The sequence below is a fragment of the Wandonia sp. genome, from assembly GCF_984588085.1.
The window spans coordinates 14,435-72,105 of record NZ_CFIGVI010000009.1; the positions used below are offsets into that span (position 1 = coordinate 14,435).

The window sequence follows — 57,671 nt, forward strand, 5'->3', positions numbered from 1 at the left end:
TATGCGGATCAAAGCTCACTACGTTTGTAGGAAGAAGAACGTTACGTCTTCCGTCAGTTGTCATGTCAACGTCGATCTCAGACAATCCGTAGAATCCTTTTCCGAAATCCAGCTTTCCCTGAGCAGCAAAAATCAATCGCGGTAATGTCAGCTCCAAACCGTTCTCAGGCAACTCATTTCCTGTTGCCTGAAAAACTTCCTTTGTAACATCATCCAACGTAAATACCCAGGCATTAAATGTGGAAGTTATATCTCTTGCTACTATCCCAAATTTCCAGTTTTTTTTATGCTCATATTTCAACCCTGCATCCAGTCCGAATCCCCAGGAATGGGCAAAATCTCCTACTTTTCTGTAGATCACTTTAAAGGTTCCTCCCAAGCTCAAACCGGCAGGAGCCAGTTTTCTTGCGTACGACAACATAAATGCATAATCAGCAGCCGTAAATGTTGTAATCCGATCATAATCGATATTTCCTTGATTATCTATCAATTGGGTAGTATTTGGGATATCATCTACACCGAAACGGATAGCTGTAAACGCCAATGTACTTTTTTCATCAATCGGATAAGCGAGCCCCAGATAATCGTATTTGGCAATTCCGGCAAAATATTCCGAGTGCATCAAAGCTCCCTGAAGCCATGTTTTCACACCTGTCAGACCGGCAGGATTCCAGTAAGCTGAAGTAACATCATCAACCCCAGCAACGACAGAGTTAGACATACCTAAAGCTCTTGCCCCAACACCAATCTGAAGGAACTCATTTGAGTATTTAGGCGCTAAATCACTTTGAGAGAAGCCAAGCTGTGAAAATAAAAGTATGACACCAATGATGGTAAACCTTAGGTATTTCTGCATTATACAATTCTTTATTCACTCCAATTAACTTGATTTTTGGCAAATAATTGTGTTTCACCCTTAAAATCAAGCTAATCACCGAAAGTACAGACGTAAATTTAATGGATTGGTTCGTTATCTCTGTTATTTTTTCCTAATTTTCGCAAAAAAATTATGTTCTCACTCCCCAATATATTAACCGCATCCAATCTCCTTTGTGGAATCCTTGCGATCTTATTTTCCATGATGGGAAGAATTGACATGGCTCCCGTTTTTATAACCGCAGCTTTATTATTCGATTTTCTGGATGGGTTTTTAGCCCGAAAAATGGGAATCAGCGGAGAATTAGGGAAACAATTGGACTCATTGGCTGATATGGTCACTTTTGGTGTTGTCCCCGGAGTACTTTGCTTTATTCTACTGATTATTAATGGCGGAATTGAAATAACATCTTTACCTGAAAGTAGTATATCTTCCCCTTATCTGTATGATAGTTTCGGGATGTCTGTTCATACTATGATCTCATTCTATTTTGCTGATCTTACTGGAAATCCAATTGAGTCAGCTCCTTTTCACTTTTCAGGTACTACTCTTTATCTTCCATTCATAGCTTTGTTGATCCCTTTTTTCTCGCTGTTCAGGTTAGCCAAATTTAATCTGGATACGCGTCAAAGTGATCGATTTCTGGGACTCCCTACGCCGGCAAATACTTTATTCTTCATGGCAATCCCTTTATTCTTATGGGATGCGTGGGGAGAAACCGGGTGGAAAGTTGTTATTGCTGAATTGCTGATTAAACCAACCGTTCTGATTTCATTTATTGTTTTATTTTCTCTGCTTCTGGTTTCTGAAATCCCTCTGATAGCGCTTAAGTTCAAGCATTTTTCATGGAAGGGGAATGAGTTTCGTTACTTACTAATCCTCCTGTCAATTGTTTTATTTGTGCTTTTATCTTTCAGAGCTATTCCAATTATATTATTTTTGTACCTCATTTTGTCAATAACAGACAATTTTTTTGAAAAAAAGAGAAAACATGAAATTCAAGGCTGAGATAGACGTAATGCCACTGGAGGCGTTGTTGGATCCACAAGGGAAAGCTGTTTCTAACAGTATGAAAAATATTGGTTTACCTGAGATAACAGGTGTTCGTATCGGAAGACACGTCCGGTTGTTCGTTGAAGCTGATAATCAATCCGAAGCTGAAACAAAAGTAGAGGAAGCTTGTAAAAAACTTTTAGCAAACCAGATTATGGAGAGCTATGTATTTACTGTAGAAGCAGTTTAAATACACTACAAAATTTGTATCGATAAGTCGTTATGTCAGTGTACGTAACGACTTTTTTTATTTTCTTTTGGAAAGCCCATTCAACCGAGAACAAAACACAGCTCCTAAGAAAACTTCAATGCTTTAACAGGAGTGATTTTAGTGATGAAGTAAGAAGGGATTATCAGAGCAAATACGCATACCACGATTGTTCCTATATTCAGTAACAACAAGTGAAAAACATTGAGCTCTATCGGAACGGCATTCAAATAATATACTTCCGGATCAAGCGGAATGATCTGAAAATACTGCTGCACAAGAGCAAAAGCCACTCCAATTCCATTACCCCATAGTATTCCCCGAATGATCAGATATCCCGCCTGGTACAAAAACACTTTTCGAATCAACCAGTTTCCGGCACCTACTGCTTTTAACAAACCAATAGCAGCTGTTTTTTCCAGAATCAGCACCAATAAAGCTGCTCCCATTGTAATTACCGAAATAACTATCATCATGATTACGATAATTACAAAATTGATATCCAGAAAGGACAGCCAGGCAAAAATATCCCTGTAAATTTCTTTAATCGTCCGAATTTCAACAGCCGTTCCCTTTTCCATACTCATCAGAAAAAGATCACTCTTCACCTCTTCGTCCAGTTTCTCAAGATCCTCCCAATTATCTGCCAGGACTTCATATCCACTGATGTAAAATTTAGAGCTTCCTTGTCCATCTTCCTGCTCAAACAAATACTCTCCTGTTCCAACGCGAATAGAAAACCGGAACCCTTCCTCGTCCAGGAATGTTCTTTTGATTCTGTCATCTTCCATAGCAACAGGACCTGAAAGAATATCTCCTTCTATACGAATATGAATATAGGCCGTATCAGCAATAGTAGCCTCTTCTTCTTCCTCATATGGAGAATAGAAATAATCACTGACAATTACCCGTATCGTTGTATCATGTAACGGAGCAATTGCAATCTTCGAAGAAACACCAAAACCTCTCCCCCAATCGTATTTATATTGTCCATTCCCACCGATCGCTTCTGCTTCAAAAAGTAACCGATCCTGAAAAAGCGTATCTGCCAGACGAATGGATGCCTGTATTCCCCACCCACTGTTTACCTGTACACTTCTTAAATCCGCGATCACAATATCTTTATCAAAATCCTCTAATCCCGTTTCAAAGATTCCTACAATTCGAAAGTTTCGCTTTATCGGTTTATTCTGGACAAAAAATGCACCAACCTCTTCATCCAATTCGAAACGCAATTGTTCTGCGACCCGTTTCGAAATCAGTATTTCGTTTTGCTTATCACTTCCGAAGTTGGGCAACCGGCCCGCAATCAAATTTTCTTTAAAGAAATCCAGATCATAGGTTGCATCAACCCCTTTAAATAAAACTCCTTTTATTTCCTGTTGGATTTCAAACGTATCTCGTCCTTCCTTCATCGTATAAAATACCGAATCAGGATCGGATTGAAAAATTCCGGGTTTATACCCCACCGGAAAAACTTTGGCTACATATTTGATAGTTTTAATTTCATGAAGCATTGCCGTGTCAAGTACCAACGCATCCGAATCAATAATAGACGAACCTCCGGATTTCATGATCTGAACATGAGCTCCGTAGCCAATCACTTTATCTCTGACTTCGTTCTTAAATCCTGTCACAATTGATAACGTCAAAATCATGACAACCATACTCAAAATGATACTTAAAACAGAAATTTTCACCACAGGACGCGAAACTTTTGTATTTTCTCGTTCTCCTATACTAATTTTGCGAGCTATGAAATATGCTGTATTCAATTTCCGACAAAGATTTTTACGAAAATACATAAACGTTTGTGCCCCGACCCTATTTTTTCTGATTTTCGTTCAATCCTGTACGGCTCAGACTAATCCAGCGCGAAAATACCAGGGGTATGGGCCGGCAGCCCAACAAACAGCGCCTATACTTCCCGGTGCTTTTCAAATGGAAGAATATCTTCCTCTTTTGGAGGGTAAAAAAGTTGGTATTACCGGTAACCAAACCAGTACGCTGGGAAAAACACACCTTGTAGATAGCTTAATCAGTCGTGGTGTTTCTGTTCTGCGTGTTTTTTCTCCAGAGCATGGCTTTCGGGGTGACGCAGATGCCGGAGAATCTGTACAATCCGGAATTGATACAAAAACCGGATTACCCCTTGTTTCGCTTTATGGAAAGAATAAAAAACCGACAAATGATCAATTGCAGGGGTTAGATGTTATGGTATTTGACTTGCAGGATGTAGGCGTACGTTTCTACACCTATATTTCCACCCTACATTACGTAATGGAAGCCTGCGCTGAAAATAACATTCCGGTTATCCTCCTGGACCGCCCCAATCCCAATGCCGATTATATCGATGGCCCTATACGGGAAGAAGCGCAAAAATCGTTTATCGGAATGCATCCTGTTCCGGTAGTTTATGGAATGACAATCGGAGAATACGGTCAAATGATTAACGGGGAGAATTGGATCTCAACTCCCTGTGAGCTTACCGTAATCCGCGTGCGAAATTATGACCATTCTGCTCCTTATTCTCTTCCCGTATCTCCCAGTCCGAATCTTCGTACTGATAATGCGATTGCCTGGTATCCCAGTCTCTGTTTTTTTGAAGGAACAATTGTTAGTGTAGGAAGAGGTACGGAGAAACCTTTTGAAATTATCGGACACCCTGATTACGAAAAGGGAAAGTACACTTTCACTCCTTCTCCCGGCTATGGATCAAAATCTCCCGTTCTGAACGGTCAACTTTGTCGCGGAATTGACTTTAGTGATTCAATAGCCCCACGACACCTCTCCTTACAACCTGTCATTGATTTCTACCGTGAAACAGGAAAAGGGAGCGCGTTCTTTTTGAAGAACAATTTTTTCGACCTCTTAGCCGGTAACAAGACACTGCGTCAACGCATCGAACAAGGATGGAGTGAAGAACAGATTCGTTCCGAATGGCAGGAAGACCTTCGCAAATTCAAGGAAATCAGAAAAAAATACGTTTTGTATTAACAAGAAAGAGCGTATTAAAAAATACGCTCTTCAACAGAAACTATTGGTTATTTTTTATTTCAGGTCTTTCGCTGAATCCAATACCTTTTCTTTAAGTTCTTCCATGTAACCCGACAAAGTATTCAACACATCCGGATTCGACGCTCCTATAATCTTAGCTGCCAAAATACCTGCGTTTTTAGCTGCATTTAATGCTACAGTTGCTACCGGAATTCCATTTGGCATCTGAAGAATAGACAAAATAGAGTCCCATCCGTCAATAGAATTACTCGACTTAACCGGAACACCAATTACAGGCAGTGGTGTGAGTGATGCTGTCATTCCAGGAAGGTGCGCTGCTCCTCCTGCTCCTGCAATAATCACTTTAATTCCTCTGGAATGTGCATTCTTTGCATAATCAAACATTAACTCAGGTGTCCGGTGTGCAGACACAATATTAATCTCGTAACCGATTCCAAATTGCTCAAGAATCTCAGCTGCGTCCTTCATTACCGGAAGATCTGACTTACTCCCCATTATTATTCCGACTTCAATCGCCTTACTCATATATCAAGCTTTTACTTTTACTATTTCCTGTACTTTTCTTGCTTTATCTACTGCTTCCTGAAGAAGCGGTGCCGTTGCGGTTACATGTCCCATTTTTCGATAAGGTTTCGTTTGAGCCTTACCATAAATATGAGCCTTAACACCCGGAATTTTCATCGCGTCTTCCAACCCTTCGTATTTCACATTCCCTTCGTAACCGGGTTCTCCAAGCAGATTTACCATTACTCCGGGGCGCAACATTTTGGTACTTCCCAAAGGTAAATTCAAAATAGCTCGCAAATGCTGTTCATACTGAGATGTAACATTACACTCTATTGTGTGATGTCCGCTATTATGAGGTCGGGGAGCAATCTCATTGATAAGTACTCTTCCGTCCTTTGTCACGAACATCTCTACAGCTAATAAACCAACCATTCCAAGCGCTTCAATGGTTCTTCGGGCAATTGAAATCGCATCTTCCTCAATCGCTTCACTAATTTGCGCCGGAGAAAAAAGAAACTCTACCAGATTCACTTCCGGATTAAACTGACACTCAACAACAGGAAAATGAGAGATTTCACCATTTTCATTTCTCGCAACAATCACTGAGATCTCTTTCTCAAAGTCAACAAATTTTTCCAACACCGAAGGCGCATCAAACGCTTTATCCATATCAGAAAGTGTTTTAAGTGCCTGAACACCTCTCCCGTCATACCCTCCTACACGCATTTTCTGCATAAAAGGAAACTCCTGTTCATATTTACTGATCTCAGCTTTATTCTCTACCAAATAGTAAGGAGGTGTCGGAAGATTATTCTCTTTGAAAAAGTTTTTCTGCACTCCTTTATCACGTACCGTTTTCAACACAGAGGGCTGAGGGAATACTTTTTTTCCTTGTCTTTCAAGTTCTTCATATGCCTCTATGTTTACATTCTCAATCTCTACGGTAATAACATCCTTGTCTTTACCGAATTCTAGAACGGCTTCATAATCCAGAATATCATTATTCGTAAACTCATGTGAAAATCGCGAACAAGGGGCTGACGGATCTTTGTCCATCATACACAATTTTATGTCATAGTTAATAGCTTCCTGCATCAACATACGCCCCAGCTGTCCGCCACCGAGCACACCTACTTTAAAATCTTTGCTATACCAGCTTTTCATCTGTTTGTAATTCGTTACAAAAATATCGGCAAAGATACATTATACCGAGCTGAAATGAAAGCCAAACGAAGGAATAGAATACGTCAGAATGAACCAGATTAATTGATTAGCCAGTTGACAAAATCAGTTGAACGAAGTATCTCCTTCCCCAACAAGACTTCTGAAATGTGGTTAGACGTTAAAAATCGTTCTACCACCTTTACTGACATTCTGGATTTATCTTTGAAACGGATTTCAGCTTTGCCAGTTTCGGGATAATAGACCACATCAAAGTAACTGATGTAATATTGTGCATTTCTTCGCACTTCACCTGCATCAACCTCCTTATTGAAAAAGAATTCCAGATTTCCGGACTCAACCTGCTCCTTCACCATCTTTCTGTCCATATCTACTCTTACCTGGTGCTTTTCCTGCGCCATTGTCATAGAAATACTACCTACGATGAATATCAAACCTACCAATATCTTTTTCATGACAATTCGTTTAATCCGTGATTAAATATACTACAAAATCCCCAAAAATCGAGCCAAAACTTACAAATATTACTTACTTTTCCTGAAAAAAATGCTTGCATCTTATTTTGAAGAAGGGAAGATTGAAGCCGGTTGTGACGAAGCCGGAAGAGGTTGTCTGGCGGGTCCGGTAGTCGCTGCTGCCGTGATATTACCTCCCACTTTTCAAAATGAACTTCTCAATGATTCAAAACAGCTTACGGATAAGAAGCGTAATGAGTTGCGTCCCATTATAGAAAAAGAAGCTCTCGCCTGGGCAGTTTCTTTTGTCGATAATCGTGAAATCGAAGAAATTAATATTCTGAATGCCAGTTTTGAAGCCATGCATAGAGCTATTGTTTCACTGGCTATTAAACCCGAATTATTGCTTATTGACGGAAACCGGTTTACACCTCTTACAGGCTATCGGCATGAATGCATTATCAAAGGGGACGGAAAGTTCTTGTCCATTGCGGCAGCATCCATATTGGCGAAAACCTACCGGGATGATTACATGAGTTCTATTCACGAAGAATTTCCGCAATATGGCTGGGATAAAAATAAAGGCTACCCTACTAAAATACACCGGAAAGCCATTAAGCAATTCGGAGCTTCGCGATTTCACAGGGAAACCTTTAACCTGTTGGGAGACGAACAGTTACTTCTTGATTTATAACAACAAACGGCACATCGTTCTGTTTTCAAATACAGATTGTTTATAGCTCTTTCTGTTCAAGGAAGTAACTACCTCTGAAAGTTTTAACTTTGAATGTTAAAGTACATCTCTGTAGATTATGAAAACTCGATTGTTGTTTACTCTTTTTGTCACCGGAACACTTTTCTGGATCGCTTATTCTTTTTTTCTGATAGAAAAACAGCAACAAACAGTTTCTATATCCACCTTTTTTTCACCGGAACAACCTGTTGTATTTATCAACAGAACAGACGCATGTCTGCCCGAAACAGAAATTACAGTTAATTCAGTTTCTCTGCTGCAACAGATAAAAGCCCAGACTTCCTTGCTTTGGAAATCTGTTGCTGTACAGCATTTTCCGGATAATACTGTAAGAATCGTTCTGGAAGAACAAGCGAACAGTAGAGAAGACTCTATCCACTCTTTTTTAAATAATCTTGGATTAACCACAACCGATTTTTCTCTGAATAAATTGTTAGAGACCGAAAACTGGAAACTTTTCCGGACAAATGGTTTTGTCCTGCTTACGAATGCAAAGGAATTAAATGCCGTACCTACCCAGGATAGTCTTTTCTCTCATCTATTATTGAACAGAGACAGGCAGTCCAATTATTCCATCATCACCAAAGACAAAGCCTCAGATTATTATTGTCATAAAGGCTACAACAAGGAATTTATCATCGAAAACCGTAAAGATCAAAAACTGGCAGCCCCGGTATCCGATTTAGATTTGTATGGCGTTCTTCCTGAGAAAACCGGACAATTTTTGTTCATTGAAAAATCCTTTTTAGCAAAAAACAATGACAAATGGAATGATGAAAAGCTTCTGAGTTTTATTGACCGCGGTGTAGTATTTACAGAATTTTCCGGAAATACGATCATCTATCTGGACATCCCGGGGAACTATGTTCCGCAGGAAGTTATTCAGGAATATGTTCAGGATAAAGGTGCTCTGAACTCTTCTATTATCCGATTAGATAGTTCTATCGGGGAGCTTACAACTCCTTATGCTACTGCACTGGAAAATGTACTCATACTCAGTAAAAGTAAAGATGCACTCGAGCAAGTACGGCTACTTTATCAAATGGGTACTGTTTTTACTTCTACTTCACAATTTGAGCAAATCCGTCGTATGGGAGCTGAAAAAGTGCACTACCGCTGGTACCATGTTTCCGAAAAAATCATGCCGTTTGAGATTCCGGATATGAGTGGTGATTTTGGACATGGTGTTTATAAAACAGAGACCGCACAACTTCACATTGCTTCAACGCGACTGACTCAAAATGGTAGAAATACTTCTGACAAGTCATCCGGTGTCTCCTCAACAGGAAAAATAATCTGGAATTTCACTTTGGAGAATAAAAACAGTCGTTTCTTTCAGAACACTTCCTCTCTATGCGTGTATAATCCTGATAAAAAAACGGTTTCAATTGTAGATGGTAACGGAAAAGTTGCGACCTGGTCTCAGATGAAAGGAAATGTGAAAACAATTCACCCTATGGAAAATGGGTTCCTTGTAGAGCAATTCGACCAGTTGTTCTGGATGTCTGATTCGCCACCCTATGATAAAAAAGCAATTGCATTCAAAGGGGCTATAGCCAGTACGATCGCTCCTTACATCTGGAAAAATGTTCCTTCTATCGGGTTGATTTCTGAAAACAAATTGTACCGGATTTCGCTCAAAAATGGCAGCAAAGAAACCAATAGCATCCCGCAATCCCGTCAGATTACAGAAGGTCAGCTCCATGCATTTAATCACGAGGGAGATTTATGTTTTGGACTATTCACCGATTCCGTTTTTCATATGTATAACTCGAAAAAGAAGAACTGGCGTACAATTGAGCTGGAGGGGAAGGTAAACTGGTCTGCCAAAATAAACGGGAAAGTACAGTACCTGATCTCCAAATCAAACACTACAGAATATCGAATATTATTCGAAGATACTCCAATCGGATCCGCAAAAATTAACGGTAAATTCTTCCGAGCACAATATTCCGGTAATACGGATCCTCTCTTCTTATTTATTCAAGGTGACACTCTAACAGCATCTACCGCCACTTTTTCACGTTTCATCTCCATTCAAACAGATGTCTACAAACCTGATTTAGCAGTAGTAAGATATTTTGGTAATAACAACGACCAGATTATTGTGCTGGACGGTGTAAAAAATGAAATGATACTCTATTCACCATACCTCCCTTCTAATAGTACCCCTGTCAGGATCAAGGCTTCACAATTTCTTAAATTGACTGGCAAGGATAAAGTGATTACATTTGTTGATGGACAACTACTTATGTACGCTTTATAAAAATAAACTATGAGAAGAAAGTTACTACTATTCGCTTTGCTGGTGACGGCATTTGCGACCTCTACCCTTACTGCACAAAGTTATCTGGGAGTTCACAGCAGTAATTATGGCGGTATTATGAATGCTGACTTACAACCGGCATCTATTGTAGACAACCGCTTTGTTGTAGATATTAACCTGTTTAGTGTAAATACAAGTGTCTGGCAAAACGCAAAATACTTTGACACAGGTAATATGCCAAAATGGTGGGCAAAATCATTTAAAGCAGATGAAGCTACGGCTTCCAACTCCGGAGGAGTCGTTGAAGGAGGTTCAAATCCCTATAACGACTGGATGCTTCCCGACTCCACTTTTTATGAGCGCAATTTTTTCTCTCTTTCAAATCCGGGAGGAAAACCCCGTGGAATGATCTTTTCTAATCAAATTGACATTCTCAACTTTATGTTTCATATTAATCCGAAAATTGCAATCGGATTTAGTTTTAAAAACAGAGTAAATGTAAGCTTAACCAATGTTTCACCTGAGTTACTTCGATTGGCAGAATCAGGATTAGAGGATGAGGATTTGTGGCATATTGAACTGGAAGATAATTTCCTTACGCTAAACACGATGGCGTGGAATGAATATGGAATCAATTATGCACAGGTAGCTTATGACAAGGAAGAACATTTCATAAAAGTTGGTGGGCGAATCAAATTTCTTCAGGGAATTGCTGCCGGATATATGCACACGGATGCTTTCCGATACGAACTGTACAACGCTGATACGTCCTATACACTGCAGGGACGATTTGACTATGGCTACTCAAAAAACTTTGATCAGTACCTTGGAAACAACAACTCGAACAATACGGGAGGAAGCTCTTCTCTACTGGGTGATATGTTCAAATCAAATTCTAAACTTGGCATCGGACTTGACCTGGGAATTGTATATGAATGGCGTCCCGATTGGGAAGAGTATAAATATGATATGGATGGGGAAACAGACCTGTGGCGAAGAGATAAAGAGAAGTATAAAATCCGTGTAGGAGCTTCAGTACTCGACATCGGAGGGATGAAATTTGAAAAAGGAGGATATTCTCGGGATTTCACTGTAGACGAAACTAACAAATTATACGATCTGAATATTTTCAATGGAGTATCATCTCTTGAAGAATTTGATTCAGTAATTGTCAATAATTTTGATGTAGATGAAAGCGATCCTGGTACTTTCTTTATGAATTTACCTACTTCAGCCAGTATACAGGTTGATTATCATATATGGAATGATTTTTATGTGAATTTTACAGGAGTCTTTAGCCTGACCAGTAAAAAAAATCCGCACAAAGTGATTGTCCCGCATCAGTTTGTACTAAACCCTAGTTATGATTACAAATGGTTTGGTCTTTCGGTACCACTTTCGTACAACAAGTATTCAGGATTCAAAGCCGGATTAGGAGCACGCCTCGGACCTATAACCATTGGATTTACGGATTGGAATTCACTATTGGCTACCGGAAAGGTACGTGGAACAGAATTTTATATGGGACTTCGTGTTCCTATCCTTTACGGAAGACCTAAAGATGCGGATACCGATAAAGTGTCAGACAAAAAAGACGAATGTCCGGAAGTACCCGGAGTATGGGCTTTCAGAGGGTGTCCTGACACGGATAATGATGGAATTCAGGATACGGAAGACGAATGTCCAACAGAACCCGGACTTGAAATCTTCAACGGATGCCCGGATACAGATAATGACAGTATTCCAGACAAGGATGATAAATGTCCGGAAGTGGCTGGTTTAAAACAATTTGACGGATGCCCCGACACAGACGGTGATGGAATTCAGGATCAGGAGGATGAGTGTCCGGAAGAAGCCGGATTAGCTGAATTTAACGGATGTCCGGATACGGATGGTGACGGTATACCTGACTTCAAAGATGCTTGCCCGGAAGTGACCGGACCGGCTGAACTTGACGGATGCCCGGATACGGATGAGGACGGAATCCTTGATTATCTGGATGAATGCCCGACAGAAGCCGGACCTCGTGAGAATAACGGATGCCCATGGCCGGATACAGATGGTGACGGAATTCTCGACAAGGATGACAAGTGCCCTTACATTGCCGGACCGGCTAGAAATCAGGGATGTCCTTATGAAGATACAGATGGAGATGGAGTAATCGATCTGGAAGATGAATGTCCGAACACTGCCGGACCTGTCGAAAACAAAGGTTGTCCTGTTCTTGAAAAAGAAGAAGAAGAAATTCTGAAAACTGCATTTGATAATCTTGAATTCCTGACGGGGAAATCAGTTATTGTTGAAGAATCCAAACCATCCCTAATTGAATTGGCCGGACTTCTTAAGAAAAAAGCAGAATGGAAACTTCAGATTGCAGGACATACCGACAATGTAGGTAAAGCACAAAGTAATCTTGTTCTTTCTAAGAAGCGTGCAGAGGCTGTGCGGGATTTCCTTGTTGATCAGGGAATCGAGTCCGATCGTATGAATGTATTATACTTCGGTCAGACACAGCCTATTGATACTAACGATACGCCTGAAGGAAGACAAAGAAACAGACGTGTAGAAATGACGATTATTTTTAATTAAAAGATACTGATCTTCTTCGAAAACGGGTACTGGAATTCAGTATCCGTTTTTTTGTTACTTTTCTTGGGTTAAGGTATTATCTTCTCAAAACGAGTTTTTGGCTATCTTTGAAAGCGAGAAGAGTACTAATTTGTAAGCATCATACGATCATGAAAAAACTAATCCCTGTTTTTTTTATACTGTTTTTTCTATTTTCTTCCTGTGAAGACAAAAAACGAACTGTCCACAATACGGCCTCGCAAGACACTACAGAAAAAGAAAATCAGGAATCTGGTTCTAATTCTGGCGAAGAGTACGATCTCAATCTTTGGGTATCGGAGATTGATACTGAAATAGAAAATGAGGAAAAAGCAGCCTACTCTTTACAATTTTCAAACGAAAAGGAGGAAGTACAAGCTATTCTTTATTATGTAGGAGAAGAGCCGTCAAGATTGGATGAAAAGTTTTCTGATTATGTGAATAAAATATACGGAAAACGCTCCTACTACCTCATGAACGAACAACTTGTCGTATCCAAAGAAGTGAAGGAAGAACTATTACCCGACTCGACTTATCAGATGCGGGAGACAATAACATTTTATGAAAATGGAATGGCTAAAAAATCACAAACAAAAGTAGCTCCGTACGAAGAAGAATTAATTTACAGTGATTACACCGAGGTTCCTGTTATCTCTCATCCCTTTAAAAACACACTGGATGTTCTGAACGGAGAAGGCGATTATGAAACCTACTTTTTAGATCTTGTTGAAACCAGTACTTCTACCTTTATACTTCTGTCTAATCAACAAACTCCTAAAAAGACGACAGCTTTAATGTTGGAATATCGTGATTCCTTTGCCAATGAACTTCTTCAAAACAAGAAAAAACATATTGGAAAGAAAGTGGAAGTTGAATTCGAAATCGCCAGCAATCAGGGAATGACCTATCAGGCCTACAGAGGAGGAAAATTTAGTGCGAAGTAAGCAAATTCATCATTACTTCCCCCATCTTTTGTGCTGTAATATCCCAGTTAAATTTCTGACAGCGAGACTGACCTGAAGTAATCAATTGTTCGCGTAGCTTCTCGTCATTCTCAAGCTTTTTTAATGACTCAGTTATTGACTCTTCTGAAAATGGGTCACATAATAGAGCCGCCTCTCCCGCAACTTCATGACATGCCGTATTTTCTGCTACCAGTACGGGACAATTACATTGCATTGCTTCGACTATCGGTATTCCGAAGCCCTCAAAATAGGAAACAAAAGCCAATGCTCTCGCCGAACCATAAATATCACGTAACTCATGAATATCAACATGACCAGAAAAAACAACCTTTTCTTTATTTTGTATGGCATTAAGTGCAGCTTTCATCTCGTCCGACCAGTAGTAAGCTGCCCCAACAATCAACAAATGCGTATTTGAACCCGTTTGTTCTACAAAATCGTCATAAGCCTTCAATAAGCGCTTCAAATTCTTTCTTGGATGCAACGCTCCGACAAAGAGAAAAAATTCATTTGAAGCTGTGTATTTTAGCTTTACACGCTCTTTTACTTCGCAACTTACCGGAGTAAAAATAGCCGATGCACCATTATAACCCACTGTGATTTTATCAGAAGCAATACCATAAGTCGTCCGGATATCCTCTTTTGAAAACTCAGAAACAGTCAGAATATGTGCAGCTTTCTCTGCAAACTTCGGGAAAAATTTACGCAAATACTTTGAAGCTCTTTTCGGTAAATCTTCAGGAAAATACTCAAAGTTCAAATCATGAATAACAGAAACTTGTGGAACTTCGGTTTTCAGAGACAAATACCCGTCCGGTGAAATAAACAAATCAATAGCATACTTCTTCAAAGCACGTGTAACTGAAAAATCAAACCAGATACGAAACAAAATGGGATGTCTGGCTGGTGGATACAATACAATCGGATGTACATTATCAGCAAACACAAATTTGGTATCAAAAGGCCTGTCAAAGAAAAAGTAGAACTCTATTTCCGGATACTTATTTACCAGACGTGAAATCGTCTCATAGGTATACCACCCGAACCCTTCCAGTTTTCCCTTTAACAAGAATCTCGTATTTATTGCAACTCTTTTTTTCACCGATGGCAAATAAAAAAGGTTCCGTGAAAGGAACCTTCATTTAATTTCCTTTTATACGATCAGCTATTTCAGCTAACTTTTCTTGTGTTAACTCCAATTTTGGGCGGCTGAAATTCATATCATCAATGGTATTAATAGGAATAAGGTGTATATGTGCATGTGGTACTTCAAGACCTATTACAGAAACACCAACCCTATTGCAGGGAAAAACAGCCTTCAACTTAGCAGCTACTTCTTTGGCAAACACCATCATCTCACCGAGCAGATTATCATCAATATCAAAAATATAGTCTACTTCTTTCTTTGGTACAACCAAAGTATGTCCCTCCTTTAATGGCATAATATCCAGAAAAGCAAGAAATTTATCATTCTCATGTATCCTGTGACATGGAATTGTACCTTCAACTATTTTAGAAAAAATGCTCGCCATTATCTTGATATTTCAAGTACTTCAAATTTGGTAACCCCTGCAGGTGTCTGTATCTCTGCAATGTCTCCTACTTTTTTCCCCAGCAAACCTTTTCCTATCGGAGAATCAACCGAAATCTTCTTTGCCTTAAGATCTGCCTCGTTTTCGGCAACCAGTGTATACTCCATTTCCATACCGTTGCCAGTATGTTTAATTTTCACTTTGGATAGAATCAATGCTTTCGAATTGTCCAGTTGTGACTCATCTACTACACGAGCATTAGCTATAATCCCTTCCAATTTTGCAATCTTCATTTCAAGAAGTCCCTGTGCCTCTTTTGCTGCATCATATTCTGCATTCTCAGACAAGTCTCCCTTGTCACGAGCTTCTGCTATTTGCTGCGAAATAGACGGACGTTCTACAGTCTTCATTTGGTGAAGCTCATCTTTAAGCTTCTGTAAGCCCTCTTCAGTATAATAACTAATCTGTGCCATATCAATTCACTTTATACAAAAACAAGAGAGCCCTAACGAGCTCTCCTGTCCAACAAATATATTAAATAAATTTATTACTTCAAAGAAATTGTAGCTCCAATAGTATGGATAGGACCAAATGGAGAAGACAATCTTACAGCATACTCAATTCCTATTGCAGATTTATTTTTACCAACAAGTACATCAACCGATGCTCCTGCGGTAAGACCTGTTAACGCGTTAGTGCGTGCTGTTTTGCTAAAGCTATTTTTTTCAACTACATATCCTGCACGAATACCGAAAGCGGCTTTTTCAGCAGTAAATCCATAATCAAGACCTAATGCATACTGATCTGTAGAGAATGAATTTGCCTGAAATGAAGCAGCTACGATTAATTTATTTCTCTCATCAAACAAGAAATCGTAAGAAGCTCCGATGTTCAATGAAGATGGCATTTCGAATGAAGCAGATCTTTGTTCTGTAGTTGCACTACTACCTGTTTCAATGTAGTTGACCTGAGTAGCTAGCCCATCACCTTTGAAACGCATTGTCGGTCCAACGTTTTTCAGAGCAATACCAAACTTAATCTGGTCTCTTTCACCTGTAACATAACGAATACCCGCGTCAATCGCTACACCTGTAGCTTTCAGGTTCGCTATTGACTCATTAATAACTTTCAGGTTAATACCCCCGTAAATTGAGTTCGAGAACTCACGAGCATATCCTACATTGAAGATGTTATAACGCGGTGTAAAAGTACCGATTCCCCCTTCAGGAAGATCTACTGTTGTAATATCAATCTCTCCAAACCCGAAAGATTGGATACTCACTGCAATCACATCCTGATCCGAAATTCTCTGGGCAATACCAGCAGCATTCACATTAATTCCTGCACCACCTAGCCAGTTGGTGTAATTAAACTTTATCTCTGTCTTATCTGTAAAAGCAAGACCTGCGATATTCGTATAGGTAGCTTCTAATCCGTTAACATAAGAGATTCCGGCTGAACCAGCACCTAAACTACGTGCCCAGGGATTGATCAGTAACTCAGTAGCTCCGGCAGAACCAACGCGATCCTCATTACCTGCCTTAACCCCGGTTGCAGCTAGAATAGCTGCCCCGGCGATTAATGATTTCTTAACTATATTATTTAACTTTTTCATGGTCTCCAATCGTTTCACTGATTTTACAAGTTTTCAAGATCCGGTTGTCTGATTCCTCCGAACCACTTCAAGATTTTCTCTCCTATTCCAGGTACTTCTACATGAATGATGTAAACACCACCTGCAACCGGAATTCCTTTGAAGTTTTTCAAATCCCAATCCAAAGAAGTAATCGGACTATCTTTATCAAAGGAGTTGATCAATTTACCGCGTACATTGAAAATCTTGATATTACACTTCTCAGGAAGATTTGTAATCTTAATTCTTGCATCAAGACGATCACGCTCATACTGAGAGAAAGCATAATAAGGGTTTGGCACAACATTAATCATTTCCAACGCATCAGCTAGCGCCTGATCCTGATTAACCATTGTTGCAATACCATCCATGTTCCACTCGAACATTGGTCTACCAGCATTCTCATTAGAAAGAACCTTGTCCTCAAATCTCTTCGAAACTCGCATTCTAACTTTAGCTTCTGTTTCCAACAAACTTCTGTCCGGTGCAAGCATTGGATACATTACCCACATTACACTCTTCCATGCTTCACGGATTTCCGTGTTATTGTTTCCACTCAATGCATCATAGAAGTCTCTTCCTTCATCGTAGGCTGACATTCCTGAACCATTGATATCTTCTCCGATAATATAAATTACATGCTGTCCTCCGAACACTGCGTTTCCAACGTTGTCATAGAACTGAGAAGATGGGTTCCACTTCATATCAGTACCATTCTGACCACCCAAGAAAGAATTCTCAGCAAATGCAATGTTCAAACGACGCCCCGTTTCTACATCAATTGCATAACCTGGGAACCATCCCATTCCGGTAGTTGAAGTCAAATCACCTTCTGCAGCATTGTATCCGGCCTGACCAGCAGAAAGACCATTTTTATCAACTGAAGCCTGTTCTCTTGGCTTAGATGCTGTCGCTCCTCCAATTGCCAAAGTTGGCTCCTGACAAAGTTCTATAACTACTGATCTTGTCCATTTTGACTTATCTGGAGTAAAGACTACATCAACTCCACTCGCAGACGCCATTCTGGATTGCGTTTTAGCTTGTGTAATGTTTACTGATGCATTGTTAACAACAGGAGCAGCAGGTCCACAATCTCTTACAAGACAGAAGTGTGTAATTGTACCACCTAGAAGGCTTTCGTACAACTCATCCGGGTCACGCCCCTGATTATCATTCCAACAAGCAGGATCGTTCTCCTCATCTTCTACTTTTCCAGAAAGAATCCAGTTCTGAGGTCCAAAATCATCCGTATCCGGAACTCCGATTAACCATGCTTTACTTGAATCAGCAAACTCAAGAGTTGCTTCCAATGGCTCAGTTACAAAGTTGTTAGGAGCCGGAGACGCATATACAGTGTAGTTTTTCTGTTCAATTGTAATGGACACTCCCCATTCAGGAATAATCTGCTCATTACCAATGGAAATTGTTCGGTCGGACTTAACAGAGTCAATAATTGCACCACCTTTTTGTGTATATCTATATACTACCCAGTTTGCCGTATCAATACTTGCTGTAGAAGTACCGTACTCAATGAATTTCAATTCATAATGTCCTGGTGTTACATTAAGCGGATCAACTACTTTTACATCAATTGGACCTGCATTTTGCTTATAAACAGGTTTATCCACTGAATTGTTTGCCAAGATAGACTTCACTGTAGCATCTGTAAGATCCGTAGATAATGCCATATTTCCCCACCCGTCAAGACGTGTTATTTTCGGCATTGTTCCATAACCAACAAAGGCGAAAGTACCTCCTCCTCCTGGCATTGGATTGTGAGGAATTCCAGAAACACTACTAATAGCTGTTCCATCATAGCTCAATCGGGAGCGAATGTATGGCATCTGCTGACCATCCAATTTTGTAGGGTCAGTCGGATCATATTGCTTAAACTCATTGTGTGCATATGCTACAGCAATATAATGGTATGTCTTATGATTTACCAGTGTTCTGTCACCACTCGCAAACTGGTCTTCAGTAATACTAAATGTATGACGAATCCCGTCATTCGCACCATCTACTTTCAATATCGGTTTAGAAACACCTAACTCCTCATCGAATTCGTAGTTAATCAATCTGCTAACCTCATTATTAATATCACACTGAACAACAAGACGAGCCTGATCAGAATCTTCAATATCCGCTACTGAAGTAGTACCATCTTTCAACTGATAAATTTGATATCCTTCGAATCTGTAGAATTTATCATATGGTGTCTCACCGGGTACATCAACTATATTGATTTTATCCTCTTCTTCGTATGATTCATTTACGTTGTTTCCTGAAGGGTTTGAAATCATCAATACCAACTCATTCTCCAACTCCTGAATAGTCAATCGAGGTGCTGTTGGTGGCTCAAGAATCTGGAAACAATTATCAAATAAAGCCTGCGCTTTAGTATCAGCACGGAACAACTCACGTACCGGTGCTTCAATATCTGATTCAGTACTTCTTGCATAAACCACACCAACTGTAATGTTATTTACTGCTCCCGGACGCAATGTAAATGGTCCTGCTGCCTGAACAAAACGACGGTCACCAACAGGGTTTCCTGTAGAAGTCTCAGACCATGGTGCCTGTGGCGAAGAACCTGGAGTACCCCAACCTAATGGATCTGAATCACCAGGGAACATATAGTCTGTAATAACGTTAGGGTTGTTTCCAGCAGTTCCTGCGTTACCACAACCTCCGTATGTCATTCGCTCACCATTCTTCCAGACTCCGTTCATCAGACGATAGAAGTCAACAGCTGATACAGGATCATCAGTTACCCCTGTCTGTGAACATCCAAAACCGATACGCGAGAACGAGATATATCTTTTCATTCCATACCGTTCATTATCGTTTACACCATCTCCGTATCCTATACCCAATCCAGTATAAACAATACCATTATCCAATCTTGCTTCAGCAACCGATGGAGTTGTAGCTATAATGGTTCCGTCAGGAAGTGTATCTCTTGATGGCCCAACGTTATCACGTCCGTCATCATCCTGATAAGGTCCTTCGAAGAAGTCAATTCCTACTGCAGGAGGGTTATCTTCATATCCGATTGATCCATTACAACTAGGATCCGTAATTGTTCCGTTATAAGCATATCCTAATCCACGCGACACGTCACACCCTGCATAATCATTTTCTGAACATCCCACATCTGTATCTGCATATTTCGCAAAATAGGTATCCTGAAGTGTCTGTGTTCCTCTGTTTATCATTTCATAATTGTAGAACGTCATCTTGTTCACTTCATCTCCTGTAGCAAACGAAAATGCCTGTGCACGGATTTCCATACCAATCGGATCACCACCTGTTTCTGTGTGAATATTTCCTTTATCATTAAATACCCACCAGTGCGTTTCGTCACCAAACAAAGTGATTCGACGATCATTTCTACAATCTACTTCTTCTTCAAAATCATACCATGGGTAATCACCGTCAGCTATTGCATTGTATATCCCATCTTTGTTTCTATCATAAAAAGGAGCCAGGTAATAATCCTGTCCAAGATTAACATCTCCATGAGCCGGCCAGTTTATAATACGGTTCAATACTTCTCCAGGAACAACAATTGGTTCAGGACAAGCTTCCGGGTCAACATTTTCACAGTACCACCACATATTAAAGTTTGATACCTCCGATTTTCTGATTGTAAAGAACTCATCGAAAGCCAAACAGGTCTGTGCTGTAATTGTGGCCTCTCCAAAAGGACGGGTAACATCACCATAAACAGGTCCTGAAGGGTTATAATTTCCTGAGTTAGGGTCAACGGTAAGAGGTCCTGTCCAAAAATCACGTCCCTGAGTACCGAATAACTGAGCAGCTAATTTAAGCTGACCGTTAACGTCAGTCCCCCCCATCCAAAGCGCTCCTGCAAAAAGGACAGATGGCCCCGTTGGATTATCCTTAGATGGTTTTGGAACCTGATAAGCAGCTCTGTTATTATTTCTATCCTGCCACATCATTCCTCCTGTCTCAATAAGCGCGCGCACATCATTGAACTCCATGAAAGTTGATTCTGTCGGAGGAACACAGTTTGCAGCTTTGGTAACCATCAACTCACCATCGCCATTCCCTCCTCCTTGCTTATTGGTAGCCGGAGGATTCCAAGCCATTACACCACTGTAGATCCCAAGGAACAACGTGGTCAAAATACTTATTTTCATATACTCTCTCATAACTAAATTCTCTTTTTGTTCAATTAAAAGTCAAATTTAACACCTAAACGAATTGTTCTTGGAAGACCATAATTGAATGGGTTATCAACTTTCATCATGTAAAGATCGCGGAAGGATTGCTCATCCAACTGGTTCGATATTGAAGATTGTGAATCTGCAGAAGCAAGGAAACCATCATCATTAGCGTTACCAGTAGCACGATATACATTAAGAACGTTTGAAGTGTTCAAAAGGTTGGTAATACGGAAGTAAACGTTTAGGAAAGCCATTTTTTTCTTATCCTCATTCTTACCGAACTCCAGATTAAATGTTCTGTCGATCTGAATATCCAAGGTATACGTCCAAGGCTTTCTTGATCCGTTCAACGTTCCTTCAAGACCTGAAGTCTGAGGGTTGATGTATGCAGCACCACGTACTTGTTGCTGGCGTGTATAAGGTGTTCCCGAACCAACATTTGCAACCAGGTTAATCCCTGTATTTTTCAGGATTTGCCCACCCTTTTTCGTTTTAGGACCATTGTATGATTTTCCTTCTCCATATCGGTAGTCAATTACAAAGTTAAATGTGTGACGACGGTCATAGTTATATGGAAAAATGTTCTGAAGGTTTGGTTGTCCTGAGTTAACCAACGTTAATGCCGAAGTTGCGTCAGAACCAGTACCATCAGCGAATTGAAGTGTATAGTTTGCATTCAAGCGAATATTACCTGTTCTTCTCAAGTCGTAAGAAACGGTCAATCCTTTAACGGTTCCGAAGTCACGGTTACCAAATGTACGGTATGTGTTCGGATATGCTTCCACCATTCTCATTAACTGGATTTGATTTCTTTGTTCTCTATAGAAAGCTTCAATCTTAACAGCAGAAGTTTTTGTTAACACCTGCTGGAATCCTAATGCATAATCAATTGTTGTTGTTGGCTTCAGATTTGCGTTATTAATAATAACATTTCTTGTTTCCATAAACTGATAGTCGATTGGATCGAAACGGAATCCTGTATTAGGACGCTGAGTAAGGATGTCATAGTGAGCAAAGAAACTTGCTTCATCAGAAATAGGGAATGAGAATGCGATTCTTGGCATCACGTTTACCTGCGCTTTGTAGTCTGTAAATGCATCCGCAGACGGAGTTTCTGCTGATGGATCTAATAACCACGGTGCAATTCCCTGTGCTCCACGAACAACAGTTGGATCGGAAATCGGGTTACCTGTAGCGTTGTACCACTGCATGTCTTTACGGAAACCATTTATCGAAGTCGGGTTGTTTACGTCGTTTACATAAACTACGTAATCGTCTCCCATACTTTCAGGAATATCAACCCAATTATAAGTTGTCGGATCAGACTGCGCCAAAGCGCGAGCTTGCTGAACGTTTCTTGCTGAATAAACTAAAAGAGGATCTTTCAGTACCGGTTGATTTGCATCAAACACATCGACACGTACACCAACGTTGAAGACGATATCATCAAATGCAAATTTGTCCATAATGTACCCCGCAACATAAATTGGTTGGAAAGCACCAATTGTACGCTTGTAGTTCCCATTATCATCTACTTCATTGAAGTAATTGTTAATATCTGTTCCTCCTTTGATTTTCTTACCTGTGTAGTCATATCCCCAATACTGAACAAAATTCTGCCCTGAATTTAACAACTCGTCAGCAGAGAACATATCCAATGTTAACGTATTTGGATCAACTTCATCAATATTCACGAAATCTGTTCCAAAAGGATCCAACCCTAACTCGTTACGCACACTGTAATCAAAGAAAGACTGTTCGTCACCATTAATCTGACCACCGTACACTCCATTAGTAGCACCATATCCTGAATTTAAACGGTCGTATGTAACACGATAGTATGTTCCGTAGTTATCCCAACTTGGTGATGACTTATCCAACTCGGAAATATGCGAGTTCATCAACTGACGAGCAACTGTCCAAAGACCAATAGGTCCTGCCTGACCTGACTGGAATCCACGGTCAGTACGCTGTTCAAATTCGAAACCAAGTGTAATCGAGTGTCCACCGATGTTAATCGATCCAGAACCTGTAGCACGGAACTGATTGTTTTCAAATTTTTGATAAAAGTTATAAGGAACTCCGAAGTTATTCCAGATTTCATATACATCATCCGGTCTATCTCCGTTACGTAAACCTTTACCTGTTTGAATCTGGAAAAGATTTTCGTAGTTCCCTGTTACTTTCCCGTCGTAGATATTATAATACTGACGAGTGATCGAAGCAAATGCATCATTCGTTTCAGATGCTTCGAAATCTACCCGATATTCACGAAAACCATCATGCTCGTAATACGCATCAATCACATTTCCAGCCTCATCTGTAACCTGACGGAAAGTATAAGAAGGCTCACGGTATGTCGTAAACTTACCAACATACCCGTAGTTGAACAAACGATCTTTGTGATTAGCATCCTGAGAATATCCTGATGATTGTGAATAATCCACCATCAAAGAGTAGAATGCTGACTTAATTTTTGAGCTGCTCCCTTCTTCTTGTTTAGGAGTGAATCGCTGTGTAAAACGTCCGTATACACGCCAGTCTAACTGAGTATTTAAACCAAAGTTGGTGAAATTCAACAGTGAGTTATTATAGCTATAACCTCTTCCTGTATTATAAGCCATCGACCCTCCAAAAGTAAGGTTAACTGAAGGTCCTGCATTAACATCAATCTTACCTGCTGCAGAAATGTTACGGCTTCTTGCATTCATTCGGTAAGGTGTTTTTTCAAAATCATCAGCTCTAAGAAACTGTGAGTTATGGTAAGTTCCCTGTCCGGTACCTGTCGGACGAAGCGGGTTTTCCATCAATGCGTCACGAGCCTCTTTTTTAATTCGGTAAGTACCTCCAATAGCAGGACGAGGATCTAACTGATCCGTGTAGTTTACCGAAAGGAAGAATCCTAAAATTGGTTTTGTTTTATTTCCTAAAGAATCTTTTTTCATCCAAAGCGGTCCGGAAACCATCCCTTCCAAAAGGTTATAACCGAACTGATCCATTCCGATCACTTTCCCGTCATATCCGTTCGGGTCTTTTCCATTAAAATAAAATCCGGATGTAACACCTTCGATCGAACCGAAGTATTTTGCAGACGGACCTCTTGTCGTCACAGAGATAACCCCTCCGGTCATATCCCCATAGTTAGCAGGAAGACCACCCGTGATTACAGAAACCTCCTGAATAGCTGACTTTGGAAGATTGGACGAACCACGAACTTTAATACCATCTATAAAGTAGTAGGAATCACCACTTCGAGACCCACGAACACTCATTGCCCCCGAACCTTCTTCCATATAGACCCCTCCGACAGTTCCTGCAACACCAGCTGCAGAACGAACCGGCATTCGCGCGATATCTTCGCGTGTTACCGTTTGCCCGGAAGCACCACCATCCTTATCAATAAGAGGGACTTCGTAGTGAACGACCTCTACCTCAGTAAGAAGCCCATCGGACTGACCTAACTGAAGATCATTAAGGAAGGTTATTTTATCACTGGATACAATAACACCTTCCTGACGAAGTGTCTGATATCCGACAAAACGAACCTCAACATTATAACTACCAGGGTTAATGGAGTTAATCTGGAATTTACCATCAAAGTCGGTTTTACCCCCACCTTTCTGAACTCCGTTCTGGAATAATACCACATTAACAAATGGAAGCGGGTCTCCCGTCTCCTTTTCTGTTACCACCCCTCGGATGGTACCTACCCCTGTTTGTGCAAGCGAGTAACTAACTGTTAATAAAACACTTGCGAGTAACAAGTAAAATTTCCGTAACATAAGCAAATTTTAATTTGAACTATTCTTTAAGCAACAAAGCGGGTAAATATAGAAAAATAATTTTTCTTAGCACCTCTTTCCTTTTTAATAAATTTTAACATCTCCTTTTTCAGGCATGCTACAAACATACCGTTTTAAAATCCATCTGACAACGCGCTAAAAATCGAATTTATCTAATATTATACCTGTCTAACTATTTCCTCCTTTTCTTCTTTCTCTTATCTCTTTTTTTCAGAGCTTTCTGCTGCTTCTTCATCCGTTTTTGCGTCTCTTTACTCTGAATGCTCATGAAACGCTTCTTTCCTTCCTTCTGAGCTTTCTGTTGCGCCTTTTTCCTCGACTCACGCTTTTTCTCAATACTTTTCTCAGCCTGCTCAACAGTAGCCGGAGTTTTCTGCGCTAACAATTTACCTGAAGAAAAACAACAAGTAAAAAGTACCAGAAAGAAAATGACGAAATACTTTTGCATACTTTAACTCTCCTTTTTACGTTAATAAAATTGTAAATTTACAGAATAAACACAGCAGCATGAAACTATCTAGACCAGTTTTGATTTTAGGGACAGTTCTTTCCTTTCTCTTTCTGATTTCATCTTGCAATAAAAACAAACTTCACCCTGTTCCGAATCTTCCGTTCAATGTCAATATCAATATCAACCTTCCTTCCTATTCAGGACTACAGAACATAGGGGGATATGCTTATGTCAATAATTACGGCTCTAAAGGCGTGGTTGTTTACAGAAGATCTATTGATGAATTTGTTGCTTTTGACAGGCAGTCCACAGCTGAAGGAGGGCAAGAATGCGACGGAGTGGAAGTTGATGAAGAAAACACACTTATTGTAAATGATGTCTGTGGTGATTCTCAATTTTCTCTATATGACGGATCCGTCATTCAGGGACCTGCTGAATTTGGACTACGAGGCTATCAAACTATTTTTGACGGAACCTACACACTAAACATTTCCAACTAAAGTAGTACAAATTGAGTTTCACTCAAAAGGGCTTTTAACTGCGGATCATCAGGACCAAGATAGGTATCTCTGAAATCATCCATCTCCTGTCGCGTTTCAGGAGATATTTTTTCCTGTAACTGTTCCATAATTTCGCCGCTAATAGCAACCGGTGGAATTCCTGCGATAACATTATCACCTATAAAGTTACCGATCAAATTAAACTCCGTTACTTCTGATAATGGTTTACCTGTAACCACACAAACTTTGTCCCATTTACCCTGCCAGTCCTCCTGCCCCATACTGACACGCTTCTCATTTAGATGAATACTTTCAAAATACTCTTCGATGACACGTTTGGAATGCTCAGACATTCGCTGGTTCATTTTTTGTCCGCAGGGGATACATATTGCCATTTCGAACAAGGTCAAAACATCTCCCTCGGCAGTGCGTTTCATCGCTTTTTCAATTGCATAAGGCTCCCCGGACGCAATCAAATCCTTTTCGCACATGACACACTTCCGAATTGGCTTTCCGCTTCGGTCGGAATAAAAAGACTCAGGTATTGGGTCAGACATTACTTACTCCTCCATTAGTTTAATATAATCCTTTAGCTTCTGTTCATCCTTCTTACTAAGAATTAAGAGCTTTCCATTCGACTCAACAACGATATAATCATTCAGTCCCTGAATTAACGCCGAACGATTGGTCGGAATGTTAACTATACAATTATGCGAGTCAATCAACTGTGCTTTGCCTCCTATAATTGCATTTCCGTTAAAATCTTTTTCCAGATGACTATATACAGAACCCCAGGTTCCTAAATCCGACCAGTCAAAATCCGCTAAAACCACTTTTACATTTTTCGCATTTTCCATAACAGCGAAGTCAATCGAAATGTCTTCACATTTTTCAAAACACGTATTGACGAAGGTCTGTTCCTGCGGGGAATTATACAATGAAAAATCACTTGCAAACAGCTTGTATAAATCAGGTTTAAATTTCTTTAATGCTTCCAGAATAGTAGCCGCTTTCCAGACAAATATTCCCGAATTCCAATAATAATCCCCACTCTTCAGAAATAATTCGGCCAATTCTTTGTTAGGTTTCTCCATAAATTGTTTCACCTCACATACTGATCCCGGAATCAAATCTCCGTTCTGGTAAAACTGAATATATCCATATCCCGTGTCCGGTCGGTTGGGTTTGATCCCAAGTGTAACCAGACACTCTGTTGACTCCGCTTCCTTCTGGGCTACATCAACAATACGCACAAACTTCTCCTCTTGTAAAATCAGGTGATCTGAAGGAGCTACAATTAGATTGGCTTCCTTATTGATCGCATAAATCTTTGATGCTGCGTACGCGATACACGGAGCTGTATTTTTTCGTTGGGGCTCCGTAAGAATTGCCTCCTCCGATAAATCAGGCAACTGATCTTTCACCAAATCCCGGTATATCTGGTTGGTAACCACAAAAACATTCTCAGCAGGAACGATCTTTGACAACCGATCAAAGGTCATTTGAATCAATGATTTCCCAATACCTAATACATCCAAAAACTGCTTCGGATGTTCCGGAGTCGACAAAGGCCAGAAACGGCTTCCAACTCCACCTGCCATAATCACAGCAAACTTGTTACTTCTCATACTTCTACTTTCTTAACCTCAGCAATTGCATTTACCAAATACATTTTACCTGAAGCTACTTCTTTACACTCTACTCTTTTTCTCCTTACACTTCCTCTCTCAAACAATCTTCCGGACAACAAAAAACGCTCTCCCGGAAGAAGGTCCTTCACTACCGGCACCTGATCTTTCGTATTATGCCTTCTAAGCGCAAGAAACAATTCGTGATCGGAAGCTGAAGAAGCCTTCGGATTACGAATATAATTTTTCAAAGGTCTCCTGACGTCTTCCGGAAACCAGTTTTGTGCTCCTCCCGAAGTGAGCAATTGAGAAAAAGTCATTTTCCACTCTTCTCCATGTGGTGCGATCCTGTTTCCATACTCACTAAAGGCAATAAGGTGCGCAAACTCATGAAGCGTCGTAAGGTAAAAAGCAAATGGGTTCAGATTTCCATTCACCGAGATGGAATGAAACCCTTCCCTATCCTGACTACGATAATCGCCAAATTTGGTCTTTCTCGGGTTTGTAATCCTGAATTTCACCTTATGAGCTGCTATCAGATTTACTACCTGATCTATTCCCTGCTCGGGAAGAAACCGGCGGATTTTATCAGCAATAGCAGATTTAACCTCATTCATCGGAACAAAAATAATGGAAATAGGCAACAAAAGTTATCCCCACCAAAGAGTTTACAAAAAATTGATGATAATTTACCCAAAACCGCTAAATTAGCATCGAAAATGAAGGTGATCTACAATATAGGTAAGTATGTCATGATGCTGAAATATGTATTTTCGCGACCTGAAAAGTTTCGGATTTACAGAATCAGGATTTTTGATGAAATTGAGATTATCGGTCTAAGCTCAATCCCATTGGTAGCACTTATGTCTGTTTTCATGGGAGCGGTCATAACCCTTCAGACAGCAGCCAACATGGACAGCCCGTTGTTACCTGTCGAAACAATCGGTTATATTACCCGTCAATCTACGATTCTTGAATTTTCACCTACCATTATTTCCTTAATTCTAGCCGGTAAAATCGGGTCTAATATTGCTTCGGAAGTCGGCACTATGCGCGTTACCGAACAAATTGATGCACTTGAAATAATGGGAGTAAATTCTCTTGGGTATCTCGTACTACCTAAAGTTGTTGCCGGATTGATCACATTTCCGATTATTGTTATACTTTCTATGGCATTGAGTATTCTGGGAGGTCTTTTTGCCGCTGTTCAGACTGGATTATGCTCTCAAAATGATTATGTAAAAGGACTTCGGTATTATTTCTATGAGTCCGATGTTGCTTACGGATTGATAAAACCTTTTTTCTTTGCTTTCATTATTACGACTATTGCCTCATTCTATGGATATTATACTAAGGGAGGAGCGTTAGACGTAGGCAGATCAAGCACAAAGGCAGTGGTCTACAGTAGTATTGGAATATTACTCACCAATTACTTCCTAACTCAAATAATTCTGACATAATTCATGATTGAAGTAAAAGGGGTAAATAAAAGCTTTGGTGACCATCACGTCCTGAAAGAAATCAGTACCGTTTTTGAACCGGGACAGGTCAACCTTATCATCGGTCAGAGTGGTTCGGGAAAATCTGTTCTTGCAAAATGCATAGTCGGGCTTCATGAAGTTGATACAGGAGAAATTCTATATGACGAAAGAAACTTTACGGTTATGAATCGTCATCAACGAAAAGATGTTCGAAAGGAGATTGGAATGCTCTTTCAGGGATCAGCTCTGTTTGACTCCCTGACCGTCGAAGAGAATGTTATGTTCCCGCTTTCCATGTTTACAACTATGTCTAAAGAAGAAATGCGTGAACGTGCTAATTTCTGTTTGGAGCGGGTAAAACTAACCAATAGAAACCATCTCCTTCCAGCTGAATGCAGCGGGGGAATGCAGAAACGTATCGGAATCGCCCGGGCAATTGCCATGAATCCCAAATACCTATTCTGTGATGAGCCTAACTCGGGTCTTGACCCCAAAACATCCATAGTTATTGATAACCTGATCCGGGAATTGACCTATGAATTTAATATGACAACTATTGTCATTACTCACGACATGAATTCCGTGATAGAAATCGGTGATCACATTATTTTCATTTACGAAGGAAATAAGTGGTGGGAAGGAACAAAAGAAGATATTCTCAGAACCGACAATCAGGAAATTAACGATTTTGTCTATGCTGCTCAGTTCATGAAACAACTAAAAGGAAAACTTGGTAGCCACTAAGATTTTCATCAAGGTTAATTTTTCTTAAAAGATATAACAGTACACTCAATTTTTCATTACTTTGTGTGTAAATACTTTATTTTATGTCAGAAATACAGAAAGATAATCAGAAGGAGAAGGAAGCACCTAAGAAAAGAGATGGGGTATACATTTTTGTTATACTCTTATTGATTGCAGGACTTGCAGGTTTTGGATTTTTAATTTCCAACAAAAACAAGGCCCTGGAAAACTGTTCTCTTGAGAAAAGTGCATTGGAAGCGGATATGGCGGGGATGGAAGATATGCTTTCCGAACATATTGATGTTCAAAAAGGAGACCTCAAAAGTGAGCTAAGAAATATGTTAGCAATGTACGAGGACGCTTTGGCAACAAACGACACGCACGAGGATAGTATACGGGCACAACAGGAAAAAATTCAGAGTATTCTGAATGAACTGGAATCAAACAAAAAGAGAAGTGCCCGCGAGATTTATAAATTGAAGAAAGAGACTGAAACGCTGCGGGCAATCATGAAAGATTATGTTCGTCAGATCGACTCTCTTAATACGGTAAATGTCGGTCTTCGTACTGAATTGACAGATAAAACCACACAACTTTCCAGTGTTACAGGTGAACGTGATGCTTTACAGGAAAGAACATCAAATCTGGAATCTAAAGTAGCGGCAGGAGCTCGTTTGAGTGCTTATAACATCTATTCAACAGGACTTAAATACAGGCTGGACGGAACACTAAAAGAAAACTCCCGAGCCGGAAAAATTGACAAAATACGTTCTTGTTTTACAGTATCTGAAAATTCGTTAGCTGCGGCAGGATCAAAATATATCTATCTTCAGGTTATTACTCCTGACGGAAAAGTTCTGCACACACGCTCCAGTAACGTGATAAACATAGACGGAGTTAATGTTCTATATTCAGATCGTAAAGAAATTGACTATCAAAATCAAAGTATTGATGTCTGCGTATACTATGAGGCAGGAAGTGAAGAACTCGCCAAAGGAAACTATATCGTAAAACTATATGCTGACGGTGCTGTAATTGGAAAAGATAGTTTTACACTTAAATAAAATCTCTGTAACGGACAGTTGAATGGAAGGGAGACAAAAGTCTCCCTTTTTTGTTATTTTCGTGGACTAAAAACGATATAAATGGAAGCTATAAATCAGGGAGACGTAAAGTTTACTATTTCGGAAAATGGAATTGCTACAGTTGAATTTTTTCATCCGTTATCTAATTCATTACCCGGTAAAGTACTTGCAAAACTAGCTAATACAATAACTGAATTGGGAGCAAATGATTCGGTAAAAGTAATCGTACTGCAGTCGTCCGGAGAGCGGGCATTTTGTGCTGGAGCCAGCTTTGACGAGCTGATATCAATCAAAGATCTCGATACCGGTAAACAATTTTTCTCCGGTTTTGCCAATGTTATTAATGCATGCCGTAAAGCCCCAAAATTGATTATCGGCCGCGTTCAGGGGAAAGCTGTTGGTGGAGGTGTAGGATTGGCTTCTGCTGTTGATTATTGTTTTGCTACGCGTTATGCTGATATAAAGCTGAGTGAGCTGGCTGTTGGTATTGGTCCTTTTGTCGTAGGTCCTGCAGTAGAAAGAAAAATAGGTCTTTCAGCAATGAGTCAACTGGCTATAGATGCTACAGAATGGCGTTCCGCAGACTGGGCAAGAGAAAAAGGATTGTACACAGACATCTTTGATTCGATTGAAGAAATGGATGAAGCCATCCAGACTCTGGCTGACAAACTGGCAAAATCTAATCCCGAAGCTATGCTACTATTGAAAAAAGTGTTTTGGGAAGGGACTGAAAACTGGGATCAGCTTTTAGCTGAACGAGCAGCAATGAGTGGTAAGCTGGTTTTATCCGATTTTACAGTTAATGCGATCAACTCTTTCAAGAAAAAATAAACAAATCCATGATCAGGAAGAGCTGTTCGTTGTACCGGACAGCTTTTTTTGTATCAGAAATTGTATTTCATATCCCGTTCATCAAGTAATGAGAAACTAATTTTAAATTGTCCGGTAGGCGGAGCAAAATTAGCATCCGAGTAAACACCATACAAACCAATTCGCAAACGACGTTTAAACAACTTGAAATCCCGTTCCAGTCCTGCGAAAAATTCCCAGTATTGGTAATTGTGTTCCGGTACATATAAATATCCTCCTCCCACTACTGATTTTATCCGGGTCTTTTTCATGAAAGGTATCTTATTTAACAATGCCCCGTTAAAGTGGTGTACAATATGTGTTTCCAGGTAAAAATCCATTGTCGGAAGAGATGTGTCCAGTCCCTGATAAGAATACAGAGGATTGGAAAACCACAAAGGGTCTGATCTTCTGTGGTATTTATAATCCGGATCTTTCAGAATACGCGCATTCAGGAATTTCCCTGTTTTCGCGTGGTAATTTGTTGTTCCCAACGTACCAATTTTAAACGATTGTCTCACTCCCAGATCAATATAATCGTGGTCAACATCACTTCCCAAAAAACCAGGCACTCCCTTTTCATATCCGATATAAAAAGTAGGCCACTTGGAACCCAGAATCACCTTTCGTTTCGGTTCACGCATATATTTTTGTCCCGGAGTATATTCTAATACCAATCGTAACAAAAGAGCCTGATACGTTTTAAACACAGGCGGCGCGGTATTATTTATTGCGCTATCCAATAACGTGATAAACTTGTAACCATCTACGGAACGTCTTTCATTAAATTCAACCTCAGCATCCAAATAGAGACCATTTAACAGCTCTGTATAATGTCCTCCAACCAACTTTGTAGATTCGATAAAATTATCCCGCAAGAAGATCTGGGAAATAGCATCCTGCTGGCGAATCAGATCAAAATCATGTCGGAACCGGAGAAAAACTGCTGATTGTCTGAATGGATCATACAGATACCTGACTCGCGCTGTTCCTTTGATATCCCCATTTAAAATACCAACAGATACCTTACCATAGGTATCTATATATTTTTCATTCTCCCATTTTTTGAAGTAGTCAAAATTAGGAGATATACGCGGTCCGGCGATGTATATTGGTTCGATCATACCCGCTAAAGATGAAACAGACCATTGTATCTTTTTTGCCCTGTTACGTTGATCTATACCAAACCAGACCACTTTCCAGAAAGTAACCCGGTTAAACTCTCTGTCCACTGAATCAAGGTATTCCTTTTTGTTAAGAATAGCATGGATGCTATCCTGTTTTCGCAATAGCTCTCTCTCTTCTTCCGTCAGTTGTATTCTGCGATTATTCTCCCAGAAAGCCGAGTCTTTATCATATGCATCCTGTGTTGTAACGGCAACTTCATTCGAAAAAAATTTCTTCCCATACTCCTTACCAAACACATAATTATCATACGCTACAGAGGTAGATGCTTCCGTCACATCTTTATTAAAGGAAACACCATACCTCATATTCTGCTGTTTCAAAACACAAAGTGTATCCCCTCTATTTTCAAATAACTGGTCAATTTCGAAATAATCAAATTTTAATAGATCCCCCTTTTCCATCCTGAAAGACAATTCTTTTACCATCCAGACAGAATCCTGTATGATTAGATACCCTGTCAGTGTAGAAGTTGCCGAATTCCTTGCTGTTATTTCTATTTTGTGGTATTTGAGCCCTTCCTCTACGTATTGCTTCACCAGTTTATATTTATAGGATAAAATCCCTGCCCAGCTAATAGGAGAAGTAACCGGAGACTCATTAAGGTCATCTACATAGAGAATGTTTGCGAAAAAATTAAAGTTTGATTTTGTAGTTGTCGTGTAATAGAGCCTATCGTCCTTCCCTTTTCGGACATACGCATTTCTGATTTCCTTCACATTATTGGGAGGTTGAAAATACCGTTCCATTTCAACTTCGACAAGGTTTAGATTATCTGTTGTAGCATAGCGAAGTTCTTTCTCCTTTTCTTCGCGCTCAAAAGGATCTGTAATCTTGTCCAGTTCCTCTTCAATCTCCTGTTTGGAGCGTTTTTCAGATATTGCCCGTTTCTCGGCTGCTTTTAGATAAACATCAACACTGTAGGAATATTGCTCGGGGTTGATAATCTCCTTTCGTTCAATAACTTTTTTAATGATCTCGTGTCCGGGATTTGTCCTTTTGACTTTAATCTCAATCTCATTCAGTTCGTTGTCTGCCGGTTTTAACTGAAAATCTACTTTATTACTCCCCTGCCGGACAACAACAAACTGCTCCAATGTTTCAAAACCAAGGTATTTTACAACCACATCGTAAGACCCCACTTCAATAAATAAGGTATAATTTCCCTTATCTGAAGTTACGGTTCGGAGTTCAGGTCTGTTCTTTATATAGATAGTAGCATAAGGGACGGGAACACCTAAATCATCTTTCACGACTCCCTCAATAGACTGAGAAAAACAAAGCAGGTTACTGAAGAGGATCAGCACAAGAAAGGAAAATCGCTTTAGTCCATTGATTGTCATATATGTTGCATAAAATACAACGTATTTGGCATCAATTTGTTCATTGCTCTTCTTTATTTTTCTGTTCCTCCAGAAATTCAATATGTTTCTCCATTCGCTTTCTCATAAAAGAGCGTATAATCCAGGCAAAAAAAGCGATTCCAGAAAAAACGTAATAGGGTGCCCAACGATCGAATCCTTCTTTAAAACCAAGGACCGTAATAAACAGTAACATGGCTATCCCGATCAGGAGCCAGAACTTTTCCATTATTTTATTATACCTGTTCATAATCAATCATTAAAATATTTCTCTCCAGTAGGTTTCAGAATCTCAAACTTATCAAATGTCTGATCAGCCACAATCCCTTTTCCCCACAAAATGCCGTCTTCTGTTTTCACGACCACGGTTTTGTTACTAAAGATACTATCATTTCTCCAAAATAACTCTTCTGTTTCCAATTGCTGGTTTTTGTTGACGTTTCTTAGTACAACACTATCCCTGACAAACATTTTCTCCGTATTGGTTTCTCTTTCGCCATAATATGCAGTCAAAACCGCTTCCGGCTTACGGGTATCGCGATCATAAAAAGTCACTTCCAATCCATCTTTAATAATCGTTTTCGGGATCGGGTTACGATACGACTCAACCAAGACTCCTTTTAACTCATACCTTACATAACCGCTATCTGTGACGATCATGTGAAGATCCGTGGACAATTCATCCGGTAAATTCTCCTGTGAAGTCACCTTTCTGATATTCTCAAGGTCATTGGCACAAGAAAAGACAATTCCTGCGAGCAAAAGCCACGCAGGAATCATCCAAAAGTATTTTGTATACGATCTCAATGTTAGTTGTACCCGATAATTTTCACTGATACTCCCCAACAAGAAAGTGTTATTGTCTCTCCTTCTGTACGGTTCTCATCAAAGATCATATTCTTTGTAGGAGCATTAGCTTTGTAAGACGCAGTACTCAATCCACCACGTTCTGCTAGCTCAACCGCATACCAGTAATTTGCTTTTCGTTCAAAACTTGTATCACCACAACTGTTTGCAGAAGCTGCCACACTTTTTGCAGCGATATCCAAAGCCTTGCTTCTGTATTCTCCTCCCGCTGTTAAAGCTGAAGCATGTGCCGCACGGTAGTTTCCTTGCTGATAATATCCGTAAGCCATGCGGTATGCAATTTCATCACCACGCTCACCGTTATCCATATCTTTTGCTTCTTTATAAGCTCCCATCGCATCACCGTATCTTTTCTGAGCCAGAAGGAAGTTCCCTTTAGCAATCATTGCATCTACTGTAGGATCAAGAGCAATCAAGGTATCCAAAAGCATTTCGTACTCTTTAGAGTTTACACAGTCTTTCTTCTCAAGAATTGACATGTAATTTTTCACAGCCCCTTTTTTCGCTTCCGCATCCGAAGGCAACATCCCCAGAACATCTGAGATTACAGGAAGTACATCATCACATGATTTTGCAACCCGATCAAATATTCCTGTAATATATTCCTGGATACGCTCATTTCCTTCATTCATTGCAAGTAATGCTGAAAGATTTAAGTATTCGTCAACAATACGCTTGCTGTACTCTTTCTTTTTCTGAGCATCTTTTTCTCCATACTGAAGGATGTAAAGATTATAATAATAGGTAGAGATCAACGAAGGATTTGCCTTCTCCTGTAGTCCGTCAATTCCATATTTGAACAACTCATCGATCTTCTTGTAATCAGTACTTTTGATGCTTGTCAGGTAATAGGCGTGCCAAATTGCCCACTCGGCACGTTTACCTATCTTTGTTTCATAGCTCTCAAATACACCAATCAACGTATCTGTATAGGCTTTCTTTATTACAGCATCTTCGTTCTGTGCAATCAATTGCTCATAACCATACTTCAGGTTCATGTATATTGTTGAATCCGTCGGACAAAGTTTTTCTGCTTTGGTATAAAATGTTACCGCTTCCTGGAAATTCTTGTTTGTCATCGCATCACCTCCGATTACGCGGGCTTCTTTACACTCCTTACTCATTTCGTCCTGCGCAACAACAGGTAATCCTATTGCTAAAGTCAACCCTAATATGTACTTACCTAAGTTCATCATTTTATAATTTAATCATACTTAAACTTTCTAAACCATTTGTCGTTAAATCCGGGAGATAAAATTATTCCAAAATTAACGCCAATATATCGCTCCCGTATCGATGTTGGTCCGATTTCTCCCTGTTGTCCGATTTTCATCCCGATATTCAGAGAAGAAACTGATCGATTAAACGGAATCGGGAAACCTAGTCCAAAAGTCATGCCAAAGTCTGTTAATCGAGTGTCCCCTCCGGGAATCTGCCCGTAGTTCGCTCCCAGTCTGTAGGTCATTCTGGAGAGGTATTTAATCGAAGGTGATTTATCAAGAAACTTGTGATGAGGCGTGTATTCGATTCCGAAACGGGCATACATCGCATCCGAATACGTTTCATTTACAGGAATTCCGTTTACTTCCTTTTTATACTGACTCCAACTCATCATTTCAATATCTGCCAGAATCCGTACGCGATACATCAGGAGTCTTGATTTAAGCGAGTCCTCTCTGGCTCTGATCTCGTACCCTACCCCAAATCCGATACGTTGAGGGATCAACACTTTTCCTCCAAGTTCTCCTGTAGAGAAGATCGTATCAATATTAGCCGGTGAAACATCATAATCCCCCGTATACCGGACTAAGGACTCCAAAGAGGTCGTTTTCCAATAGGTCGGCATTGCGTATGTTACACCGATCGAAAACGAACTGTATTTACTGATTGTATATTGATATGAAAGTCCTGTATTCAAACTAAAACCTCGTATACGGTCATTAACATTGTATAATCCGTTAAAATAGCTGGATGAATTGATCCAATCACTTCTTTTGGAATTGGCCGTATTTCCAAAATTGTACCCCAGATCCGCTCCTAAAGCAAGATAATTTTTTTCATTCTTGAGAATTGCTCCCGAAAAATTAAAATAAACCTGTTGCACTCCTCCTTCTCCCATGTAGGAATGACGAAGTGAATCACCTGCAATTACTTCATAGGTTTTAAAATCATACCCGCGTGAAATAACCGGTTTCATTCCCAAAGCGAGGGCAAAACGCTTCGCAAAGGGAATTGCGATTTGAATTGAATTCAGATATACCAGGTGGTCACTTGATTTTCCCGAAGCAGACTCAAAATTAGAAAAACGTGTGCTAAGGTCAAATGAAAAAAGAGGTTGCCCTTTTCCCAGATAGGGTAAAGAAGCCGGATTGTGAATATTTGCATAAGTCGAATCATTTAATCCGATACGTGCACCTCCTCTTCCCAGGGATATTCCGTCAATCGGTTCTTTCCACATCCCCAAGCCAAATTGCGAGTAAGGTGAATTTGTAGTAACCTGCGCAATTGTTAATACAGGAATTAAAAGGATGAGTACAGCAAGTATTTTCTTATGCATTAGCCTCTAAAATTAATTTCAAACCCAACAAAGTCAGATTTTCGTGCGCAAAGATGGGATTTTTTACTTCGAAATCAAAGTATTTCATATCTCCTCCCGTCACAAAAATTCTTAAATCAGTATACAGTTCCTGATAACGTTTAATTGTGGCTAAAATTTCATTTTGCATTCCATTTAATGCTCCCGATACCAGAGACTCCTCCGTATTTTGCCCTATGAGAGGTCTTTTTTCCCAGGATTCGACTAATGGTAAATTTGCGGTATAGTCACTCATTGCGCGAAACCTCATCCGTAATCCGGGAGAAATAGCTCCTCCCCTATACTTCCCTTCGGAACTGACAAAATCGAACTTCAAACAAGTTCCGGCATCTACAACCAGCACATTGTTCCCCGGGGACAATCCGGCTCCGGCAACAGCATTGGCAATTCTGTCTACCCCCAATGTCTCCGGAGTCTTGTATGCTATCTGTACCGGGAATTGTAATTCATTATTTACACGAATTGCGTTAGGTAGAATTCCCAATACTTCATGTGTCTTTTCTTCTCCTGCGACAGATGCCAATATGGAATTGACTATTTCTTCCGTATCAATTACATTCTTTACCCCTGCTATTCCCTCTCCTGAAGAAACGATAGTATCTCCCTGAAAAACCGCATACTTAAGCCGCGTGTTCCCCATATCAACGATCAATCTTTTCTGTATCATCATTCAAAGATAGTTGAACTTTTTTCAAAAAAAAGTATAGTTTTCGTTTGAAAAACAATTTTATTTATATCTTTGCACCCACCAAACGGCGGTGATGTAGCTCAGTTGGTAGAGCAAAGGACTGAAAATCCTTGTGTCGGCGGTTCGATTCCGTCCATCACCACGAAAGCCTTGCAGAAATGCGAGGCTTTTTTGTTTTTCAGTATTTCCCCTCTATGCATAAATAAAAAAGCAGTACCCTTGAAGGATACTGCTTTCCGCTTGATCTATCTTATTTATTTAGTACTTCACAAACTTTCGCACCAACTTACTTCCATCTTTAGCTAGTAAAGAAAGGAAATAAGTCCCCTGAGGAAGCTCTGAAACGTCAATACTTTGCTTCGACTTTTCAACTTTCATCACTTCGGCACCTATTAACGAATAAACAGACACAGTATAGTTATCAATATTCCCACTAAACTGAACGGACAACATATCTGTTACTGGATTTGGGAACACAACTAATTCTTCTGAATTCAACTCTGTAATTCCTGCAGTTGGGTTTCCAACATGAACTTCTTCTGACACCTGATTAGAGCTTATTCCATTTGAATTTTCCACAACAAGACTGACAAAATAAATTCCTTCTTCGTTGAACTGAATTTCCGGATGTTGTGTTGCTGCATCCGTTCCGTTAATAAATTCCCATCCGGAAGCAGGAGAGACATCCCATTCCCATCCGTTTGGACATTCTGTTGACTCATCAGCAACTATAATTGTACCTCCTACCGGAATATCGTTTGCACTTACAGAGAATTCAGCTACCGGTTTTGCAGCCGCTCCTTCCAACAAGTAAAGCGTCGAGTTGATTTCAGGTGTACATATCACCTCAACCAATCCCGAAGGCCAACGAACAACGACTGAATCAATTTCATCTGCCAACCCCAGCCCGAAGTGAGGATTTAAAGTACTGCAATATCTGAAACCTGTCCCTGATTGAACATCACGAATCTGTCGTCCCCAGTCTCCATAAATTTCAATTCGGGCACCAATACCATTTCTATTACTCTGCACACCTTCCAGATTCATTTTAATCCAGTTGTTTTCATTCCCATCATTCAGGTAGATATTGTTACCATTCTGTACATCAAGGAAGCCATCATTATTCAAATCTCCTACAGCTCCCACATCCATAGGTACTGTATAGGGAGAGAATGTCATATCCCCGTTATTAAACATGATAACGTTTCCGCCTCCAAAAACATCTGCAAAACCATCGTTATTAAAGTCAAAAGTAATATGCTCTATATTCAGATGCGTATTTGCATCCCAACCACTTCCTGCTGTAATATCTGTAAACGTTCCGTCTCCGTTATTTCTCATAAACTTATGCGGACCGTCAGCTGTAGAACTTGCCCCAACAACAACATCCATATCTCCGTCGTTGTCAAAATCATTCCATGCAGAAGACCAGGTCTGCACAGGGTCTGACAGGTTTGACTCTATTGACACATTCGTAAACGTCCCATCTCCGTTGTTTCTGTGTAATTCATTAATTCGGGCAGAAGAAGATCCACCCCGGCATTTTGCAATAAACAAATCCTGATCTCCATCATTATCGTAATCAATCCATACAGAACCGTAATTTCCCCCATCCGGGTGATCACCAATCCCTCCCTGATTAAAAGACAAGTTTCCTGAACCATCATTTATATAATACACATTCGGATCAACATCATGGCAAACAAATGCATCCAGGTTACCGTCATTGTTTATATCTACAAAATTACTTCTCTGAGAAAAGACATATTGCGGCCCGGCGATCATTTCGTATTCCGTACCCGTTTCGTTTGCCTTTAAGAATGCCACCCCTGATCCACCACCGTATAGCAAATCATTGAATCCATTCTTATCATAATCAGCAATAGCCATACTCCAGGATGGTAAATACGAAGTTCCTGCTGTAGCTATCGTCGTGTTGGAGAAGCCTCCTATAGACTGCTGATAATGCACTTGTATATTTCCGGAAGAAACAGTAACAATATCATCCAGATAGTCACCATTCATATCTCCAATAGCAATCTTGTAACTTCCTGAAATAGTTGGAATATACACACCTGTAAACGTAACCGGCAATTCAACAGGTTCCTGTAATATAGTTTCCGTTAATTCAAAAATAAATCCATCCGATTCCCATCTGTTATCCCAGGCGATATAGTAAACCTCTCCCTGTTCTGCCGTAAAAGAGGTGACGGATAGCACCCCCGCTCCTGCATCATCATCACCGGCAACACAGGTCAACTGACCACACGTCCCAGTGTAAACATGCACTCTGGTATCCTGCCCCGTATTCGCAGCAAGATCAGAGCTAACGGTAACCGTATAATCATTATCCGGCACATAACGATACCATTCAGCATTCATAGCCCCGGGACCATTTAGGGCGCAAACCGGATCTGGGATTTCTGTCCCGTCAATGTAGTTAATAGTGTGTAGCCCTTCTGTAATTGTCAGCGCTTCACTGCATGTGTTCTGACCGTATACCATACCGCCAGACAACAAAATCATAATAAGTAGTTCTTTCTTTTTCATATAGTTGTTTTTTTATCCTCCACAAGGAGAAAGCGTGTTTATCCATTCTTCCAAAAGCTGCACTCCTTCTTCATGCACAATACTTCTCCCGAGGAGAGGCATTCGCGTGGCTTCAGATGTCGAAGACAATCTGAAATGCATGACTGACCTTGTTGTATTTGACGGAGCAACAATATAAACCAATGCTGAATTTATTTGTTCATCCGGCTCAACACAAACCCCAAGATTACTCAACTCAGTGGTTTCAGAATAAGCAAGCCGTAAAGGTCGGTAGTCACAATGGCTATTTTCGCTATGACAGTGAGCGCAATTTATATCCAGATAAGATCGAAGCCTCAGGTCAACAGGCTCCGATTGGTCTTTATAGTCAACCAGAGAGGCATAGTTTTCGGAGAAGCCTCCCTCCAGATAACCTTTATCAACCATTTCCTGCAATTGATTTTTCATTCCTGATGTATACTGATGCAGTTTATTCATGTGCTGAGGTTTCACACCAATCGGGATAGGGTTACTGTTAAATTTATGACAGATAAGGCACTCCGTTTCCGAAGGAATTCTGTAGTTCGTCGATTTCTGCACCCCATTCTCCATCCATGAAATTTCAGTATAACTTCCATTCATATCAAGATAGGCTTCCGTTTGCTCATCATTCCAAACATATTCTGCAAATATCCATCCTGATGTTTCTTTTATAAGTAGTCTTGTTTCTATAATCCGGGTTGTATTCCCCGGCAAAACATTATCATAATAAAAGTTCTTTATCAGGATACTACCTGTTGGAAAATCCAACAGTTTATCCCCTTCTACAAATGTTGCCTTCCCGCCACCTTCTGGCATCCGGATGAATCTCTTTTTCTTTGCATAATCTGTAAATAGTGACGAAATTGGTTCATACGAAAAAAGTTCATCCTCCGGAATTTGATTCTTCATATCTCCTTTGAAAAATCCATAATCCGAAAGTTTCTGATATGGCATTGGTCCCAACTCAGGATTCACGGCAGGTTTAACCATGGGTGTAATAGTCTCCACCTCCTTTTTACAGGAAAAAACAGATAAAATAAAAACTGTTGCAAGTGGTAGTAATATTCTGTTCATGTTGCAATTTAAACAAAAATGTGATTTCATAAAAAAATTTTAAACATTTTATAACCCTCTTTTCCACAGGTTAAAGAAAATTTTACTTTACCATACAATACCTACCTATTTAGTATGCTATATTTGCAAAATGATTTCTCCGGAAATAACAGTAACCCTGATTGTAATGGTCATCACAACCATTCTGTTTGCTACAGAATGGATTAATATAGGTGTTACCGCTATTACCGGGATGCTGGCTCTCACTGCCTTTGGCGTAATCTCTCCGAAAGAAGCTCTGGAAGGGTTCACGACAACAGCTATTATTACAGTTGCATTTATGTTTGTTCTTAGTGATACGATCCTCAGGACAGGAGCCTTACAACATTTTGCATTTTCTATTGAAAAGAACTTCAGTAAAAACTTTAAACGTTCTTTGTTTGTAATGATGTTAATCATTGCTCTTGCTTCTGCTTTTATCAACAACACTCCTGTAGTCGCTATATTTATTCCTGTAGTAATTCAGTTAGCCTATAGTACAAAAACAGATGCACGAAAATTACTAATCCCTCTATCTTTTGCCTCCATCTTTGGTGGTACCTGTACATTAATCGGTACATCTACTAACCTTTTGATTGACAGTCTTGCACAGAAACAAGGTTTTGCGGGATTATCCCTATTCGCTCCTGCGGGAGTTGGCGTAATTCTCCTACTGGCAGGTACCTGCTATGTTGTTTTTATCGGCATACACGTCTTCTCCCGCAGAAAGGAGAAGACAGGGACTTCCAACTCTTCTCACTATCTGGTGGAATTAGAAACACAGCTAGATTGTCCGGAAGAAATAATCACTTCCGAAATACAAAAACTACGCCTCCCTTTGTCGTCCGTAACTAATATGGGGCTTAAAAGATTCAGAATAACCTGTACTTTTGAAGAATTAACAACTTTACTACAACGCCTGCGCAACACTCCTTCCGTTTTCACAGTAAAAAACAGCTTCTCATCTACAGATAGTGAGACATCTATTACCGAAGTGAGCGTCCCTTATCATTCTGAACTGGAAGGAAAAACACTGGCTGAACTCAATTATATCAAATCCTTCCGGGCACGCCCTTTAGGACTTGCGGCCATACAGTCAACCTCTTCCATCTGGGAACATCCTCTTCACACAGGAGATAAAATTATTTTTCAGGTAAGACGTGATCATCTCGAATCTTTCCTTCAGCTTGAAAAAAGTGTCCGTTCACCAATTACTTTTCTCAGCAAAAATCACATTATTGATTTCAACAGAGGTCAATTTCTATTTATCATGCTTGTTTTTCTTCTGCTTTTCAGTACAACATCAATCGGATTAATTGACTTTACAACGGGTTCACTGTACTCTGTAATTTTACTCGTAATCAGCAGGCAGGTAAAAATCCGACAATTATTTACTGCTGTCAACTGGAAGGTGATTCTCTTACTTGGCGGAGCTTATTCAATAGGCATAGCTATGTCGAACTCAGGAATTGATCAGATACTCGCCAATGCTATTCTTGAAAATCTTACGGAATATGGTCCTGTAGTCGTTTTGTCTGCCGTATATCTTCTAACCTCTATACTAACAGAATTTATGACAAACCATGCCGCCGCAGCCATGATTACACCTTTAAGTCTTTTGATTGCTCAAAAAATGGGAGTTGCTCCGGAACCCTTTGTCATCACAGTCCTTTTTGCTTCTTCTGCCAGCTTTATGACACCAACAGGTTATCATGCCAATACAATGGTTTATGGTGTCGGTAACTATAAATATGCTGATTTCTTAAAAATTGGTATTCCGCTCAACCTCTTGTTTTGGCTACTCTCAACTCTTCTAATTCCTCTCTTTTTTCCTTTTTAGAATTTTATATTTTTAACAAAAACTTTGTCTTTTTCGTTCTTTTCTAATAACTTGGAGGCGCTAAAAACTAAAAACTATAATTGAAGAAAAGGACTTTACTGACTACTATTATCCTCTTTTGGGAATGGTATTTTCAGTTCCCTTCTCTTCGCCCATTAAAAACTCAAAAATTCAAGGAAAATGAAACAACAATTACGCTTAGTACTACTCTTGTTTTTCATACCTCTGTTTACGTTTTCACAAAACGTATATGAATGGTATCAGGACGGAATATTAATCTTTCAATTAAGGACATCTTCTTCGTACATCATTCCTTCAAAGGATAAAATGGTTGATATCAAGAAAGTTGATTTTCTGGCTGCATTACAAACCAGATACGGAATTTATGAAGCAAAACAACTTCACCCCAATGACAGGGATGAACTTCTGAGAAAAACTTACCAGATCAAATTTACGGAAGTTGAAAAAATAGAAACGCTTATACGTGAATTAGCAAAGAATCCCGTGATTGAGTATGCGGAGAAAAAAGAACTTCACAGGCATTTCCTTACCCCTAATGACCTTGGAGCGAACAGTACTACCGGTACTGGAATGTGGCATTTACACAAAATGCAGGCTCAGCAGGCCTGGGATCTTTCGACCGGTAATTCAAATGTTATAGTAGCTGTTACTGACGATGCTATTCTGACTTCTCACCAAGATCTTACTAATAAACTGGTTCAGGGACACGATGCCACTACAGGTGGTAACGACCCTAATCCGTGTGGAGCGAATGACGGTAATCATGGAACCCATGTATCAGGAACAATCGGAGCCGAAACCAACAATAATTTGGGAGTTTCCTCCATAGGATATAACGTAAGTGTTATGCCCGTACGAATCGGAGACTGTTCTACCGGAGCACTGACAGCAGGGTACGAAGGTATCAACTGGGCTGCCAATAACGGAGCAGACGTTATTAATATGTCCTGGGGAGGAGGAGGTTACTCCAATTACGGACAGAATATCTGTAACGCAGCTTTTAACGCCGGCGCTATTCTTGTTGCTGCTGCCGGAAATGATGGTACCAGCCAACAGTTTTATCCCGCTGCTTACAATAATGTAATCGCAGTTGCCAGTACAACTATTAATGATACAAAATCCGATTTCTCTCAATACGGAACATGGATTACTGTTTCATCTCCCGGATCAAGTATAAGAAGTACCTGGGCATCCAGCAATAGTGCATACGCACGAATAGACGGAACCTCAATGGCTTCACCTAACGTTTCTGGTCTTGTAGGACTCATGAAATCGCATGCTCCTTCTGCTACGAATCAGGATATTATTAATTGTCTTTTGAGTAGCGCTGATGATATTTCATCTGTAAACACTTCTTACAACGGGCAGTTAGGATCAGGAAGAATAAATGCTTACGAGGCTCTTCTTTGCCTTGCACAGTATAATGTAGATACAGATGCCGGAATAAGTGAGATTGTATCACCGGGAGCAACTATTTGTGGCGGATCTTTTACACCTCAGGTAGTTCTACGAAACTTCGGAGCAGACAATCTAACGAGTGTGACCATTACATACAACTGGAACGGATCTCCCCAGACCTATAACTGGACAGGAAATCTTGCTACAGGACAATCGCAAACAATCACTCTTCCTGTTCAAACAGGGACAGCAGGGAACTATACATTTACTGCCTCAACATCTAATCCGAATAACACAACGGATGAAAACACAGCAAACGATTCTTTCTCTTCATCTTTCAGTATGGACCCTAACGGACAAATGGTTGACTTCACGATCCAGACAGATTGCTACGGAGAAGAGGTTACCTGGCAAATCCTTGATAATGCGAATAATGTAATCCTGTCGGGAGGTCCTTACACAAATTCTGCAGCCGGGACAACTGAAAACCTATCACTCTGTTTACCCGTTGGTTGTTACACATTCGAAATAGCTGACAGCTACGGAGACGGGATGAACGGAAGTGCTTATCAGGGATGTAGTATAGATGGCGATTATTATATGACAGATGAAAACGGAGGTACCTTATTCCAAATGACGGCTGCCAATGCAAATTTCGGAAGTTCAACCTCTCATCCGTTCTGTATTATTGCTCCCGATAATTTCAATGATGCGGGGATCACGTCGATTCTTTCTCCTTCGGGATCAATTTGTACAAATTCCATCACACCTCAGGTAGAGTTACAAAACTTCGGACTAAATGCACTCACCTCTGTCGTAATCAATTACCAGACTACAGGAGGAGTTCAAACGTATAACTGGTCAGGAAACCTGGCTACTAATCAGTCAACAACAATTACTCTTCCCGCAATCAGTGTTAATGCAGGATCAGTAAACCTGGTTGCTTATACCTCCAACCCAAATGGAACTACCGATGACAACACGGCAAATGACCAATCTTCAACGAATCTGGTTGTATATTCCGGGACAGGGCAATCACTTCCTTTCGTAGAATCCTTTGAAAACAATCCGTTTTCAAATGGTGTCTGGACGCTTGACAACCCGGATAATGCAACAACCTGGGAAATTGCAACAATCACGGGAACAACTCCCGGAAATCAAGCGGCAAAAATGGACTTCTACAATTATGCACAATCCTCAAGAAGAGATGGTATGATCAGTCCAAAATTAAATTTTGCCGGATACTCTTCTATTGATATGACTTTTGAGCACGCGTACAGAAGGTATAATCAGACAGCTACTGATTCTCTTATCATTTATATTTCTACAGATTGTGGTGCTTCTTACCAACGTATCTTTGCACGTGGTGAGGACGGAACCGGTTCATTTGCCACTGCAACAACAACCAGTACCAACTTTACTCCCGCCAGTTCAGACGAATGGTGTATGGGAACAGTAGGGTCAAGTTGTTATTCAATCAATCTGGATGCTTATATTGGCGAGCAGGTTCTTATCAAGTTTGAAGGCTTCAACGCAGGAACTGTTGGAAACAATCTTTTCGTTGATAATATTAATATAAGTGGTGTTCCGAACGGTACTTCTCCGACACCTTCCTTTACACAAAACAGTCAATCCGTATGTGAAGGTCAAAGTGTTACTTTTACAGATCAGTCTACTGCTAATATCACAGCATGGAACTGGAGTTTCCCTGGAGGTACACCTTCAACATCTACTTCTGCAAACCCGACTGTTACTTACGGAACGCCTGGAACTTACGACGTAACTCTGGAGGTTACTAATGCATTCGGGACAGAAAGTATCACTACATCGAATCATATAACAGTGAATGCAACTCCTTCTGTTTCTATCACAACTCCTTCAACTACTATTTGTAATGGTAGTTCAGCTAACCTTACAGCTAACGGAGCTGCTTCGTACAGTTGGGATAACGGTTTAGGAAATGGTACTTCACATACTGTCTCTCCTTCTTCAACCACAACATATACAGTTACAGGAACATCGGCTCAGGGTTGCTCGGCAACAGATGCTATTACAATCACAGTAACGCCTGCTCCTGTGGTAAGCATAAACGCGACTGAAATGACCATTTGCTCAGGAGAAAGTACAACACTATCTGCCTCTGGAGCCGGAAATTATTCATGGAATAACGGATTAGGAAATGGTACCTCACATACTGTCTCCCCTTCTTCAACTACAACTTACGAAGTAACAGGAACTCAGGGAAGCTGTAGCACAACAGAATCAATTACGATTACTGTAACAAACCCGGCTCCTCTCAGTGTTTCTTCAGGTTCTATGACGATATGCGAAGGAAGTTCGACTACACTTACTGCTGCCGGTGGAGCAAATTATTCCTGGTCACCTTCGGGATCATTAAATACATCTACAGGAAGTTCTGTTGTTGCAAGTCCTACAACAAGCACAACCTATACTGTGGTTGATAACTCTGCCAATTCATGTGCGCAGCCCGGTACGATTACGATTACTGTAACACCTGCTCCGCAAGTTACTGTAAGTACCTCATCAACATCTGTATGCGCAGGAGCTTCCGCTACACTAAATGCTACAGGAGCAAACTCGTACAGCTGGGATAATGGTCTTGGAGCCGGAGCAACGCAGGTGGTATCTCCATCCAACACGACTACTTATACGGTTACCGGAACAACCGATGGTTGCTCTTCAACATCCAATATTACAATTACAGTAACGCAGGGATCTTCTCTTCAGGTAAGTGCGAGTGAAAACAGTATTTGTGAAGGCGAATCAACAACCATTTCCGTAAACGGAGGCTCCAATTATTCATGGACTCCCGGTTCCAATCTGAATACTACTACCGGAAATGTTGTAGTAGCAACCCCTTCTTCAACGACAACCTATACTGTACAGGGGACATCAAGTTGCGGAACAGAGACTGCTACCATAACTATTCAGGTTAATGCAAACCCAGCATCACCATTTATTACCCAGACAGGCAATACACTTTATACTTCTGTTCCGGCAGGAGCTTCGGCTCAGTGGTATCTAAATGGTAATCCTGTACCTAATGGATCAGGAGAATCACTTGTCATTACAGAAAGTGGAACGTATCATGTGGTTATCACATCCAATGCTGGATGTAGTACATCATCACTTGATTTCAACGCTACGCTTGATACTTCAGGTTTAGGTGAAAATGATTCCTACGAAGAATTCTCTGTTTTCCCGAACCCCACGCAGAACAAATTTTCTGTAGTATTCCCTGTCAATGCAGGAGTGACTGAAATACAACTATTTGATATGTTAGGGAAAGAAATCCCTATGCACTCTGTTAATGAATCTACAACAGGAGTAGTCATGGTCTACGATCTGTCCGACTTTTCTGAAGGAGTTTACCTGCTTCGGGTACAAAGTAGTTCAGGAAATAAAACAACCAAAATCATTAAACAAAAATAGCCTTTCATAGATTGCAAGCCCCGTTCTTCACCTTAGAACGGGGCTTTTTTGTTTTTTAGCGTTCCATTAATCCAAATTCTCCGAAAAAAAATTACCTTGCAAAAAAAACAAGGAAAACAGTATCGATGGATATTAATCAATTTATCGTTGTAGGGAGTGAAGAATGGTGTTCACTTCCAGAATTAGGCATTCCCGCTATAAAAGCCCGCATTGATTCGGGGGCAAAAACTTCGGCTATACATGCATCTAACATTACCAAGTTCATGAAAGATGGTGAACAGTGGGTAAGTTATGAAATTCATCCTATTCAGAAAAACCGTAAAGTAATCATCCACTGCTCATCCAAAGTGCATGACACAAGAATGATTAAAAATACGAGTGGAGTAGCCGAGAAGCGTTATGTTATAAAAACAACATTACATATAGGGGAACAGACCTGGGATATCGAAATAACTCTGGCAAACAGGGACTCAATGGGCTTTAAAATGCTTTTGGGAAGAGAAGCCATGAATGGACGAATTCTGGTAAACCCGGGAGAAGGTACACGCCTTAAACAATATTCCAGAGAAGAGATCATTTCTTTTTATGGAGATTTACGTGAAACTAAAAAGGGTTTAAAAATTGGACTTCTTGCCAGTAACCCGGAATTATATAGCAACAAACGGATCATTGAAGCCGGACAGGAACGCGGACACGAAGTCATCTTTCTGAATGCGGAACATTGTTATATGAAACTTGATGCACAGAACCCTGAAGTTCGTTATCGTGGGGGAAGTATTCTTAACGATCTTGACGCTGTTATACCACGAATCAAACCCAGCATGACCTTTTATGGATGTGCGCTGCTGCGGCAATTTGAATCAAAAGGGATTTTCTGTATGAATGACGCTGCATCAATTGCGCAGTCACGGGATAAACTATTTGCCTCGCAGTTACTTGCCAAGCACGGGGTTCAAATTCCTATCACTGGCTTTGCAAAATCTCCTTCGGATACAAAAGACCTTATACATATGGTCAATGATGCACCTCTAATTATCAAACTATTAGAAAGCACACAAGGAAAAGGAGTTGTTTTAGCAGAAACAAAAAAAGCTGCTGAATCTGTAATTAATGCATTCAAAAGTTTGCAAACCAATATCCTCGTTCAGGAATTCATCAAGGAATCAGATGGAAAAGACATCCGCTGTTTTGTGGTAGACGGAAAAGTAGTGGCTTCTATGATGCGTCAGGCGCAAAAAGGTGAATTCAGAGCAAATATTCATCAAGGCGGAACAGCTTCAACAATACGCATTACTGCTGAAGAAAAGAAAATGGCTTTAAAAGCAGCAAAGGTTCTTAATCTTCAGGTAGCTGGAGTTGATATTATCCGCTCACACAGAGGACCTCTTCTTTTGGAGGTTAACTCCTCTCCGGGATTAGAAGGAATTGAAGGCGCTACAGGAAAAGACATTGCCGACAGCATGATTGAGGCCGTTGAAAAACGACTTGGCTTTTCAAGAAATGATCCCTGACAAAACAAATTAAAAACAGGTGGCTGTATTATCTTAACTCATTCTCTTTTATGTGAGATAATACGGCCATCTTCCATTTCTATTATACGATCTGTTTTATTGGCAAAATCCTCATCGTGAGTTACAATAAGTAAAGAAAGGTCTTCTTCATCTGATAATTCGCGAAAAATATCAAATACAATAGAAGCATTCTTACTATCCAGATTACCTGTCGGCTCGTCCCCCATAATTATAGAAGGATTGTTTATCAAAGCCCTTGCTATTGCCACTCTTTGTTTCTGACCACCACTAATTCGGCTGGCCAGTTTTGTTGCCTGACTATCTATATCGAGTAACCTGAGCTTTGTCATAGCATCGTGCTCAACCTCTTCTTTCGATTTCCTTCCCAACTTCAGAGCCGGCAACATAACATTTTCCAATACCGAGAACTCAGGAAGCAAATAGTGAAACTGGAAAACGAAACCAATGTGCTCATTTCTTATCTTTGAAAGCTGTTCATGCGAAAGACCGGTAACCCGTTGTTCTTCCATTAATAAGTCCCCTTCGTAATCTGTATCCATGGTCGAAAGGATATATAACAAAGTTGATTTTCCACATCCCGACTTTCCCATAATTGAGACAAACTCTCCCTTTTCCACGGAAAATGAGATATCTTTCAACGCATGAAATCGATCCGGAGCATAGAAATATTTATTAATCGACCTCGCTTCTATAATCTTCATAGTTATTGTCCTCTTATTATATCAACCGGATCAATTCTTTCTGCGCGTCTTGCAGGAAGATATCCGGCAAAAAATGTTGACAACAGAGCAAAAACAGTGCCTATCACGTAAAAAGACCAATCAAAATTGACCGGAAAAGTTTTTATGGTCGGTAAAGCTTCCGTTTCAAAAGGTGTATGACTAATCGCCAAAGAACCTATATAACCAATCAAAAGTCCGAGTAAACCTCCCATCAATCCTATCAGCATCGCCTGAAGAATAAAAATTCGCTTTACATCTCCACCAGAAAACCCTGTCGCTTTAAGTATGGCGATATCGTTCATCTTCTCATAGATAAGCATGTTGAGAATATTATAAATTCCAAACCCTGCGACAATCAAAAGTGTTATAGATACTGCATACGAAATCATATTCCTGATAGATGTTCCTGTTTCAAACTGAGCATTTGCTGTTTGTATATCCATGGCATTGACATCAAACATACGATTCCACTTGGCTGAAAGTTCAGGAGCCTGTTCAATATTATGCAATTTCACATGAATATCTGTGATGTAATTATCCCCTTCCCCCATCAGTCGTTGTGCCATTTTAATATTCACATAACTCTGAACATTATCAATGTCCGCTAGTCCGCTTTGATAAAGCCCTACTATTTTCAGTGTAAATACACTTCCCTGAGAAGAAGTAACCTGTATATTTTCCCCCAATTCAAGAGAGAGTTTTTTTGCAACCCCTGCTCCCAAAATAATTCCTTTATCATTTTTAGCCAGATCTTCAGCTCTCCCCTGCACAATATAATCACCTAACTGGTACAAACGGTTTTCTTCCAAGACATCTACACCCAATAGTGAACCGTTTAATTCGGTTGAACCTCCTCTGTAAAATCCTCTTGCCTTTACCTGGGGGATCGCACCCTGTACTTCCGGTTGCTCATTCAAAAAATGAATCAGCGGCAATGCATTTGCTATTCGTTGCTGACTTCTTTTAGGTTTGACCGAATGAATTTGTTTGGTATAGTCTCCGTAGGTAGCAGAAAAATCCAATGGCTGCAATTCGCTGGGAACAATTTCATTATATAAGCGTACATGCGGAGTCCGGTTCAGAATCATTCCGTCAAGCAGACCGTTCAACCCGGTCATGAAGCTCATCATAATAATGTAGGCCGCAATACCAAACGTAACCCCTAGCGCAGCCACAAATGTCTGTTTCTTCCTTGAAAATAAATGAGTCGTAGCAATTGAAAAAATCAGATTCCATTTCATATTACTCAGGCTTAAATAATTTATCTCCTGCGTTTAACCCACTGATTATTTCGACATGGCTCATACTCACCAAACCGGTTTTCACCTCTTTACGACCTTCTGTTGTTTCGACGTGCTTCCCGTCAATCAGATAATCTCTGGGGATAACCAATGTTTTCTCTTTTTCAGCGATTACAATGTTTGCCTCCCCCGTTAATCCCATATAAAAATTTGCGGGAATTGTATCAAACACCGCCTGAACCCTGAAAGTCTGAGTCCGGTCTTCCATTTTCGGAAAAATCTTACTTACACGCGCTTCAAAAACCTGATTGGGAAATGCCTCCAGCTTAACAATTACTTTCTGATCTTTTCGGATTCGTCCTATATCTACTTCATCAACCGATAAATCCACCAGAAATTCATCCGCTGATCCGACAATAGCAATCGTCTCCTGCATCGTAACGTACTCCCCCGGCTCTTTAAAAACCGCATATACCAACCCATTCATACGACTACTCAAGGTATAATCACCCGATCTGACATTTGAAGATTCTAGGGCATTCTGCGCCTGTTTCATCTGTGTCTTTAATTCTTTTTCGGTTCTCTTCTTTCGTTTCTGAAGCACCCCGTATTGCTCTTTAGACACATTGTAGGCTAACTCGCGTGCGTCGTATTCTGCTTTTGACCCGACATTTCTTTCGAATAGTTCTTTTTGTCTGAAAAAATTAAGTGAATCATTTAATAACTTGAGTTTCGCGGTCTGAATTTCCGCATTTACTTCGGCAAGTAGATTTCCATCTCCTTCATAATTTGCTTTGGCCAATGCAAGTGACAATCGTGCACTCTCTTCATTAAGCCGGGAAGTAATGTCTGTCAAATGGAATAACAACTCCCCTTCATCAACCGTATCTCCTTCATTCACCAACCGCTCTTCCAAGATACCCGAAGCTGAGGCATTCACATTATAGTAATCATAAGGTTCCAGAATAGCACTTGCATAAACAGCTTCGACAATACCTGTATTTTCAGGAGAAATTGTTTCCTTATTTTCTGAACAGGAAATAAGGGTGAAAAAGGTTAGCGTAAAGATTGTAATTTTATACATAGCATTGTATTTCCCGCTAAAATAACAGACTAGCGGTTTAAATACAATGATAATTATCAACAATCTCTGTTTTCCTAAAAATTAACCTGTAATTGTAGACGGAGCAAACTTCCTTTTTGGAAATTATCCTGATTATCAAAATCCTCGTAACGACGACTGGAGAAGGTATACATTGCTACCAACTCAAAATTTTTGTACGGAAGCCACTCAATACCGATTTCATACTCATTCACATGATAGCTTCTCGCGTCCCTTTCGTGTTTTTTTCCACCTTCATAATACTGCATACGGACAAACGGATAAATAAAGTGTGAACCGGCTTTGATCCTTGCGCTCATTGTAATGTATCCTCCCTGAAGGTCATTCAGTTCAATCGCCCCGGTTGCTTTATTAAACTCCGGTCCTCTTCCGATATTATATTCCGCCTGAATACCAAAAGGTCTCGGATACAGAACTGTTGTAAGCGCAATTCGCTGATCCAGATATGTATAATCATCTTTGTGTATAACACCTTCCGAAACACTTCCCGGACTAAGTGTATATCTTCCCGTATACGCCTGAATTCCCGGCTCAAAAATCTGCTCTCCAATTTCAAAAGGATAGGTTAGCCGCGCAACGATATGTGGTTGATTATTGAGTTCCGGGCGGTTTGCTGTTTGTCCGTTGTATACCCCCAGTCCAAAAACACCATAATCACCACTTCCTTTATATCCCTCTCTGGTAAGCATCGAAAAACGCTTTCTGATTTTTTTTGGTGCCCAATAAAAGAAGATCCCGATATCCCGTTCATTTCTCAAAGCACTGTTCAAAGCATCATCCCTATCGAGTGGCAATCGATTTTGACTGGATTGCATATTCTCAAATCCAAAAGGAATTTTCGTCTGTCCGATACGAAATCGGAACTGATTATCGTTATCCAACCCGATATCAAAATAGGCATCCCTTAATTGCAGAAAATGTAAGCTGTTTGCATTTACTGAACTTGCAAAGTCCGGCTGAATATAAAAGTAAACCCGCGGGTGTACCTGCCCAAAAAACACAACACGTGCACGTCTCAATGAAAATCCTCCGTTCCTTCCCCAGGACTTATCACACTGTTCACATCCCAAATCAGGGTTTGTCTCAAATAACCGGTTATATCTTAACTGTGCATATCCACGTAGATTAATCCGTTCATACCATTTTTTCTGTGGCTCAAACTTAACAGGAGCATCCGGAACATACAAATCTCTTTTCTCACGATTCTTTTTCAAAGAGTCTTGTTGGGCACTAACAACTCCCTTAAAAACAAACAACTGAAGAAGAATAATAAAAACCTGAATCGAAAAGAAATTTGTTATCCGCATCATCAAAAAATTTTGGGTGCAAATATGTCCTATTTAATCTTAAATTAAGACTGAATAACTTTTCTATAAACTTTTATTAACCCTGACTTAACATAAAAACAGCTTATCTCTAAACCTAAATAAATCATAAAAGACTATTTATAAATAGATTAAAATCATAAAAACAGCTTATTTATTTCCTTAAAAACCACTCAACATGAACTTAACATTTTGTTAACATAAGGTCAAAACCCTTTCTTTTTACAAAAAGTAAATTTGCACTCCATTAATTGTAAATAACATGGCAAGACTTGCTTTGCGTATTCTGGCAGTATTACTGCTGGTTAATTTCTCCGGAGTTGCACAGGTTCTACCTGATTCGGAAGTCAGTGAAAAGAAGATCACTTCACAAAACATCAATGACATTTTATTTGACAATGTTGAATTGAGTCAATATGTCTCAGGAGTGGAACTCCTTTGGAATGATACTTCTCTTGTTACTCCTTATTTCGGAAAGTATTCAATTGTTGCACAATTTGCAGAAAAACCACTTGAAGGATCATTGTTAACTCCCGAATGGAAATTATCATGGGTAAAACCCATTGACGGAAGCCGACTGTTTTTCCTGAATGGCTTTACTCCTGACAAAACTTACTTAATCAAACTTGGCGTTGTCGAGTCTTCTCTTGTCAAAGATGAAATGACAGAGGGAGACTTCAAATGGTGGTCAGCTGAAACGGCTTTCAAAACATCAAAGCTGTTCAACAACATCAATCTAAAACCGGGAGAAGGAACAATCAATGTACAGTGGACGCTCGATTATGAAATTATTGATCAATTATCCAACTACTCTGTTATTGTAGCTCATAATACAGCTATAGGAGATAAAAGAAATAAAAGCGGATATACAGGATCAGACTGGGTGGTAAGTGAACCAATGCCTATCAATACACTTAACTATGAAATCACGGACTTAATTGATGCCGAGAATTACGTTGTAAGAGTAGGACTGACTAAAAAAGATAGTTCATTGGCCGAACCAATCTGGTCAGCAAAAAGCAAAACCGAAACAGCTCGTTCATGGGGTGTAATCCGCCTTTTGATTCTGATCGGATCGCTTGGTTTGTTTATCTACGGAATGAAGATTATGTCAGAAGGTCTTCAACAAACTGCCGGAGCAAAACTACGTAACTGGTTGCGGTCTATTACCTCCAACCGCTTCAAAGGAGTTCTTACCGGATTCGGAATTACTTCTATTGTTCAGAGTTCTTCTGTAACAACCGTAATGACTGTTTCATTCGTAAATGCCGGCTTGATGACACTGAGAGAATCAGCCGGGGTTATGATGGGAGCAAATATCGGAACAACGATTACTGCCTGGCTTGTACTACTTGTAGGATTTAAAGTTAGTATCGACAGTTATTCTCTCGTTCTTATCGCGCTTGTTTTCCCTCTGATATTTATTAATCGCGGAAAGACGAAAGCACTTGCTCAGGCAGTTATCGGATTCTCAATTCTCTTTATGGGGCTTAGTTTCCTTAAGGATGCCGTACCGGAATTAGATGAAAACTCAGGGCTCGTTCAGTTCTTCACAGCCTATAAAGAACCTACCTTCTTTACGCGCATTTTGTTTATTCTTCTGGGGGCTATGGTTACTATTGTTGTACAGTCCTCTTCTGCAGCCATGACGTTAACCATGACACTGGTGGCAAAAGGAATCCTTCCTTTCGAAGTAGCCGCTGCAATGATTCTGGGAGAAAACATTGGTACCACAATTACTGCTGAGTTGGCATCTCTTGTTGGTAACGTTCATGCTAAGCGATCAGCTCGAATTCACTCCATATTTAACTTAGTTGGAGTAGCATGGGTAATAATCATCTTCCCGTTCTTTCTTGATTTTGTTGGTTACCTTGTTTCCATTCTTAGTAATGATGTATGGGACCCAAGAAATCCTGAGTTAGCCAACGAAGGTTTAGCCGTTTTACACACCGCATTTAATGCCATTAACGTACTTGTACTGATCTGGTTTGTTCCTCAACTGGTAAATCTGGCTGAAAAAACCGTTAAATCAAAAGGGAAAATTGACGAAGAGTTCCGTCTTGAGTTTATCGGAACCAACATTGTGGACACACCTGAAATCTCTATTTACGAAGCAAAAAAAGAAGTGGCGAAGTTTGGAGAAATCACAAGTCGTATGTCTCACTTTACCCGTCAGTTACTTATTGACCCGGATAAAAAATCTTTCAAACGTAATCTGGAAAGAATTCAGAAATATGAAGAAATTACAGACCGGGTAGAAATTGAGGTAGCCAAATACCTTAACAAAGTATCGGAAGGAGAACTTACACAAGAGAACTCTCAGGAAATCCGAGGACTAAACAGCATCACCAATGACCTTGAACGAATCGGGGATATTTTCTACCAGATGTCTAAGACGCTTGAAAGAAAATCTGATGAGAAAATATGGTTCAGCCCACAGCAGCGTCAGGGGTTATTAGAAATGCTGGATTTAGTAGATCAGGCATTTGAAGTAATGGTAGAAAATCTATTATCTGAAAAGACGCAATCCCGTCTTGATTTGGCAGTGCAATTAGAGGATAAGATTAACCAAAAACGTGATGAATTACGTAACATTCACCTTGAGAATATGGAGTCTCCGGAATACAATATCAAATCCGGAATGACATTCAACGACTTATTCTCATCGTGTGAAAAAGTTGGGGATCATATCATTAACGTTTCCGAAGCGATTGCCGGAAAGATTTAAGTAAATAAAAAATCAGAACATATGAAAAGCGAGGCAAATTTTGTCTCGCTTTTTTGTTAATTGAGTTTTTGGGTTAAATTTGCTCTAATTAAAAAAATAGAAATCATGAAAAGAGCTTTACAATATGTAACTATCTTGCT

43 protein-coding genes, 1 tRNA gene and 3 pseudogenes (1 of these 47 cut by a window edge) are annotated in these 57,671 nt (G+C 40.0%); 20 read left to right on the forward strand and 27 right to left on the reverse strand.

Annotated features, from left to right (window positions below; all coding sequences use genetic code 11):
* On the reverse strand, positions 1-856 hold an 856-nt coding region (locus tag AC4PL9_RS05265; protein ID WP_491603728.1), incomplete at its 3' end, for a putative type IX sorting system protein PorV2.
* Between the two features lie 153 nt (positions 857-1,009).
* On the opposite strand from AC4PL9_RS05265, the gene AC4PL9_RS05270 reads away from it, so the two are divergent.
* Both AC4PL9_RS05270 and purS read left to right on the forward strand, forming a co-directional pair.
* Positions 1,010-1,885, forward strand: coding sequence for a CDP-alcohol phosphatidyltransferase family protein (locus AC4PL9_RS05270; protein ID WP_491603729.1), 876 nt, complete (start codon positions 1,010-1,012; stop codon positions 1,883-1,885).
* On the forward strand, positions 1,869-2,120 hold the full coding sequence (purS, locus tag AC4PL9_RS05275) for a phosphoribosylformylglycinamidine synthase subunit PurS (protein ID WP_343785358.1): 252 nt from the start codon (positions 1,869-1,871) through the stop codon (positions 2,118-2,120). Before AC4PL9_RS05270 ends, purS begins: the two co-directional genes overlap by 17 nt.
* A gap of 104 nt (positions 2,121-2,224) precedes the next feature.
* On the opposite strand, the gene AC4PL9_RS05280 is transcribed toward purS, so the two are convergent.
* Entirely contained in the window at positions 2,225-3,913 is a 1,689-nt protein-coding gene (locus AC4PL9_RS05280) for an ABC transporter permease (protein WP_491603730.1), read from the reverse strand.
* Between AC4PL9_RS05280 and AC4PL9_RS05285 the strand changes: the two genes are divergently transcribed.
* Positions 3,894-5,135, forward strand: a complete 1,242-nt coding sequence (locus AC4PL9_RS05285) for an exo-beta-N-acetylmuramidase NamZ family protein (RefSeq protein ID WP_491603731.1) — start codon at positions 3,894-3,896, stop codon at positions 5,133-5,135. The two genes, AC4PL9_RS05280 and AC4PL9_RS05285, sit on opposite strands and share 20 nt — an antisense overlap.
* A 54-nt stretch (positions 5,136-5,189) precedes the next feature.
* Here AC4PL9_RS05285 and purE read toward each other — a convergent pair whose 3' ends face one another.
* The 3 genes from purE to AC4PL9_RS05300 all read right to left on the reverse strand — a co-directional run bounded on the left by purE (position 5,190) and on the right by AC4PL9_RS05300 (position 7,300).
* On the reverse strand, positions 5,190-5,681 hold the full coding sequence (gene purE / locus AC4PL9_RS05290; protein ID WP_491603732.1) for a 5-(carboxyamino)imidazole ribonucleotide mutase: 492 nt from the start codon (positions 5,679-5,681) through the stop codon (positions 5,190-5,192).
* A gap of 3 nt (positions 5,682-5,684) precedes the next feature.
* Positions 5,685-6,827, reverse strand: coding sequence for a 5-(carboxyamino)imidazole ribonucleotide synthase (locus AC4PL9_RS05295; RefSeq protein WP_491603733.1), 1,143 nt, complete (start codon positions 6,825-6,827; stop codon positions 5,685-5,687).
* Between the two features lie 98 nt (positions 6,828-6,925).
* Positions 6,926-7,300, reverse strand: coding sequence for a hypothetical protein (locus AC4PL9_RS05300; RefSeq protein ID WP_491603734.1), 375 nt, complete (start codon positions 7,298-7,300; stop codon positions 6,926-6,928).
* A gap of 91 nt (positions 7,301-7,391) precedes the next feature.
* Between AC4PL9_RS05300 and rnhB the strand changes: the two genes are divergently transcribed.
* The 6 genes and pseudogenes from rnhB to AC4PL9_RS05330 all read left to right on the forward strand — a co-directional run bounded on the left by rnhB (position 7,392) and on the right by AC4PL9_RS05330 (position 13,871).
* Positions 7,392-7,994, forward strand: coding sequence for a ribonuclease HII (gene rnhB, locus AC4PL9_RS05305; protein ID WP_491603735.1), 603 nt, complete (start codon positions 7,392-7,394; stop codon positions 7,992-7,994).
* A gap of 118 nt (positions 7,995-8,112) precedes the next feature.
* Positions 8,113-10,320 (forward strand): hypothetical protein, encoded by a 2,208-nt coding sequence (locus AC4PL9_RS05310; RefSeq protein ID WP_491603736.1) that lies wholly within the window; start codon positions 8,113-8,115, stop codon positions 10,318-10,320.
* Between the two features lie 405 nt (positions 10,321-10,725).
* Positions 10,726-11,763: pseudogene (locus tag AC4PL9_RS05315) on the forward strand (DUF5723 family protein); the annotation flags it as partial.
* A 189-nt stretch (positions 11,764-11,952) separates the two neighbouring features.
* Positions 11,953-12,540, forward strand: a pseudogene (locus AC4PL9_RS05320) (thrombospondin type 3 repeat-containing protein); the annotation flags it as partial.
* 66 nt (positions 12,541-12,606) lie between these two features.
* Positions 12,607-12,909 (forward strand): annotated as a pseudogene (locus AC4PL9_RS05325) (OmpA family protein); the annotation flags it as partial.
* 149 nt (positions 12,910-13,058) lie between these two features.
* Positions 13,059-13,871: a hypothetical protein gene (locus AC4PL9_RS05330; RefSeq protein WP_491603737.1), complete on the forward strand. Its 813-nt coding sequence runs from the start codon at positions 13,059-13,061 to the stop codon at positions 13,869-13,871.
* Here AC4PL9_RS05330 and AC4PL9_RS05335 read toward each other — a convergent pair.
* The 7 genes from AC4PL9_RS05335 to AC4PL9_RS05365 all read right to left on the reverse strand — a co-directional run bounded on the left by AC4PL9_RS05335 (position 13,858) and on the right by AC4PL9_RS05365 (position 25,498).
* A complete protein-coding gene (locus AC4PL9_RS05335; RefSeq protein ID WP_491603738.1) occupies positions 13,858-14,961 on the reverse strand; it encodes a glycosyltransferase family 4 protein in 1,104 nt (367 codons plus the stop codon). The two genes, AC4PL9_RS05330 and AC4PL9_RS05335, sit on opposite strands and share 14 nt — an antisense overlap.
* A gap of 73 nt (positions 14,962-15,034) precedes the next feature.
* Positions 15,035-15,424 carry an HIT family protein gene (locus AC4PL9_RS05340; RefSeq protein ID WP_491603739.1) on the reverse strand — a complete coding sequence of 130 codons (390 nt, stop codon included), beginning with the start codon at positions 15,422-15,424 and terminating at the stop codon, positions 15,035-15,037.
* The gene (gene greA / locus AC4PL9_RS05345; protein WP_491603740.1) at positions 15,424-15,897 is read right to left on the reverse strand and encodes a transcription elongation factor GreA; all 474 of its coding nucleotides are present in this window, start codon (positions 15,895-15,897) and stop codon (positions 15,424-15,426) included. The genes AC4PL9_RS05340 and greA overlap by 1 nt, the downstream gene beginning before the upstream one ends.
* Positions 15,898-15,971: 74 nt before the next feature.
* Positions 15,972-17,039 carry a PorV/PorQ family protein gene (locus tag AC4PL9_RS05350; protein WP_491603741.1) on the reverse strand — a complete coding sequence of 356 codons (1,068 nt, stop codon included), beginning with the start codon at positions 17,037-17,039 and terminating at the stop codon, positions 15,972-15,974.
* A 23-nt stretch (positions 17,040-17,062) separates the two neighbouring features.
* Complete coding sequence (locus AC4PL9_RS05355; protein WP_491603742.1) at positions 17,063-21,232, reverse strand: T9SS type A sorting domain-containing protein; 4,170 nt, start codon at positions 21,230-21,232, stop codon at positions 17,063-17,065.
* A gap of 23 nt (positions 21,233-21,255) precedes the next feature.
* Positions 21,256-25,029, reverse strand: a complete 3,774-nt coding sequence (locus AC4PL9_RS05360; protein WP_491603743.1) for a TonB-dependent receptor — start codon at positions 25,027-25,029, stop codon at positions 21,256-21,258.
* A gap of 193 nt (positions 25,030-25,222) precedes the next feature.
* On the reverse strand, positions 25,223-25,498 hold the full coding sequence (locus AC4PL9_RS05365; protein WP_491603744.1) for a hypothetical protein: 276 nt from the start codon (positions 25,496-25,498) through the stop codon (positions 25,223-25,225).
* 59 nt (positions 25,499-25,557) lie between these two features.
* Between AC4PL9_RS05365 and AC4PL9_RS05370 the strand changes: the two genes are divergently transcribed.
* Positions 25,558-26,001: a Rieske (2Fe-2S) protein gene (locus tag AC4PL9_RS05370; protein WP_491603745.1), complete on the forward strand. Its 444-nt coding sequence runs from the start codon at positions 25,558-25,560 to the stop codon at positions 25,999-26,001.
* Here AC4PL9_RS05370 and AC4PL9_RS05375 read toward each other — a convergent pair.
* The 3 genes from AC4PL9_RS05375 to AC4PL9_RS05385 are packed head-to-tail and all read right to left on the reverse strand — an operon-like array spanning position 25,998 to position 28,246.
* Complete coding sequence (locus AC4PL9_RS05375; protein WP_491603746.1) at positions 25,998-26,558, reverse strand: hypothetical protein; 561 nt, start codon at positions 26,556-26,558, stop codon at positions 25,998-26,000. The genes AC4PL9_RS05370 and AC4PL9_RS05375 overlap by 4 nt on opposite strands.
* Before the next feature lie 3 nt (positions 26,559-26,561).
* Positions 26,562-27,629 carry a mannose-1-phosphate guanylyltransferase gene (locus tag AC4PL9_RS05380; RefSeq protein WP_491603747.1) on the reverse strand — a complete coding sequence of 356 codons (1,068 nt, stop codon included), beginning with the start codon at positions 27,627-27,629 and terminating at the stop codon, positions 26,562-26,564.
* Complete coding sequence (locus AC4PL9_RS05385) at positions 27,626-28,246, reverse strand: SprT-like domain-containing protein (RefSeq protein WP_491603748.1); 621 nt, start codon at positions 28,244-28,246, stop codon at positions 27,626-27,628. The genes AC4PL9_RS05380 and AC4PL9_RS05385 overlap by 4 nt, the downstream gene beginning before the upstream one ends.
* A gap of 102 nt (positions 28,247-28,348) precedes the next feature.
* On the opposite strand from AC4PL9_RS05385, the gene AC4PL9_RS05390 reads away from it, so the two are divergent.
* The 4 genes from AC4PL9_RS05390 (at position 28,349) to AC4PL9_RS05405 (ending at position 31,770) form a co-directional block, all read left to right on the forward strand.
* On the forward strand, positions 28,349-29,089 hold the full coding sequence (locus AC4PL9_RS05390) for an MlaE family ABC transporter permease (protein WP_491603749.1): 741 nt from the start codon (positions 28,349-28,351) through the stop codon (positions 29,087-29,089).
* A 3-nt stretch (positions 29,090-29,092) separates the two neighbouring features.
* Entirely contained in the window at positions 29,093-29,854 is a 762-nt protein-coding gene (locus AC4PL9_RS05395) for an ABC transporter ATP-binding protein (RefSeq protein ID WP_491603750.1), read from the forward strand.
* A gap of 83 nt (positions 29,855-29,937) precedes the next feature.
* On the forward strand, positions 29,938-30,918 hold the full coding sequence (locus AC4PL9_RS05400; protein ID WP_491603751.1) for a DUF8428 domain-containing protein: 981 nt from the start codon (positions 29,938-29,940) through the stop codon (positions 30,916-30,918).
* Positions 30,919-30,999: 81 nt separating this feature from the next.
* A complete protein-coding gene (locus tag AC4PL9_RS05405) occupies positions 31,000-31,770 on the forward strand; it encodes an enoyl-CoA hydratase/isomerase family protein (RefSeq protein ID WP_491603752.1) in 771 nt (256 codons plus the stop codon).
* Positions 31,771-31,823: 53 nt separating this feature from the next.
* Here AC4PL9_RS05405 and AC4PL9_RS05410 read toward each other — a convergent pair whose 3' ends face one another.
* Genes AC4PL9_RS05410 through AC4PL9_RS05435 form a run of 6 tightly spaced genes read right to left on the reverse strand, consistent with a single transcriptional unit; the run spans position 31,824 to position 38,467 of the window.
* On the reverse strand, positions 31,824-34,316 hold the full coding sequence (locus AC4PL9_RS05410; protein WP_491603753.1) for a DUF5686 and carboxypeptidase regulatory-like domain-containing protein: 2,493 nt from the start codon (positions 34,314-34,316) through the stop codon (positions 31,824-31,826).
* 40 nt (positions 34,317-34,356) lie between these two features.
* Positions 34,357-34,563, reverse strand: a complete 207-nt coding sequence (locus tag AC4PL9_RS05415; protein ID WP_491603754.1) for a hypothetical protein — start codon at positions 34,561-34,563, stop codon at positions 34,357-34,359.
* A 23-nt stretch (positions 34,564-34,586) separates the two neighbouring features.
* Complete coding sequence (gene lptC / locus AC4PL9_RS05420) at positions 34,587-35,114, reverse strand: LPS export ABC transporter periplasmic protein LptC (RefSeq protein WP_491603755.1); 528 nt, start codon at positions 35,112-35,114, stop codon at positions 34,587-34,589.
* 29 nt (positions 35,115-35,143) lie between these two features.
* Positions 35,144-36,397: a tetratricopeptide repeat protein gene (locus AC4PL9_RS05425; protein ID WP_491603756.1), complete on the reverse strand. Its 1,254-nt coding sequence runs from the start codon at positions 36,395-36,397 to the stop codon at positions 35,144-35,146.
* 8 nt (positions 36,398-36,405) lie between these two features.
* Positions 36,406-37,758, reverse strand: coding sequence for an OmpP1/FadL family transporter (locus tag AC4PL9_RS05430; RefSeq protein WP_491603757.1), 1,353 nt, complete (start codon positions 37,756-37,758; stop codon positions 36,406-36,408).
* Complete coding sequence (locus AC4PL9_RS05435) at positions 37,751-38,467, reverse strand: type III pantothenate kinase (RefSeq protein WP_491603758.1); 717 nt, start codon at positions 38,465-38,467, stop codon at positions 37,751-37,753. The genes AC4PL9_RS05430 and AC4PL9_RS05435 overlap by 8 nt, the downstream gene beginning before the upstream one ends.
* Before the next feature lie 87 nt (positions 38,468-38,554).
* On the opposite strand from AC4PL9_RS05435, the gene AC4PL9_RS05440 reads away from it, so the two are divergent.
* Positions 38,555-38,627 (forward strand) — tRNA-Phe (locus AC4PL9_RS05440).
* Between the two features lie 116 nt (positions 38,628-38,743).
* Here AC4PL9_RS05440 and AC4PL9_RS05445 read toward each other — a convergent pair.
* Together AC4PL9_RS05445 and AC4PL9_RS05450 are read right to left on the reverse strand one after the other, a co-directional pair.
* Positions 38,744-41,035: an FG-GAP-like repeat-containing protein gene (locus AC4PL9_RS05445; RefSeq protein ID WP_491603759.1), complete on the reverse strand. Its 2,292-nt coding sequence runs from the start codon at positions 41,033-41,035 to the stop codon at positions 38,744-38,746.
* Between the two features lie 12 nt (positions 41,036-41,047).
* The gene (locus AC4PL9_RS05450; protein WP_491603760.1) at positions 41,048-42,130 is read right to left on the reverse strand and encodes a hypothetical protein; all 1,083 of its coding nucleotides are present in this window, start codon (positions 42,128-42,130) and stop codon (positions 41,048-41,050) included.
* Positions 42,131-42,260: 130 nt separating this feature from the next.
* Here AC4PL9_RS05450 and AC4PL9_RS05455 point away from each other — a divergent pair, with 130 nt between their 5' ends.
* The 3 genes from AC4PL9_RS05455 to rimK all read left to right on the forward strand — a co-directional run bounded on the left by AC4PL9_RS05455 (position 42,261) and on the right by rimK (position 50,371).
* Positions 42,261-43,988, forward strand: coding sequence for an SLC13 family permease (locus AC4PL9_RS05455; RefSeq protein WP_491603761.1), 1,728 nt, complete (start codon positions 42,261-42,263; stop codon positions 43,986-43,988).
* A 180-nt stretch (positions 43,989-44,168) separates the two neighbouring features.
* A complete protein-coding gene (locus AC4PL9_RS05460) occupies positions 44,169-48,860 on the forward strand; it encodes a S8 family serine peptidase (protein WP_491603762.1) in 4,692 nt (1,563 codons plus the stop codon).
* Between the two features lie 125 nt (positions 48,861-48,985).
* Positions 48,986-50,371: a 30S ribosomal protein S6--L-glutamate ligase gene (gene rimK, locus AC4PL9_RS05465; RefSeq protein ID WP_491603763.1), complete on the forward strand. Its 1,386-nt coding sequence runs from the start codon at positions 48,986-48,988 to the stop codon at positions 50,369-50,371.
* 38 nt (positions 50,372-50,409) lie between these two features.
* Here rimK and AC4PL9_RS05470 read toward each other — a convergent pair whose 3' ends face one another.
* From AC4PL9_RS05470 to AC4PL9_RS05485, 4 genes are all read right to left on the reverse strand, one after another.
* Positions 50,410-51,093 carry an ABC transporter ATP-binding protein gene (locus AC4PL9_RS05470; RefSeq protein ID WP_491603764.1) on the reverse strand — a complete coding sequence of 228 codons (684 nt, stop codon included), beginning with the start codon at positions 51,091-51,093 and terminating at the stop codon, positions 50,410-50,412.
* A 2-nt stretch (positions 51,094-51,095) separates the two neighbouring features.
* The gene (locus AC4PL9_RS05475; protein WP_491603765.1) at positions 51,096-52,355 is read right to left on the reverse strand and encodes an ABC transporter permease; all 1,260 of its coding nucleotides are present in this window, start codon (positions 52,353-52,355) and stop codon (positions 51,096-51,098) included.
* A 1-nt stretch (position 52,356) separates the two neighbouring features.
* On the reverse strand, positions 52,357-53,439 hold the full coding sequence (locus tag AC4PL9_RS05480) for an efflux RND transporter periplasmic adaptor subunit (protein WP_491603766.1): 1,083 nt from the start codon (positions 53,437-53,439) through the stop codon (positions 52,357-52,359).
* Between the two features lie 74 nt (positions 53,440-53,513).
* Entirely contained in the window at positions 53,514-54,788 is a 1,275-nt protein-coding gene (locus AC4PL9_RS05485) for a porin (protein ID WP_491603767.1), read from the reverse strand.
* Positions 54,789-55,065: 277 nt separating this feature from the next.
* On the opposite strand from AC4PL9_RS05485, the gene AC4PL9_RS05490 reads away from it, so the two are divergent.
* Both AC4PL9_RS05490 and AC4PL9_RS05495 read left to right on the forward strand, forming a co-directional pair.
* Positions 55,066-57,531: a Na/Pi cotransporter family protein gene (locus AC4PL9_RS05490; RefSeq protein ID WP_491603768.1), complete on the forward strand. Its 2,466-nt coding sequence runs from the start codon at positions 55,066-55,068 to the stop codon at positions 57,529-57,531.
* Positions 57,532-57,636: 105 nt separating this feature from the next.
* Positions 57,637-57,671 carry the beginning of a T9SS type A sorting domain-containing protein gene (locus AC4PL9_RS05495; protein ID WP_491603769.1) on the forward strand. 1,501 nt of this gene lie beyond the right edge of the window, so only the first 35 of its 1,536 coding nucleotides appear in the window; the start codon lies at positions 57,637-57,639; the stop codon falls past the right edge of the window.

Bases quoted from the DNA above. Each gene is read 5' to 3' on its own strand.
- AC4PL9_RS05270 (WP_491603729.1), top strand. From the start codon at position 1,010: ATGTTCTCACTCCCCAATATATTAACCGCATCCAATCTCCTTTGTGGA.
- purS (WP_343785358.1), top strand. From the start codon at position 1,869: ATGAAATTCAAGGCTGAGATAGACGTAATGCCACTGGAGGCGTTGTTG.
- AC4PL9_RS05285 (WP_491603731.1), top strand. From the start codon at position 3,894: ATGAAATATGCTGTATTCAATTTCCGACAAAGATTTTTACGAAAATAC.
- purE (WP_491603732.1), bottom strand. From the start codon at position 5,681: ATGAGTAAGGCGATTGAAGTCGGAATAATAATGGGGAGTAAGTCAGAT.
- AC4PL9_RS05295 (WP_491603733.1), bottom strand. From the start codon at position 6,827: ATGAAAAGCTGGTATAGCAAAGATTTTAAAGTAGGTGTGCTCGGTGGC.
- AC4PL9_RS05300 (WP_491603734.1), bottom strand. From the start codon at position 7,300: ATGAAAAAGATATTGGTAGGTTTGATATTCATCGTAGGTAGTATTTCT.
- rnhB (WP_491603735.1), top strand. From the start codon at position 7,392: ATGCTTGCATCTTATTTTGAAGAAGGGAAGATTGAAGCCGGTTGTGAC.
- AC4PL9_RS05310 (WP_491603736.1), top strand. From the start codon at position 8,113: ATGAAAACTCGATTGTTGTTTACTCTTTTTGTCACCGGAACACTTTTC.
- AC4PL9_RS05330 (WP_491603737.1), top strand. From the start codon at position 13,059: ATGAAAAAACTAATCCCTGTTTTTTTTATACTGTTTTTTCTATTTTCT.
- AC4PL9_RS05340 (WP_491603739.1), bottom strand. From the start codon at position 15,424: ATGGCGAGCATTTTTTCTAAAATAGTTGAAGGTACAATTCCATGTCAC.
- greA (WP_491603740.1), bottom strand. From the start codon at position 15,897: ATGGCACAGATTAGTTATTATACTGAAGAGGGCTTACAGAAGCTTAAA.
- AC4PL9_RS05350 (WP_491603741.1), bottom strand. From the start codon at position 17,039: ATGAAAAAGTTAAATAATATAGTTAAGAAATCATTAATCGCCGGGGCA.
- AC4PL9_RS05355 (WP_491603742.1), bottom strand. From the start codon at position 21,232: ATGAGAGAGTATATGAAAATAAGTATTTTGACCACGTTGTTCCTTGGG.
- AC4PL9_RS05360 (WP_491603743.1), bottom strand. From the start codon at position 25,029: ATGTTACGGAAATTTTACTTGTTACTCGCAAGTGTTTTATTAACAGTT.
- AC4PL9_RS05365 (WP_491603744.1), bottom strand. From the start codon at position 25,498: ATGCAAAAGTATTTCGTCATTTTCTTTCTGGTACTTTTTACTTGTTGT.
- AC4PL9_RS05370 (WP_491603745.1), top strand. From the start codon at position 25,558: ATGAAACTATCTAGACCAGTTTTGATTTTAGGGACAGTTCTTTCCTTT.
- AC4PL9_RS05375 (WP_491603746.1), bottom strand. From the start codon at position 26,558: ATGTCTGACCCAATACCTGAGTCTTTTTATTCCGACCGAAGCGGAAAG.
- AC4PL9_RS05380 (WP_491603747.1), bottom strand. From the start codon at position 27,629: ATGAGAAGTAACAAGTTTGCTGTGATTATGGCAGGTGGAGTTGGAAGC.
- AC4PL9_RS05385 (WP_491603748.1), bottom strand. From the start codon at position 28,246: ATGAATGAGGTTAAATCTGCTATTGCTGATAAAATCCGCCGGTTTCTT.
- AC4PL9_RS05390 (WP_491603749.1), top strand. From the start codon at position 28,349: ATGAAGGTGATCTACAATATAGGTAAGTATGTCATGATGCTGAAATAT.
- AC4PL9_RS05395 (WP_491603750.1), top strand. From the start codon at position 29,093: ATGATTGAAGTAAAAGGGGTAAATAAAAGCTTTGGTGACCATCACGTC.
- AC4PL9_RS05400 (WP_491603751.1), top strand. From the start codon at position 29,938: ATGTCAGAAATACAGAAAGATAATCAGAAGGAGAAGGAAGCACCTAAG.
- AC4PL9_RS05405 (WP_491603752.1), top strand. From the start codon at position 31,000: ATGGAAGCTATAAATCAGGGAGACGTAAAGTTTACTATTTCGGAAAAT.
- AC4PL9_RS05410 (WP_491603753.1), bottom strand. From the start codon at position 34,316: ATGACAATCAATGGACTAAAGCGATTTTCCTTTCTTGTGCTGATCCTC.
- AC4PL9_RS05415 (WP_491603754.1), bottom strand. From the start codon at position 34,563: ATGGAAAAGTTCTGGCTCCTGATCGGGATAGCCATGTTACTGTTTATT.
- lptC (WP_491603755.1), bottom strand. From the start codon at position 35,114: ATGATTCCTGCGTGGCTTTTGCTCGCAGGAATTGTCTTTTCTTGTGCC.
- AC4PL9_RS05425 (WP_491603756.1), bottom strand. From the start codon at position 36,397: ATGATGAACTTAGGTAAGTACATATTAGGGTTGACTTTAGCAATAGGA.
- AC4PL9_RS05430 (WP_491603757.1), bottom strand. From the start codon at position 37,758: ATGCATAAGAAAATACTTGCTGTACTCATCCTTTTAATTCCTGTATTA.
- AC4PL9_RS05435 (WP_491603758.1), bottom strand. From the start codon at position 38,467: ATGATGATACAGAAAAGATTGATCGTTGATATGGGGAACACGCGGCTT.
- AC4PL9_RS05445 (WP_491603759.1), bottom strand. From the start codon at position 41,035: ATGAAAAAGAAAGAACTACTTATTATGATTTTGTTGTCTGGCGGTATG.
- AC4PL9_RS05450 (WP_491603760.1), bottom strand. From the start codon at position 42,130: ATGAACAGAATATTACTACCACTTGCAACAGTTTTTATTTTATCTGTT.
- AC4PL9_RS05455 (WP_491603761.1), top strand. From the start codon at position 42,261: ATGATTTCTCCGGAAATAACAGTAACCCTGATTGTAATGGTCATCACA.
- AC4PL9_RS05460 (WP_491603762.1), top strand. From the start codon at position 44,169: ATGAAACAACAATTACGCTTAGTACTACTCTTGTTTTTCATACCTCTG.
- rimK (WP_491603763.1), top strand. From the start codon at position 48,986: ATGGATATTAATCAATTTATCGTTGTAGGGAGTGAAGAATGGTGTTCA.
- AC4PL9_RS05470 (WP_491603764.1), bottom strand. From the start codon at position 51,093: ATGAAGATTATAGAAGCGAGGTCGATTAATAAATATTTCTATGCTCCG.
- AC4PL9_RS05475 (WP_491603765.1), bottom strand. From the start codon at position 52,355: ATGAAATGGAATCTGATTTTTTCAATTGCTACGACTCATTTATTTTCA.
- AC4PL9_RS05480 (WP_491603766.1), bottom strand. From the start codon at position 53,439: ATGTATAAAATTACAATCTTTACGCTAACCTTTTTCACCCTTATTTCC.
- AC4PL9_RS05485 (WP_491603767.1), bottom strand. From the start codon at position 54,788: ATGATGCGGATAACAAATTTCTTTTCGATTCAGGTTTTTATTATTCTT.
- AC4PL9_RS05490 (WP_491603768.1), top strand. From the start codon at position 55,066: ATGGCAAGACTTGCTTTGCGTATTCTGGCAGTATTACTGCTGGTTAAT.